Source organism: uncultured Granulicatella sp. (assembly GCF_963528195.1).
Lineage (GTDB): Bacteria > Bacillota > Bacilli > Lactobacillales > Aerococcaceae > Granulicatella.
The window spans coordinates 1-57,671 of record NZ_CAURVN010000008.1; the positions used below are offsets into that span (position 1 = coordinate 1).

The 57,671-nt window shown below is 33.5% G+C and carries 56 protein-coding genes, 1 other RNA gene and 1 pseudogene (1 of these 58 running past the window's edge); 6 read left to right on the plus strand and 52 right to left on the minus strand.

The window, feature by feature from the left end; all coding sequences use genetic code 11:
- Window positions 1-134 precede the first annotated feature (134 nt).
- The 4 genes from plsX to RWR88_RS03785 all read right to left on the minus strand — a co-directional run bounded on the left by plsX (window position 135) and on the right by RWR88_RS03785 (window position 5,608).
- Window positions 135-1,136, minus strand: a complete 1,002-nt coding sequence (gene plsX / locus RWR88_RS03770) for a phosphate acyltransferase PlsX (protein WP_314450731.1) — start codon at window positions 1,134-1,136, stop codon at window positions 135-137.
- The gene (gene recG / locus RWR88_RS03775) at window positions 1,129-3,180 is read right to left on the minus strand and encodes an ATP-dependent DNA helicase RecG (protein ID WP_314450732.1); all 2,052 of its coding nucleotides are present in this window, start codon (window positions 3,178-3,180) and stop codon (window positions 1,129-1,131) included. The genes plsX and recG overlap by 8 nt, the downstream gene beginning before the upstream one ends.
- A gap of 351 nt (window positions 3,181-3,531) precedes the next feature.
- Window positions 3,532-5,211 (minus strand): DAK2 domain-containing protein, encoded by a 1,680-nt coding sequence (locus RWR88_RS03780; protein WP_314349266.1) that lies wholly within the window; start codon window positions 5,209-5,211, stop codon window positions 3,532-3,534.
- A 34-nt stretch (window positions 5,212-5,245) separates the two neighbouring features.
- Window positions 5,246-5,608 (minus strand): Asp23/Gls24 family envelope stress response protein, encoded by a 363-nt coding sequence (locus RWR88_RS03785; protein WP_227930892.1) that lies wholly within the window; start codon window positions 5,606-5,608, stop codon window positions 5,246-5,248.
- A 264-nt stretch (window positions 5,609-5,872) separates the two neighbouring features.
- Here RWR88_RS03785 and rpmB point away from each other — a divergent pair, with 264 nt between their 5' ends.
- Window positions 5,873-6,061, plus strand: coding sequence for a 50S ribosomal protein L28 (rpmB, locus tag RWR88_RS03790; protein ID WP_298729524.1), 189 nt, complete (start codon window positions 5,873-5,875; stop codon window positions 6,059-6,061).
- A gap of 44 nt (window positions 6,062-6,105) precedes the next feature.
- Here rpmB and RWR88_RS03795 read toward each other — a convergent pair whose 3' ends face one another.
- The 24 genes and pseudogenes from RWR88_RS03795 to RWR88_RS03910 all read right to left on the minus strand — a co-directional run bounded on the left by RWR88_RS03795 (window position 6,106) and on the right by RWR88_RS03910 (window position 27,808).
- Window positions 6,106-8,163 carry a heavy metal translocating P-type ATPase gene (locus RWR88_RS03795; RefSeq protein WP_314450733.1) on the minus strand — a complete coding sequence of 686 codons (2,058 nt, stop codon included), beginning with the start codon at window positions 8,161-8,163 and terminating at the stop codon, window positions 6,106-6,108.
- Window positions 8,163-8,444 carry a DUF6110 family protein gene (locus RWR88_RS03800; protein WP_314450734.1) on the minus strand — a complete coding sequence of 94 codons (282 nt, stop codon included), beginning with the start codon at window positions 8,442-8,444 and terminating at the stop codon, window positions 8,163-8,165. The genes RWR88_RS03795 and RWR88_RS03800 overlap by 1 nt, the downstream gene beginning before the upstream one ends.
- A gap of 170 nt (window positions 8,445-8,614) precedes the next feature.
- Window positions 8,615-9,289 (minus strand): thiamine diphosphokinase, encoded by a 675-nt coding sequence (locus tag RWR88_RS03805; RefSeq protein ID WP_314450735.1) that lies wholly within the window; start codon window positions 9,287-9,289, stop codon window positions 8,615-8,617.
- 14 nt (window positions 9,290-9,303) lie between these two features.
- Entirely contained in the window at window positions 9,304-9,948 is a 645-nt protein-coding gene (gene rpe, locus RWR88_RS03810; RefSeq protein WP_314450736.1) for a ribulose-phosphate 3-epimerase, read from the minus strand.
- Between the two features lie 22 nt (window positions 9,949-9,970).
- Window positions 9,971-10,861: a ribosome small subunit-dependent GTPase A gene (gene rsgA / locus RWR88_RS03815; RefSeq protein ID WP_314450737.1), complete on the minus strand. Its 891-nt coding sequence runs from the start codon at window positions 10,859-10,861 to the stop codon at window positions 9,971-9,973.
- A 232-nt stretch (window positions 10,862-11,093) separates the two neighbouring features.
- A complete protein-coding gene (gene nrdG, locus RWR88_RS03820; RefSeq protein WP_314450738.1) occupies window positions 11,094-11,654 on the minus strand; it encodes an anaerobic ribonucleoside-triphosphate reductase activating protein in 561 nt (186 codons plus the stop codon).
- An 11-nt stretch (window positions 11,655-11,665) separates the two neighbouring features.
- The gene (nrdD, locus tag RWR88_RS03825) at window positions 11,666-13,828 is read right to left on the minus strand and encodes an anaerobic ribonucleoside-triphosphate reductase (RefSeq protein WP_314450739.1); all 2,163 of its coding nucleotides are present in this window, start codon (window positions 13,826-13,828) and stop codon (window positions 11,666-11,668) included.
- Window positions 13,829-14,052: 224 nt separating this feature from the next.
- Window positions 14,053-15,024, minus strand: a pseudogene (locus RWR88_RS03830) (metal ABC transporter substrate-binding protein); the annotation flags it as partial.
- A 13-nt stretch (window positions 15,025-15,037) separates the two neighbouring features.
- Window positions 15,038-15,148 (minus strand): putative metal homeostasis protein, encoded by a 111-nt coding sequence (locus RWR88_RS03835; RefSeq protein WP_227930882.1) that lies wholly within the window; start codon window positions 15,146-15,148, stop codon window positions 15,038-15,040.
- A gap of 27 nt (window positions 15,149-15,175) precedes the next feature.
- Complete coding sequence (gene rpsN / locus RWR88_RS03840; protein WP_227930881.1) at window positions 15,176-15,445, minus strand: 30S ribosomal protein S14; 270 nt, start codon at window positions 15,443-15,445, stop codon at window positions 15,176-15,178.
- Window positions 15,446-15,598: 153 nt separating this feature from the next.
- On the minus strand, window positions 15,599-16,033 hold the full coding sequence (locus RWR88_RS03845; protein ID WP_314349257.1) for a F0F1 ATP synthase subunit epsilon: 435 nt from the start codon (window positions 16,031-16,033) through the stop codon (window positions 15,599-15,601).
- Window positions 16,034-16,035: 2 nt separating this feature from the next.
- Window positions 16,036-17,460, minus strand: a complete 1,425-nt coding sequence (gene atpD / locus RWR88_RS03850) for a F0F1 ATP synthase subunit beta (protein WP_314450740.1) — start codon at window positions 17,458-17,460, stop codon at window positions 16,036-16,038.
- 20 nt (window positions 17,461-17,480) lie between these two features.
- The gene (locus RWR88_RS03855; RefSeq protein WP_314450741.1) at window positions 17,481-18,413 is read right to left on the minus strand and encodes a F0F1 ATP synthase subunit gamma; all 933 of its coding nucleotides are present in this window, start codon (window positions 18,411-18,413) and stop codon (window positions 17,481-17,483) included.
- A 34-nt stretch (window positions 18,414-18,447) separates the two neighbouring features.
- Window positions 18,448-19,956: a F0F1 ATP synthase subunit alpha gene (gene atpA, locus RWR88_RS03860; RefSeq protein ID WP_314450742.1), complete on the minus strand. Its 1,509-nt coding sequence runs from the start codon at window positions 19,954-19,956 to the stop codon at window positions 18,448-18,450.
- A 4-nt stretch (window positions 19,957-19,960) separates the two neighbouring features.
- Window positions 19,961-20,503, minus strand: a complete 543-nt coding sequence (gene atpH / locus RWR88_RS03865) for an ATP synthase F1 subunit delta (protein WP_314349255.1) — start codon at window positions 20,501-20,503, stop codon at window positions 19,961-19,963.
- A complete protein-coding gene (gene atpF, locus RWR88_RS03870; protein ID WP_314349254.1) occupies window positions 20,503-21,003 on the minus strand; it encodes a F0F1 ATP synthase subunit B in 501 nt (166 codons plus the stop codon). The genes atpH and atpF overlap by 1 nt, the downstream gene beginning before the upstream one ends.
- Window positions 21,004-21,043: 40 nt before the next feature.
- On the minus strand, window positions 21,044-21,259 hold the full coding sequence (gene atpE, locus RWR88_RS03875) for a F0F1 ATP synthase subunit C (protein WP_006703461.1): 216 nt from the start codon (window positions 21,257-21,259) through the stop codon (window positions 21,044-21,046).
- A 24-nt stretch (window positions 21,260-21,283) separates the two neighbouring features.
- Window positions 21,284-21,997 carry a F0F1 ATP synthase subunit A gene (gene atpB / locus RWR88_RS03880; RefSeq protein WP_314349253.1) on the minus strand — a complete coding sequence of 238 codons (714 nt, stop codon included), beginning with the start codon at window positions 21,995-21,997 and terminating at the stop codon, window positions 21,284-21,286.
- Between the two features lie 130 nt (window positions 21,998-22,127).
- Window positions 22,128-22,763 carry a uracil phosphoribosyltransferase gene (upp, locus tag RWR88_RS03885; protein WP_314349252.1) on the minus strand — a complete coding sequence of 212 codons (636 nt, stop codon included), beginning with the start codon at window positions 22,761-22,763 and terminating at the stop codon, window positions 22,128-22,130.
- Between the two features lie 156 nt (window positions 22,764-22,919).
- A complete protein-coding gene (gene glyA / locus RWR88_RS03890) occupies window positions 22,920-24,152 on the minus strand; it encodes a serine hydroxymethyltransferase (protein ID WP_314450743.1) in 1,233 nt (410 codons plus the stop codon).
- A 98-nt stretch (window positions 24,153-24,250) separates the two neighbouring features.
- On the minus strand, window positions 24,251-25,276 hold the full coding sequence (locus tag RWR88_RS03895; protein WP_314450744.1) for an L-threonylcarbamoyladenylate synthase: 1,026 nt from the start codon (window positions 25,274-25,276) through the stop codon (window positions 24,251-24,253).
- A 1-nt stretch (window position 25,277) separates the two neighbouring features.
- Complete coding sequence (gene prmC / locus RWR88_RS03900) at window positions 25,278-26,153, minus strand: peptide chain release factor N(5)-glutamine methyltransferase (RefSeq protein ID WP_314450745.1); 876 nt, start codon at window positions 26,151-26,153, stop codon at window positions 25,278-25,280.
- The gene (prfA, locus tag RWR88_RS03905) at window positions 26,140-27,219 is read right to left on the minus strand and encodes a peptide chain release factor 1 (RefSeq protein ID WP_006703455.1); all 1,080 of its coding nucleotides are present in this window, start codon (window positions 27,217-27,219) and stop codon (window positions 26,140-26,142) included. Before prfA ends, prmC begins: the two co-directional genes overlap by 14 nt.
- Window positions 27,220-27,229: 10 nt before the next feature.
- Window positions 27,230-27,808, minus strand: a complete 579-nt coding sequence (locus RWR88_RS03910) for a thymidine kinase (protein WP_314349248.1) — start codon at window positions 27,806-27,808, stop codon at window positions 27,230-27,232.
- Window positions 27,809-28,026: 218 nt separating this feature from the next.
- Between RWR88_RS03910 and RWR88_RS03915 the strand changes: the two genes are divergently transcribed.
- Together RWR88_RS03915 and RWR88_RS03920 are read left to right on the plus strand one after the other, a co-directional pair.
- Window positions 28,027-29,370, plus strand: coding sequence for a Mur ligase family protein (locus RWR88_RS03915; protein WP_314450746.1), 1,344 nt, complete (start codon window positions 28,027-28,029; stop codon window positions 29,368-29,370).
- On the plus strand, window positions 29,367-30,026 hold the full coding sequence (locus RWR88_RS03920; RefSeq protein WP_314450747.1) for an adenosylcobyric acid synthase: 660 nt from the start codon (window positions 29,367-29,369) through the stop codon (window positions 30,024-30,026). The genes RWR88_RS03915 and RWR88_RS03920 overlap by 4 nt, the downstream gene beginning before the upstream one ends.
- 359 nt (window positions 30,027-30,385) lie before the next feature.
- Here the strand turns inward: RWR88_RS03920 and ssrA are convergent.
- The 22 genes from ssrA to RWR88_RS04030 all read right to left on the minus strand — a co-directional run bounded on the left by ssrA (window position 30,386) and on the right by RWR88_RS04030 (window position 53,375).
- Window positions 30,386-30,753, minus strand: a transfer-messenger RNA (tmRNA) gene (ssrA, locus tag RWR88_RS03925).
- Between the two features lie 139 nt (window positions 30,754-30,892).
- A complete protein-coding gene (locus RWR88_RS03930; RefSeq protein ID WP_314450748.1) occupies window positions 30,893-31,618 on the minus strand; it encodes a histidine phosphatase family protein in 726 nt (241 codons plus the stop codon).
- Between the two features lie 65 nt (window positions 31,619-31,683).
- On the minus strand, window positions 31,684-33,231 hold the full coding sequence (gene abc-f / locus RWR88_RS03935) for a ribosomal protection-like ABC-F family protein (protein WP_314256348.1): 1,548 nt from the start codon (window positions 33,229-33,231) through the stop codon (window positions 31,684-31,686).
- Between the two features lie 161 nt (window positions 33,232-33,392).
- Window positions 33,393-35,384 carry a transketolase gene (gene tkt / locus RWR88_RS03940; protein WP_314450749.1) on the minus strand — a complete coding sequence of 664 codons (1,992 nt, stop codon included), beginning with the start codon at window positions 35,382-35,384 and terminating at the stop codon, window positions 33,393-33,395.
- Between the two features lie 98 nt (window positions 35,385-35,482).
- A complete protein-coding gene (locus RWR88_RS03945; RefSeq protein WP_314077587.1) occupies window positions 35,483-36,757 on the minus strand; it encodes a class II D-tagatose-bisphosphate aldolase non-catalytic subunit in 1,275 nt (424 codons plus the stop codon).
- Window positions 36,758-36,776: 19 nt separating this feature from the next.
- Window positions 36,777-37,826 (minus strand): PTS fructose transporter subunit IIC, encoded by a 1,050-nt coding sequence (locus tag RWR88_RS03950; protein ID WP_314450750.1) that lies wholly within the window; start codon window positions 37,824-37,826, stop codon window positions 36,777-36,779.
- A gap of 14 nt (window positions 37,827-37,840) precedes the next feature.
- Window positions 37,841-38,155 carry a PTS fructose transporter subunit IIB gene (locus RWR88_RS03955; protein WP_314450751.1) on the minus strand — a complete coding sequence of 105 codons (315 nt, stop codon included), beginning with the start codon at window positions 38,153-38,155 and terminating at the stop codon, window positions 37,841-37,843.
- Window positions 38,156-38,175: 20 nt separating this feature from the next.
- The gene (locus tag RWR88_RS03960; protein ID WP_314450752.1) at window positions 38,176-38,634 is read right to left on the minus strand and encodes a PTS sugar transporter subunit IIA; all 459 of its coding nucleotides are present in this window, start codon (window positions 38,632-38,634) and stop codon (window positions 38,176-38,178) included.
- Window positions 38,621-40,504 carry a PTS sugar transporter subunit IIA gene (locus RWR88_RS03965; RefSeq protein ID WP_314450753.1) on the minus strand — a complete coding sequence of 628 codons (1,884 nt, stop codon included), beginning with the start codon at window positions 40,502-40,504 and terminating at the stop codon, window positions 38,621-38,623. Before RWR88_RS03965 ends, RWR88_RS03960 begins: the two co-directional genes overlap by 14 nt.
- 316 nt (window positions 40,505-40,820) lie before the next feature.
- Window positions 40,821-41,591, minus strand: a complete 771-nt coding sequence (locus RWR88_RS03970; RefSeq protein ID WP_314349425.1) for a zeta toxin family protein — start codon at window positions 41,589-41,591, stop codon at window positions 40,821-40,823.
- Window positions 41,591-42,067: a helix-turn-helix transcriptional regulator gene (locus RWR88_RS03975; protein ID WP_314349424.1), complete on the minus strand. Its 477-nt coding sequence runs from the start codon at window positions 42,065-42,067 to the stop codon at window positions 41,591-41,593. The genes RWR88_RS03970 and RWR88_RS03975 overlap by 1 nt, the downstream gene beginning before the upstream one ends.
- 93 nt (window positions 42,068-42,160) lie before the next feature.
- Complete coding sequence (locus RWR88_RS03980; protein ID WP_314450754.1) at window positions 42,161-43,873, minus strand: ABC transporter ATP-binding protein; 1,713 nt, start codon at window positions 43,871-43,873, stop codon at window positions 42,161-42,163.
- A gap of 3 nt (window positions 43,874-43,876) precedes the next feature.
- A complete protein-coding gene (locus RWR88_RS03985; RefSeq protein WP_314450755.1) occupies window positions 43,877-45,271 on the minus strand; it encodes an MATE family efflux transporter in 1,395 nt (464 codons plus the stop codon).
- A gap of 643 nt (window positions 45,272-45,914) precedes the next feature.
- A complete protein-coding gene (rpmG, locus tag RWR88_RS03990) occupies window positions 45,915-46,067 on the minus strand; it encodes a 50S ribosomal protein L33 (RefSeq protein ID WP_005607156.1) in 153 nt (50 codons plus the stop codon).
- Between the two features lie 182 nt (window positions 46,068-46,249).
- Complete coding sequence (gene trxB, locus RWR88_RS03995) at window positions 46,250-47,197, minus strand: thioredoxin-disulfide reductase (protein ID WP_314450757.1); 948 nt, start codon at window positions 47,195-47,197, stop codon at window positions 46,250-46,252.
- A gap of 97 nt (window positions 47,198-47,294) precedes the next feature.
- Complete coding sequence (gene galU / locus RWR88_RS04000) at window positions 47,295-48,215, minus strand: UTP--glucose-1-phosphate uridylyltransferase GalU (RefSeq protein WP_314450758.1); 921 nt, start codon at window positions 48,213-48,215, stop codon at window positions 47,295-47,297.
- On the minus strand, window positions 48,212-49,255 hold the full coding sequence (locus tag RWR88_RS04005; protein WP_314450759.1) for an NAD(P)H-dependent glycerol-3-phosphate dehydrogenase: 1,044 nt from the start codon (window positions 49,253-49,255) through the stop codon (window positions 48,212-48,214). The genes galU and RWR88_RS04005 overlap by 4 nt, the downstream gene beginning before the upstream one ends.
- Window positions 49,256-49,267: 12 nt before the next feature.
- Window positions 49,268-50,116, minus strand: a complete 849-nt coding sequence (lgt, locus tag RWR88_RS04010) for a prolipoprotein diacylglyceryl transferase (RefSeq protein WP_314450760.1) — start codon at window positions 50,114-50,116, stop codon at window positions 49,268-49,270.
- An 11-nt stretch (window positions 50,117-50,127) separates the two neighbouring features.
- Window positions 50,128-51,060 (minus strand): HPr(Ser) kinase/phosphatase, encoded by a 933-nt coding sequence (hprK, locus tag RWR88_RS04015; RefSeq protein ID WP_314349416.1) that lies wholly within the window; start codon window positions 51,058-51,060, stop codon window positions 50,128-50,130.
- A 178-nt stretch (window positions 51,061-51,238) separates the two neighbouring features.
- Window positions 51,239-51,586: a phage holin family protein gene (locus tag RWR88_RS04020; protein ID WP_314450761.1), complete on the minus strand. Its 348-nt coding sequence runs from the start codon at window positions 51,584-51,586 to the stop codon at window positions 51,239-51,241.
- Between the two features lie 4 nt (window positions 51,587-51,590).
- Window positions 51,591-51,872, minus strand: coding sequence for a PspC domain-containing protein (locus RWR88_RS04025; protein WP_314450762.1), 282 nt, complete (start codon window positions 51,870-51,872; stop codon window positions 51,591-51,593).
- 27 nt (window positions 51,873-51,899) lie between these two features.
- Window positions 51,900-53,375: a DUF4097 family beta strand repeat-containing protein gene (locus tag RWR88_RS04030; protein WP_314450763.1), complete on the minus strand. Its 1,476-nt coding sequence runs from the start codon at window positions 53,373-53,375 to the stop codon at window positions 51,900-51,902.
- Window positions 53,376-53,544: 169 nt separating this feature from the next.
- On the opposite strand from RWR88_RS04030, the gene RWR88_RS04035 reads away from it, so the two are divergent.
- From RWR88_RS04035 to rsmI, 3 genes are read left to right on the plus strand one after another with little or no spacing between them, the layout of a single operon-like run.
- Window positions 53,545-54,291 (plus strand): tRNA1(Val) (adenine(37)-N6)-methyltransferase, encoded by a 747-nt coding sequence (locus tag RWR88_RS04035; RefSeq protein ID WP_314450764.1) that lies wholly within the window; start codon window positions 53,545-53,547, stop codon window positions 54,289-54,291.
- Window positions 54,292-54,295: 4 nt separating this feature from the next.
- Window positions 54,296-54,607 (plus strand): GIY-YIG nuclease family protein, encoded by a 312-nt coding sequence (locus RWR88_RS04040; RefSeq protein ID WP_314349411.1) that lies wholly within the window; start codon window positions 54,296-54,298, stop codon window positions 54,605-54,607.
- Window positions 54,604-55,491, plus strand: coding sequence for a 16S rRNA (cytidine(1402)-2'-O)-methyltransferase (rsmI, locus tag RWR88_RS04045; protein WP_314450765.1), 888 nt, complete (start codon window positions 54,604-54,606; stop codon window positions 55,489-55,491). Before RWR88_RS04040 ends, rsmI begins: the two co-directional genes overlap by 4 nt.
- A gap of 693 nt (window positions 55,492-56,184) precedes the next feature.
- Here rsmI and RWR88_RS04050 read toward each other — a convergent pair.
- Together RWR88_RS04050 and RWR88_RS04055 are read right to left on the minus strand one after the other, a co-directional pair.
- Complete coding sequence (locus RWR88_RS04050) at window positions 56,185-56,964, minus strand: sulfite exporter TauE/SafE family protein (protein WP_314450766.1); 780 nt, start codon at window positions 56,962-56,964, stop codon at window positions 56,185-56,187.
- Window positions 56,945-57,671 carry the 3' portion of a formylglycine-generating enzyme family protein gene (locus RWR88_RS04055; protein WP_314450767.1) on the minus strand. Its footprint extends 146 nt past the window's final position, so the window shows 727 of its 873 coding nt (coding positions 147-873); its start codon lies beyond the right edge, outside the window — the gene reads right to left on this strand; its stop codon occupies window positions 56,945-56,947. The genes RWR88_RS04050 and RWR88_RS04055 overlap by 20 nt, the downstream gene beginning before the upstream one ends.

Sequence of the window (57,671 nt, forward strand, 5' to 3'; positions counted from 1 at the left end):
AGGTAGTATCTTTTTGTCTTTTTTTCGTACTTTGTTTCAAATAAACTTCGAGACCCTAGGCTCGAAGTTTAGCAATGAGACTCGCTTTTGCGAGGCTGCTTGCGTCCTCAGTTACTATACAGCAAAGTCTATTTCTAGTTCTCCTCAAAATAGTCAACCAAGTCTTTCACTACGCCACTTCGAACAATCGTATCAATTTGCTTCAACGCAAAATAAACACTACTTGCACTTGAAGAACCATGAGCCTTCACTACAGGAGCCTTCAATCCAAATAAAACAGCTCCACCAAATTGAGAATAATCCAAAGTATTTTTCAATGAACGGAAAGTGTCCTTTAATAATAAAGCACCGAGTTTCCCCTTAATACCTTGACTTAAAATATTTTCCTTTAACAAACTCATCATTGTTAAAGCAGTACCTTCAATCGTTTTTAATACTGCATTTCCCGTAAAACCATCTGTTACAACAACATCTGCAATTCCATTTAAAATTTCCCTTGCTTCAACATTTCCGACAAAATTAATTGATGAATTTTCTTGAAGAAGTGGATAAACACTTTTTACTAAATCATTCCCTTTACCTTCTTCAGTACCATTATTTAATAAACCAACTGTTGGATTTTCAATATTTAATACATATTTTGCATAATAAGAACCTAAGACTGCAAATTGTTCTAAATTTTGCACTTTACATTGAGCATTTGCACCCACGTCCATTAAAATAAATTGACGATTCTCTTTTCCAACAACTGGTAATACTGGCATTAATCCTGGACGATCAATCCCTTTAATACGACCAACAATTAATAAACCACTTGCAAGTAATCCTCCCGTATTTCCTGCTGAAAATAGAGCATCTGCTTCCCCATCTTTCACAGCTTGAGCTGCAACTACCATAGAAGCATCTTTTTTTCGACGAACTGCCTTAACAGGTTCATCTTCACTCGTTACTTTTTCACTACAATGAATGATTCTAATATTCGGCAGTGTTTCTTTCATCACTGCTTGGATACTTTCTTCATCTCCATATAATTGAAATTCATTTTCTGGATATTCTTTTGCTGCCTGAATAGCACCTGCTACAATTTCTTTTGGAGCGTGGTCTCCACCCATCGCATCAATGGCAATTTTAACCATTTAAAACTTCCTCCGTTTCACGACTTGTTTGTTCGATAAATTCTTGTATTTCTTTATAAGCTACACTGTCCTCTTCTTCGATAACAAATGTAATAGCATCTTCTCTTGCTTGTTCTAGTATATCATAATCTTGTACAATGTCAGCCACTTTAAACTCTGGGATTCCTGATTGTCGTAATCCAAAAACGTCACCTGAGCCACGTAATTCTAAGTCTTTCTGACTCAGGTAAAATCCATCTGTTGACTCACACATAATTTGCATTCTTTGTTTTCCTTGCTCTGTTTTAGGCGATGCAATCAAAATACACATAGAAGCATATTCACCACGTCCTACTCGTCCTCTTAACTGATGTAATTGAGCTAATCCAAATCGATCCGCATCTAATATGACCATAACAGTAGCATTTGGTACGTCTACACCTACTTCAATTACGGTTGTAGAAACTAGTACTTGTACATCGTTCTTCTGGAAAGCAGTCATAACACTTTCTTTTTCATCACTTTTTAAACGTCCATGTAATAATCCTACTGACAAACGATTTTCAAATCGTTTAGAAATCATTTCATAAATTTCAGTCGCATTTTGAACATCTAAATTTTCACTTTCTTCAATTAAAGGAGAGATGACATAAGCTTGTCTGCCAGCTTGAACTTGTTTTTCAATATAATCATATACTTTTTCTAACTCTTGTTCTTTAACCCAAAAGGTTTGAATTGGTTGTCGTCCTTTAGGAGCTTCTTTTAAGATGGATGTATCCATTTCTCCAAAAGTCGTAATGGCGAGTGTTCTTGGAATTGGAGTTGCTGTCATTTGCAACACATTTACTCCTGTTCCTTTTTGAGCTAATTGTGCTCTTTGCTTCACTCCAAATCGATGTTGTTCATCAATGACAATAAACGCTAAATCGTGATAAATGACATCTTCCTGGAATAAAGCATGAGTCCCCACTAAGAGTTGGAGTTCTCCCATTTCTAATTGCTCTAATAACTGCCGTCTTTCTTTTAAAGTTGTGGTTCCGGTAAGTTTTCCAACTTTTATTTCTGTTTCTTTTGTTAAAGCACAAATAGTTTCGTAATGTTGGTCTGCTAATAATTCTGTTGGAACCATTAAACATGCTTGTTTTCCTGTTAAAGCAGTCGCTACCATCGCAATTGTAGCAACAACTGTTTTCCCACTTCCAACATCTCCTTGTAATAATCGACTCATTTCATACGGAGCTCTTAAGTCATAGCAAATTTCATTAACTACTTTCTTTTGTCCTTCAGTTAGTGTAAAAGGTAAAGTTTGAATAAATGCCTTTAATGCATTATTTTCATATAAAATACTTTGTCCTTGTTTTGAATGGTGTCTCTTCTTTTTTAAGCTTTGTAGTTTTAACTGATAACAAAATAATTCTTGATACACTAATTGCTGTCTAGATTGTTTTGAATGATATTCATCTTTTGGAAAATGCATTCCTTCCACAGCTTCTGGATGAGATAGTAATTGTCTTTTTTTCTGAATGGAAGCGGGTAGCGGATTCGGAATATTTTCTTTATACAGTGGTAAAGCTGTTTGAATCAATTTCAACAATGTACTTTGTCGAATGGATTTATTTGTTCGGTATACTGCTTCAAAATTGGACGTTTCCTCTATATCTTCTTTAGTTGAAATAATTTTCATTCCCATTAAAGTGGAGCGTTTGGCATCCCATTTTCCAAAAATAATACATTCTTGATGTTGGATTAATTTATTTTTCAAATAGGGTTGGTTAAAAAAGGACACTTGGATAACTTGTTCTCCAATCGCCATTCGGCAGGAAATTCGGTTTTTCTTAAATCCATAATAGTGAACGACTGGTTCTGTTACAATAATTCCTGCTAATGTCACTTTTTCTTGATCCATGATGGTCGAAACATCTCTTACTTGAAGGTCTTCATAGCGAAATGGAAAATGTGTTAATAAGTCATAGATGGTATCAATTCCTAAGTCATGTAATGGTTCCATTCGTTTAGGTCCGACACCCGATAAAAATCTTACAGATTGAAATACTGTTTTATCCATTTCTTCACCTCCAAACATTCTATTCTTTTATAGTTTAGAGAGGAAAAGACATACTGTCAACTATTGTTAAAAGGAAAATAGACAAGAAAATTTTATAGTAGCAAGGGACGGTAGCAGACCTTACGGTCTCATACCTAAAATTCGAGCCTAAGGTCTCGAATTTCCCCTGTAATATGAGCAAATCCATTTGGCTCATATTACTTTTGCTACTATGGAATTTTCTTGTCTATTTTGACGGATTCTTTCATTTGGACGTTTTCGATGATTTGCGGTTTCATCTATTGATACTTCTGTTTATACTATTCCTATCAAAAAAAGACTGGACGTTTTCCATCCAGTCTTTCTAATATTCTATTCTACTGCTAATAAATAGGCATATACAGGTTGTAAACCTTCGTGTAATTCAACTTCAATATCTGGGAAATGTTCTTCAACATAAGAAACAATTTCTTCTGCTTCAGATACTTCTACATCTTCCCCAACTAAAATTGTTAAGATTTCAGATTCATCATTTACCATTTTAGCAATTGTATCAATTGTTGCTTGTTTACGATCTGGTACACTAATTAAAATTTTACCATTTACAATACCCATGAAGTCATTTTCTTTAATATCTACCCCATCGATTGAAGTATCACGAACGGCATTTGTAATTTGACCACTTGTCACTAATGACAATTGTTCTGTCATAGCTTCTTGATTCTCTTCAAGACTAGCTTGTGGATTAAACGCTAATAATGAAGATAAGCCTTCAGAAATTGTTCTACTTGCTACAACTGCTACTTCTGCATCTTCACTAACTTCAGCAGCTTGGTTTGCAGCCATTAAAATATTTTTATTATTTGGTAAAATAATAACTTTTTCAGCATGAGCTTCTTTTACTGCTGCTAAAATATCTTCTGTACTTGGGTTCATTGTTTGACCACCATTAATAATCGTTGTCACACCCATGCTCTTGAATAATTCATGAATTCCTTCACCCGCAGCTACAGCAACAATGCCATACTCAGCTTTTGGAGCAACTGCTTTTACTTTCTCAGTATAGTCAGTTTTTAAAACTTCCTCATGTTGCAAGCGCATATTATCAACTTTCACTTTCATTAATGAACCAAAGCGTTGTCCATAATTCATGACTTCACCAGGACGCTCTGTATGAACGTGAACTTTAATAATTTCATCATCCGCTACAACTAATAAAGAATCTCCTAATTCATTTAAGTAATTACGGAATGTATCGTAATCAAAAGTATCTACTACTGTTTCTCCTTCACCGATACGTACCATAATTTCAGTACAGTAACCAAATTGAATATCTGCTGTAGAAGCATGTTCATAATCAATTCCACTTTCATGATGAGCTACTGAACTTAAATCAATTTTATTCGTTGATAATGCTTGTACTGGAGTAGCTTCCCCGGTTAAAGCTTCATAAAATCCATTATAAATAAATACTAAACCTTGACCCCCTGAGTCAACCACGCCAACTTCTTTTAATACAGGTAATAAATCTGGAGTTTTATCTAATGATTTTTGAGCTCCACGTAATACAGAACCCATTACTTCGATAATATCATTTGAACGTTCTAATTTACGAACGCCTCTTTTAGCAGATTCACGGGCAACTGTTAAAATTGTCCCTTCAACAGGCTTCATCACTGCTTTATAAGCTGTTTCAACCCCTTTTGTAAATGCTTCTGCTAAATCTTCGCCTGTTAATTCATCTTTTCCTTCAACTGCTTTTGAAAAACCACGGAATAATTGAGATAAAATAACTCCTGAATTTCCACGAGCACCCATTAATAAACCTTTTGCTAAATCTTGTGCCAACTCTCCTACTGTTTGAGCAGAAGAATTTGCAACACGCTCTGCACCAGACTTAAATGAAAGACTCATATTTGTACCAGTATCTCCATCTGGAACTGGAAATACATTCAACGAATTGACAAATTCAGCATTTTCACTTAAACGTGCTTCACCAATTTCTACCATTGCTCGAAAATCTTGAGCCGTAATAATATTTTTTGTTACCATTGATTCTTATATCCTCCTGACACACCATCAAAGCTTACGCTTCAATGATTTTTACTCCTTGAACATAAACATTAACAGTGTTCGCGGAAAATCCTAACATCGTTTCTAAATTGTATTTTACTTGTTCTTGAACATTGCGACAAATTGCAGAAATTTTAGTTCCGTAACCTACGATAATGTATACATCAACAGCTACGCCTTCTTCCTCTTGACGAATGACTACGCCACGAGAATAGTTTTCTTTTTTCAAAATTTCATTTAAATTATCACGAATATGATTACGGCTGGCCATTCCAACAACTCCATAGTTATCTGTTGCTGCACCACCAACTACAGTAGCAATAACTTCATTGCTTAATTCAATTAACCCTTGTTCTGTTTGAATTTTGACTGTCATTTTAGTAACCTCCTTAAAATTCGTACAATCTATTTTTTACAGACTGTTCGATGATTCTTTATTATTTTATCATAAATGATGAATTTTACCTAACCTTTTATGCATGAAAATGCGCTACCAAAATAGATTTTAGAAAAAATTATACTTTATCTTGGACTCTAGCTTGCATTATACCTTCAACTATGATAAATTATTTAAGTATATGATTTAGTTTAAGAATTATATCAGCTGATCAATGATTTAAATTAAAGGAGGAGAATGACCATGGCTAAAGTATGTTATTTCACTGGACGTCGTTCTGAAACAGGTAACACTCGTTCTCACGCTTTGAACGCTAACCGTCGCACTTGGAAACCAAACTTACAAAAAGTTCGCGTTTTAATCGATGGAAAGCCTAAAAAAGTATGGGTTTCAACTCGTGCATTAAAATCAGGTAAAGTAGAACGCGTTTAATTTACACAAATAAAAAGACTGGACAATGTCCAGTCTTTTTTCTTTTATTTAATATAAGTAAAACTTTTTCCGATAATAACAGTTGTTGTCAAATTATGGAATACAGCTAATGTACTAGGCGTTAATAAATTAAACAAACCTAATCCCATTAGAGAAGTATTTACCCAGACAGTCGTATTCAAGTTTCTTCCTAATTGTTTTTGCAATCGTGCAGAAATATCATCTAAAACAAGAATTCCAGATAACGTTTCTTCTAAAAATACAATGTCACTAGCTTGTCTAGCAATATCTGATGAACTTGCCATCACTACTCCAACATTTGCTTTTGAGAGAGCTGCTGAATCATTTAGACCATCACCAATCATAAAGACACGATGTCCTTTATCTTGTAAATCTTGAATCACTTGGTGTTTTTGTTCTGGTTTCACTTCTGTATACACTTCGTCAAATTGAATCAGCGAACAAATGGATTCTGTTCGTTTCTTCGTATCCCCAGTTAATAAAATAATATTCTTTCCACGTTCTTTTAACGATTGTAAAACTTCAATCGTTTCCGGACGCAATGGAGTATCAATTAAGAAAATCGCAATTAATTCTCCTTTATAGCCTAAATATAATAGGTGATACCATTGAGTATACTCTTCAATAATTCTAGCTTGTTCTTCAGAAATTTCCACGTGATGTTCATTCAACAATTCTAAACTACCAATAACAACTTTTTCACCATCGATTGAAGATAAAATTCCTTTAGAAGCAACATGCGTTAATTTACCATGCATTTCTTCATGTTCAACTCCATCATCTTCTGCTTTTTGCACTACTGCACTCGCAATTGGATGATAAATATGCTCTTCTAAACACGCTGCAATTCGTAATACTTCTTCCTCTGAATAACCACGATAAGGTAAAATCTTTTGAATTTTTGGAACCCCTGTTGTTAAAGTTCCAGTCTTATCAAACACATAGGTATCAATCATTGGATATTCATCTAGTGAACTTGAACCTTTTACAACAATTCCTCTTGTAGAAGCTGCTTTAATAGCTGTTAAATACGTAACTGGTGAAGATAATTTCAAGGCACATGAATAATCGACTAATAAGAAGGTTAATGCTTTTTGAACCGATCTTGTTAATAAATAGGTCACTGCCATTCCTATGAAATTATATTTCACCAAGCCATCTGCTTTTTCTAACAATTGCTTTTGTTGTTTTGACTGATGTAATTCACTTGTTTTCATTAATTGAACAATTTGTTGTAAACGTGAATTTTGTTCAGCATTCGTAACTTTTACTAATAATTCACCTTGTTCTACAACCGTATTGGCAAAAACAGTATCTCCAATTTTTTTAGACACTGGGAAGGCTTCTCCAGTTAGTGAACTTTCATTTAAAAATCCACGGCCAGATACAACTGTTCCATCAAAATAAATCTCTTGTCCTTCAGTAGCAACGAATACATCGCCCACTTCTACTTGATGACTTAACTTTTTGAATCGTTCTCCGTCTTTTTCAATCCATAATTCATAAATATTATTTTTTAGATTTTTCTCTAAATCTTCAACGGATTTCTTTTGAGACCATTCATCTAAATCATCTCCAAGATTTAATAAGAACATAATCGTATCGGCTGTTTTACGATCACCCATTGCAATAGATGTTACAATCGCTACAAAATCCAAAATACTCATGGATAATTTCTTTTCTAAAACAGATTCAAATGCAGCTTTTCCAAATTTCTTCATTTTCCATAATAACCAGAAAATTTTTAATGGTTGTGGAATCAATACATTTGCGACTATTTTACGGTAAATATGGGAAGCTACAATATCCACAGGTGACACTTGAGCATCCACTGTAAAATCTCTTTGTTTTTCATTTAAAGTAGTCACCTCTAAATGATCTAAGAAACGATAAACACTTGATTCATGTCCTGTTTCAAAAGTAAATGCCACATGCTTTCCATCTTTATAACAAATGATTTGCGTAATTTCTGGAAATAGTCTTTTTTCTTCTTCTAAATACAACTGAACAGCAGCTGTACATCTAAAAGGCACTTCCAAACGCACTCTATTTTTTGATTGAGCTTTAATTGTAATTTTCATTATTGTTCACTTGTTTCTACTGTTGCTAAGTTAGCTGCTTTTTCTTCAACATATAAGTCATTTGCTTCAGCTAATACATCATCTGCATGTTGTTTCAATTGAGAAACTGTTGCATCTAATCCATCTTTTAATTTATAAGATACTGCTACAGCTTTTGCAGCAATATGTTTTGTGTCTTTGTTCGCTAAAACTTTAAGTCCTAATGAACCTACTACAACTCCACTAACAAAAACGCTTGTTTTTTTAACGAATTTTCCTAATTCTAATACTTCTCTTAACATAAAAAGACCTCCGATATATATACTTTTTTTGAACCTTCAAGAGACTCATATATAGTATATCTCATTTTACAAAAAATTCAACTCAAAAAAAGAATCACACTTCTATATTTATAAAGAAAATAAAAGTGTGATGTAAGTTTTATTCTTTTTAATACAGAATTAATTCCGAATCATCTCCAAGAATCTCTTGTTTGCCCCACAATGATTCCACCCGACTGAAATGAAATTTCCATTTTTTCGTCGATAAATTCATTACTAATCAATGCGATTGGAAAATCATAATCTTGATGATTCAAAGGATATTTCACCTGTTTTAACGTTAATTGTTGAACAGGACCCGTTGAAATAAACGATAAATAGTTTGTATTCGCTATTTTATGAATGACATAATCTCCTGGGGTTAAGAAAGAAATATGATTCCATTCATCTTCTAACGAAAGAAACGGAATTAATGCTTGTAATTCTGGACGAAACATAGTCCATAAACAACTAATGGCATGATCCACTCTTCCCCCAAAAGCTCCTAATACATGAACCTTTTTTTGAGGATATGACTTTGCAATCCACATTAATGCTTCTTCAAAATCTGTAAAATCTTTTTCAGAAGGAAATTCAATCATTTTTGAAGTATAATTTTTTAAAGCTTCTTTATCCTCTAGTGAAATCGAATCGAAATCTCCAATTGCTAAATCAATCGGTAACTCTTCCTCCATTAATTTCAAACAGCCACCATCTACTCCAATAAATTGAAATTCTTGGCTATCTTTTTGCTGAAGCTTCTGATTTAACCATCGTCTTATAGCTCCTTTATCTAATGGCCCTCCAATGACTACGATTATTTCCATACCCAATTCCTCTTTTAAGCTTCTTTAATAGAATCAATCGCCTTTTTAATATCTTCTGCATAGTAAACATATGAACCTGCTACTGCAACGTCTACTCCTGCCTCACGACATAATTTAGCTGTCTGACTATTCACTCCACCATCTACTTCAATTAAGTATTGATAGCCGTGTTCTTTACGTAATTCTACTAATTCTCGTACTTTATCTAATGTTTCAGGAATAAATGCTTGTCCACCAAATCCTGGGTTCACAGTCATCACTAGTACTAAGTCAACCATTCCTAATACAGCACTAATGGCACTCACTGAAGTTCCTGGATTAATCACAATCCCTGCTTTTACTCCTTCAGATTTAATCAATTGCAAGGTACGATGAATATGATTAGTTGATTCAATATGAACTGAAATATAGTCCGCACCCGCTTTTGCAAATTCCTTTACAAAACGTTCAGGTTCTTGAACCATTAAATGACAATCTAATGTTAATGTTGTAATGGGACGAAGTCCTTCAACAATATTTGGTCCAAGTGTTAAGTTAGGAACGAATTGACCATCCATTGCATCGATATGAATCCAGTCTGCCCCTAATTGTTCTACTTTTTTAACGTCTTCTCCTAATGTTGCAAAATTTGCACTTAAAATAGAAGGTGCTACTTTCATGTTTTTGACTCCTTTATAACGATTATTTTTTTCTTTGATAAATTGGTTTTCTTTGGCTAATTTCTTCATAGAAATCTTGATAATGGTCATATCTTTCTTGCCAAATTTTCCCCTCTTTTACAGCTTCTTGTACGCCGCACTGAGGTTCATGTTGATGAGAACATTCTCTAAATTTACAATGAGTAGAGTATTCTTCAAATTCAGGAAATAAATGTGGAAGGTCTTCTTTTTCCACACCAATAAAGTCTACCGTACTAAATCCAGGGGTATCTGCTATCCAAACTTCTTCTACTTCATGTAAAGAAACTTGTCTAGTCGTATGTTTTCCTCGCCCTAGTGCGCTAGAAATTTCTCCAGTTTCTTGATTTAATTGAGGAATTAATTGATTCAACATGGTTGACTTTCCAACCCCAGATTGCCCTAAAAAGACAACTAGTTTCCCTTTATAGGAAGCTAAAAATTCACTTTGGTGATCTTTTACTTCTGAAGAATACCATACTTCATATCCAACTTCTTGGTATTTCTTCTTCACTGCTTCTAAACGTTGTAATTGTTCTTCAGTTAATAAATCTACCTTCGTAATTAATAAAACGGGTTGAATTTCCATTCCTTCTAAATACACTAAAAATCGATCCACTAAATGCGTTGAAAAATCTGGTTCCACAGCAGACATCACCACTACGCCAATATCTACATTTGAAACAGGTGGACGAACTAAAGCATTTTTCCTAGGATGAATTTTCTCTAATACTCCTTCTTCCAGAGTATCACTTGTAAAATCCACAATATCTCCCACCAATGGAGACTGCCCTCTTTTTCTAAAAACTCCACGTGCCCGAGTTTGGTACACTTGATGTGAGGACTCGATATAATAAAAGCCACTTAAGGCTCGAATAATTTTTCCTTGAGGCATAATCGCTCCTTTGTTTTTTGTTATCAGTTACATTATAAAGATTTTCCAAAGAAATTGCTATGCTTTATCCTTAAATTCATAAAAAAGAAAAGAAAGCAGAATATCAGTGATAGTTCACCTTCGACATCTACTTTCTTTACAAAATTCAGTAAGCAATTGAATTATTATTAGGATTTCTGAATAGAATCACGAAATACCTAATTCCTTATAAATCATTCTCATAAAAATTCTACTACTCTCTTAATCCATCCCACAAAACAACTCGCCCATCCTGCAAGGACTTTTGTACATCAATAATTCTTTGATTCGAACTTCCTCTAAATTGCAATGTTAAATCTCTTTTTTTAATATCAAATCGTCCATCTACTAAAATATCAAGTTCTTGTAGCAACGCTTTTTTATCAGGTGTTTCTAACTGTAACTCTTCCCAAGTATAGCCTGTCCATGACCAAATATCTTTAGAATGTCCATAAACACTTCGTAATTTACGAACTAAGGATAGGCATACTTGAGTATTTAAAAAAGGTTCTCCACCTAATAGCGTCAATCCCTGGCAATAACTAGCTCCAATATCTTGAATAATTTGTTCTTCTAATTCTTCTGTATAAAGAATTCCCGTATTAAAATTTTGTGCTTTGACATTATAACAACCTTCGCAAGCAAATAAACAACCACTCACATATAAGGAACAACGCACGCCTTCTCCATCTACGAAATTATAAGGCTTATAACTAGCAATTTTCCCTTTAGAATATTGCTCGCTTGTCCATTCCCCCGGTTTTGGAAACTTCATACCCAATCCTCCTAATTTCTTAGATTTCGTTCATTAGAGAGATGTTTAACGCGTGATTTAATTTCTTGGTGTCTTCCGTGAACCATTGGACGAGCTTGAGGATTTCCTAAATAACCGCAAGTTCGTTTAACGACATCACAAGTTTTTGGATTTCTATTTTTACATACTGGACATTCAAATCCTTTGGCAGTTGGTTCAAACTCCCCTTCATAGCCACATTCATAACAACGATCAATCGGTGTATTCGTTCCAAGATAACCCACTCTTTCATAGGCATAATCCCAAACTGCTTCAAGCCCTTTAGGATTTTGTTTCATAACAGGATATTCGCAATAATGAATAAATCCTCCTGAAGAATAATCAGGATAATCTTTTTCAAACTCAATTTTTTCAAATGGAGTTGGTGATTTTCTCACATCATAGTGGAAACTATTCGTATAATATTCTTTATCTGTAATATCGGCTACATCCCCAAATTTTTCTTGATCTAATCTACAAAAACGATCCGTTAAACTTTCACTTGGAGTTGCATAAACACTAAAATGATAGTCATATTCTTCCGACCATTCCTTTGTTTTTTCGCTCAATCGTTTCAAAATATTTAAGGTAAATTCTTTCGCTTCTGGATTTGTTTCCCAACAATTCCCAAAAAAGACAGTAGCCGTTTCATATAAGCCAATATATCCAAGAGATACTGTTGCACGACGATGTTTAAATACTTCATCTACCGCTTCATCATTCATCAATCGTTTTCCAAACGAACCATAGCGATATAAAATAGGCGCATTCGCTGATTTTGCCTCTTTACAGCGTTCTACCCGATACACTAATGCATCTTTACAAATTTGTAATTTTTCTTCTAAAATACTCCAAAATTGCTCTTTATCGCCATCTGATTCTAACGCAATTCTAGGAATGTTTAATGTTACAACTCCTAAATTCATTCTTCCATCCGAAACATCTTCGCCTTTTTCATTTTTCCAACCTTGTAAAAATGAACGGCAACCCATCGGCACTTTAAAGCTACCCGTAATTCTAACAATTTGTTCATAATTTAAAATATCTGGATACATTCTTTTAGTTGAACATTCTAAGGCTAATGTTTTGATATCATAATTCGGATCCATATTTTCTAAATTCACACCACGTTTTAACGTAAAAATTAATTTAGGGAAAATAGCCGTTCTTTGTTCTTTCCCAATTCCTTTGATTCTAACTTTTAAAATCGCTTTTTGAATTTCTCGTTCAAATAATGACATTCCTAATCCAAACCCTAATGTTGTAAATGGAGTTTGACCTTGAGAAGTATAGAGCGTATTAATTTCATACTCTAACGATTGCATGGCATCATAAATATCTTTTTTCGTTTTTTCTAATGCATACGCTTCTTGTTTTTTCTCTCCATCCACCCATTTTTTAGCATCTTGTAAATGTTTTTCATAATTCAACTTTGCATAGGGAGCCAAAACTTCATCAATACGATTAGCAGAACATCCTCCATATTGGCTTGAAGCGACATTCGCAATAATTTGCGCCATTTGAGCAGTAGCCGTTTGTATTGATTTAGGACTTTCGACATCTGCATTTCCAATTTTAAAGCCATGTTCAAACATTTCCTTAAAATCAATTAAACTACAATTCGTCATTGGTAAATAAGGATGATAATCTAAGTCATGATAATGAATATCGCCTTTTAAATGAGCATTGGCAACATGAGGTGGAAGCATTTTTAATCCAAAAGCTTTCCCTACTGTTCCTGCCATCAAATCTCTTTGCGTATTAAAGACTTCACTATCTTTATTTGCATTTTCATGAATAATACTCGCATCTCTTTGACTTAATTTCGTTAACCTTTGGGTAACATCCATTTCTTTCTCTCGTTTTTTATCCCATTCAATTCGAGTGGCCAGAAATTGATTCGCTAATACCGTTTCTCCTTCTTGTTTCAAACAATTCAAAACAATAGCTTCTATTTCTTCTGTTTTAATGATTTGTATCGCTAAACTTTCAATTTCTAATAAAATTTTTTTCGTAACTTCATCTAATATTTCTTTACGATTGCTTGAAAGTCCACCATATATACTTTTCTCTGCTTTTTCTATTCCATGAAAGATTTTTTGACGATGGAACGTCTCTACTCTTTCATCTCTTTTCTTTACAAGCACTACACTCAACTCTCACTCCTCCTTTACATTTTTATCATCTCTATTATCATACACCTATATATTGTGTTTTTCAACAAAAAATAAAACTATATATAGTATTTATTTCTATAAAAAAACTTCTATAGAAACTCTCGTCTCTATAGAAGTTTAATCTTAAACTCTCTACACTAATGAAGAATCTTACTATAATCATACTCCCTATGAATTTCTTCATTTTAACTTAGATAATTTTAATGCTCTGGCTTAATTTCTTTACCTGCTACGGTCGTTGTTTTCAATAAAGCCTGAAGATTTTCTTTCATGACTGAAATATAATTATCACCCTTATCCATTTCTTCTTTTGTTAAAGATTCTAATGGATTTAACACCTCTAACACTACTCCCGTTTCTGTTGCTAGAGTCTTCGCAATTTTTTCTGATGCATTTTCTTCAAAATAAATATAACGAATTTCATTTTCTTTAATATACTTCGTTAATTCAGCTAAACGAGCTGGTGAAGGTTCTGCTTCTGGAGAAATTCCTGCAATTCCAACTTGATTCAAACCATAATCTGTTGCTAAATATCTAAACGCTGTATGTTGTGTCACAAAATTCTTTTGTTTCGCATCTTTTAAAGCTGATGAATATTCTTTATCTAATTCTGTTAATTTTTCTAAATATGCTTGTGCATTTGTTTTAAATGCAGATGCTTTTTCAGGAAATGCTTCGCTTAATTGAGCTGTAATTTTTTCAACTAATAATTTTGCTTTTTTAGGAGATAACCATACATGTGGATCAAACTCATGTTCATGTTCGTCATGATGTTCTTCACCTTCGTGTTCATCATCATCTTCAATTGGCAATAACTCCATATCTTTTGTTGCTTTAATCTCTTTTACTTTAGAATCTGTTAAACTTTTCATCACAGTTGGAACCCAAGTTTCCATATTTTCATTATCATAAACTAAAGCATCTGATTGAGAGATTTTTGCAATATCTTTCGCCGTTGGATCATATTCATGAGGTTCAGTTCCGGCACTTATTAATAATGTAACATTCCCTTCTTCTCCAACGATATTTCTAGTAAAATCATACATTGGGAAAAATGTTGTCATAATATTTAATTTAGATTCTTTTTGAGGTTTTGTAGAAGTAGTTGGTTGAGAACAAGCTCCTAATAAAAATGCCGCTCCTAAAACTGCTACAATTTTTTTACTTACTTTCATGACCTTACTCCTCTTATTTTTTCTTTCCACGTTTCGCTTCATGAATTAATTTTAACGCACGTTTACGAGTTTTAATATTTGGACTTTTCATTTGTCTATATGCTGTTGCTAAATCTTGTTTCATTTCTTTTCCTCCATTACTGATTTTGAATTACCAGCTTGCTTTTACAACACCTGGGATTAAGCCTTTATGAGCTAAATCACGGAATTTAATTCTTGAGATTCCAAATTTTCTCATATAAGCTCTTGGTCGACCATCAACCATATCTCTATTTTTCACACGATTTGGATTTGAATTAATCGGTAATTTACGAAGTGCTTCATAATCTCCCGCTTGTTTTAATTCATATCTAAGTTGTGCATATTTTTCTACTAATGCTAATTGTTTTTGATGTTTAGCAATTTTTGACTTTTTAGCCATTTGTTCTCCTCTTTTCGTTTTAAACTTTACTTAAATCGTAACATTTACGTTTTATGATTATAGCAGTTCTTTTTTTGTTTTGCAATAGGTATTTTCTGTTTTTTTCAAAGAAAATGAAAAAAACTGTTGGCGTACCAACAGTTTTCATTTTCATTATTGTTTTAATCGACGATGTTTCGAAACACCAATACGGTTAATTGCTTTGTTCAATGCAATTTTCGCACGTTCTACTTCACTCTTAGAACAATTTTTATCTTGGATAATCGCTTCTGCTTTATCACGTGCTTGTTCTGCACGACCCACGTCAATATCACGTGCACGTTCGGCAACGTTCGCAATAACCGTTACGACATTATCACGTACTTCCATAATTCCGCCACCAATCGCAATATAATCAGTAGGAGAATCTTCTAAGAAACGTTTTACTCGTAATTCACCAATTTTTAACGGCAACATAATTGGCGCATGATTTGGAAGAATCGTAATTCCTCCATCAATGGCTTCTGCACTAACCGAATAAGAACGGTGATTATAAACTTTTCCTTCTGGAGTCGTTACGACGACTAAAAGTTCTCGATTTTCAAGCATGATTAATTACCTCCTCGGTAACCTGCCGCTTGTGCTTTTTTAAGAACATCTTCAATCGGTCCAACATTACGGAATAAGTCTTCAGGAATATCATCATATTCTCCATCAATAATTCCTTTAAAGCCACGTACTGTATCTTTAATAGGAACATATGAACCTGGTTGACCTGTAAATGCTTCTGCAACGTGGAAGTTTTGAGATAAGAAGAATTGAATTCTTCTTGCACGGTTTACAATAATTTTTTCACTATCAGATAATTCATCAATCCCTAAAATAGCGATAATATCTTGTAATTCACGATAACGTTGTAACATTTGTTGAACTTTCATTGCTACTTCATAGTGTTCTTCTCCTACAATGTCAGGAGTTAAAGCACTTGAAGTTGAAGCTAATGGATCCACCGCTGGGTAAATCCCTTGCTCCGTTAAACGACGCTCTAAGTTCGTTGTAGCATCTAAATGGGCAAATGTTGTAGCTGGCGCTGGGTCAGTGTAGTCATCGGCAGGAACGTAAATCGCTTGAATGGATGTAATAGATCCATCTTTTGTTGAACTAATACGTTCTTGTAATTGTCCCATTTCAGTTGCTAATGTTGGTTGATACCCTACAGCTGAAGGCATACGACCTAAAAGGGCAGATACTTCTGAACCTGCTTGAGTAAAACGGTAAATATTATCAATGAATAATAATACATCTTGTTTTTGCTCATCACGGAAATGTTCAGCAATCGTTAAACCTGTTAAAGCAACACGCATACGAGCTCCTGGTGGTTCATTCATTTGTCCAAATACCATGGCAGTTTTAGCAGATACACCTGACTCTTGCATTTCATGGTAAAGGTCATTCCCTTCACGAGTACGTTCTCCAACACCCGTAAATACAGAAATACCACCTAATTCTTCAGCGATATTATGAATTAATTCTTGGATTAATACTGTCTTACCTACTCCGGCACCTCCGAATAATCCAATTTTACCACCTTTTAAGTAAGGTGCTAATAAGTCAATAACTTTAATACCTGTTTGTAGAATTTCGTATTGGCTACTTAATTGTTCAAATTTAGGGGCTGGTTTATGAATTTCATCACGTCTAAAATCTTCAGGAAATTTCTCCCCTAAATCAATTGTATCCCCTAATACATTAAATACACGTCCTAAAGTTTCTGTTCCAACTGGAACACTAATCGTACGTCCTAAATCAATAACTTTCATACCTCGTTGAAGACCATCAGTTGATTCCATGGCAATTGTACGTACAGCACCATCCCCTAATTCAACAGCTGTTTCAAGCGTAATTGTTTTTTTATGCCCTTCACCATCTTCTTTGATAACATGTAGGGCATTGTGAATATCAGGCACGCCTTCTTCTAAAGGAAATACAACGTCCACAACTGGTCCAACAACTTGTAAAATTTCTCCAGTTCTCAAAAAATTTCCTCCTTTCACTCTTACTGTTCTTCTAGAGCTGCTGCTCCGCCAACGATTTCAGTTATTTCTTGTGTAATTTGTGCTTGACGACGTTGGTTTAAATCTTGTGTCAAATCACTAATTAAATCTCTTGCATTATCCGTTGCACTTCTCATAGCTGTCATACGTGAAGCATGTTCAGCTGCTTTTGCATCGATAATTGCCCCATAAATAAGAGATTCTGCATATTGAGGCAATAATGTTTCCATAATAATTTCTTTATTTGGCTCAAAAATATAATCTAACTCATATTCTTTCGCTTCATCTTCATCTAAGTCAATAATCGGTAACATTTTTTCAACACGATAATTGGATAATAATGCATTCACATGGTGATTATAACAAACATAAAATTCATCAAACTCACCTTGTCTAAACATTTGTACTGCGCTACTTACAATTTTACGTACTTCTTCAAATGATGGAATATCACTGACATCATTGATTTCTAAGCGAACATCAATTCCCATCTTTTTAAAGAAGCGACTTGCAGCTCCACCAATTGTTAAAATCACATACTCATCTTTTGAATCATGATCCGTTTGTAACATTTCGCGTGTTGCTTGGAAAATCGAAGAATTATAACTTCCGGCTAAACCTTGGTCTGATGAAATGACTAGATAACCTGTTTTTTTCACAGGTCTTTCAATTAATAAATCATGATAATCAATAAATGATTCTTCTTCATTTGAATCAATTTCTTCATCATTTTCTTCAATATCCTGTTTTTGTTCAGCATATAATAAATGCGTTACAACTTCACGAATTTTTTCGGCATAATCCTGATAACGACGAACGGCTTGTTCAGACTTAGCTAGTTTTGAAGCAGAAACCATTTGCATAGCACTTGTAATTTGACTTGTTTTTTTCGTTGAAATAATTCGCTTCTTCAAGTCGTTTAATGAAGACGCCATACAATTCACCTCTTCTTTCTAGTTCGCATTACTTTTAACCTTCGTATAGATGAATTTGTTTAAACTTGTCAATCACTTGGTAGAAAGCTTCTTCATCTGGAATTTTTTCTTCATCACGAATACTTGCTAAAATATCAGCATGTTCATTTTCTAAATGATGATACAATGCTTTTTCGAAATCTTTCAATCTTTCAATTGGAATAGAATCTAAGATTCCATGTGTTAATGCAAATAAAATCGATACTTGATGTTCAATTGGTAATGGTCTATGAACATCTTGTTTTAAAACTTCAACGGTTCTCTTACCACGATTTAATTTTTGTTGAGTTGCCGCATCTAAATCAGAACCAAATTGTGTGAAGGCTTCTAATTCACGGTAACTTGCTAAGTCGATACGTAATGTACCTGAAACTTTTTTCATCGCTTTAATTTGTGCAGATCCCCCTACACGTGATACAGATAATCCGGCAGATAGACCTGGACGAACACCTGAATAGAATAAATCACTTTCTAAGAAGATTTGACCATCTGTAATAGAAATTACGTTAGTAGGAATATAAGCAGAAATATCTCCCGCTTGAGTTTCAATAATTGGTAAGGCTGTTAAAGAACCTCCACCTAATTCATCATTTAACTTCGCTGAGCGTTCTAATAAACGAGAGTGTAAATAGAATACATCCCCTGGATACGCTTCACGACCTGGAGGACGACGAAGTAATAATGAAATTTCACGGTAAGCTGCTGCTTGTTTTGATAAATCATCATAAACAATTAATACATCTTTTCCGTTATACATAAATTCTTCTCCCATTGCAGTTCCTGCATAAGGAGCAATATATAGCATTGGAGCTGGTTGTGAAGCACTAGCAGATACAACTGTTGTATAATCCATTGCTCCATAACGTTTTAACGTTTCTACTAAAGCTTTTACAGTAGATTCTTTTTGTCCAATTGCGACATAAATACATAAAGTATCTTTACCTTTTTGGTTTAAAATTGCATCAATAGCAATACTTGTTTTACCTGTTTTTCTGTCTCCGATAATTAATTCCCGTTGACCTTTACCAATCGGAACTAATGCATCGATTACTTTTAATCCAGTTGCTAATGATTGGTGCACACTTTTACGTTGCATTACACCAGGTGCTTCATTTTCTACTGGACGACGTTTTGTTGTTTCAAGAGCTCCTAAGCCATCAATTGGACGACCTAAAGCATCCACAACACGACCAATCAAAGCATCTCCTACAGGAACGTCTAAAATACGACCTGTACGACGCACTGATTCTCCTTCATGGATATTTTCATAAGTACCAAAGATAATAACACCAACATCATTTTTCTCTAGATTTTGTGCCATACCATAAGTACCATTTGCAAATTCTACTAATTCACCAGCCATGACATTGGTAAGACCGATGACACGAGCAATTCCGTCCCCAATAAATGAAACTTCACCAATTTCTTCAATGTGTTGTTCCGCTTCAAAGGAATTAATTTGGTTGCGGATTCCTGCTGTGATATTACCGAACTCCGTATCCATTGTCTCACCCCTTCAATCCTGTTTGACTAATTTTCTTCTTAAACTGTTCAAGTTTATATAATAATGTTCCATCTAATAAATATTCTTTTGTCTTTAATTTCACTCCACCTATTACACTTGGATCAACTGTATTAACGAATGAATCATACTCTTTTCTCGTTTTCTTTTGAAAAGCTTCTGCAATACGATTGATTTGTTCTTCTGTTAGGGGAACTGCTGAAATCATTTCAAGTCGATTCGCTGAATAAATATCAAGAAAAGCTTCAATTGCTTCAATTAGATAAGCAGATTTATCAGGATGTAAATAAGATTTCAAATAATCTTGTGTACTTTGAGATAAATTTGAAACAGCTTCTTTTAATAATGACATTTTTTCTTCAACGGATACTTGTTCTAAATGCATTAATTGACGAAAGCGTGCAGTATTTTGAATTCCGTCTAATACTTCTTGTAATTCTTCTGTAACTGTTTTTAAAGTCCCGTCATACTTGACTTGACCATAAAAATGACTGGCTGCTTTGACTACTTCTTTATGAAATTTCACCATCAGCTTTCCAACCCTTCAATAAAAGATTCAATCACATCTTGATGTGTCTGCTCAGTCAATTCTTTATTTAAAATTTGGCTTGCAAGTTGAACAGATAAATCTACAATTTGATCTTGCATTTGCGCCAAAGCACGTTGTTTCATGGAATCTACTTCACGTTGTCCGTCTAATTTCATTCTAGATACGACATCTCGTCCTTCTTTAATCATTTCATCTTGCATTTTTGAAGCTGCTTCCCTAGTCGTATTTAAAATATCTTGACCTTTCACTTCTGCATTATGAATAATTTCTTTTGCATTTGCTTGAATTTCTTCAGCTGCTTTACGTTTCTTTTCAGCTTCATCTAAATCTTTACTAATTTTTTCACGACGAGCCTCTAATGTAGCTTCAATTTTATCCCAAGCGAAATACTTTACTAAAAATAGTAACAAAATAATTGAAATTAAGACAACAAGTGTATCTCCCAGAATAGTGCTAGCTGTTAACATATACTGAAACATCCATCATCCCTCCTTTTCAACAAATTTATCGAATAACTGATTATTTGATGAAAACTAGGATTAAAGCGATTAATACCGCGAAGATAGGCATCGCTTCGATTAAGGCTACCCCAACGAACATTGTTGAACGTAATTCATTGCTCATTTCTGGTTGACGTGTCATTGATTCAATTGTTTTTACGATAACTGCTTGGTTACCAAAAGCGGCTGCTAAAGCTGCCCCTGCTACTGCGATTGCTGCTGCTAATTCTGTCATAAGTAAATTCCTCATTTCTAAAAATTATTCATGTTCTACTTTGTGTGCAATGTACACCATTGTTAATGTACAAAATACATAGGCTTGAATAGCTCCGATAACTACGGAAAATCCTTGCCAAACAATTCCTAATGGAATTGCAAAAATATAGGTTAAGATACCAAAACTGGATGAGAACATCACAATTAATCCTAACAACACTTCACCTGCATAAATATTTCCGTATAGACGGAATGCAAGTGTAATTGTATTTGTAAACTCTTCAATTAATTTAATCGGTAACATTAAAGACATCGGACTCAAATAAGAGTTTTTAATATAGCCTTTAAATCCCATTTTTTGAACTCCAGAATAGTGTGCAATTAATGTCGTCATCAATGATAACGCCAAACACACAACTGGACTTGCTGTTGGAGAAGCAAAGTAACTATGTTCTCCATAATGGAAATAAATCACTAAACCGACTATATTGGCGATTAAAATAAATGAGAAGAGTGAAAATACATATAAGTAATATGACTTGCCCGTTTCTTCATCTACTGCACTGTTTACAATCCCTTTTGTGAAGTCCATCAGAGATTCAAAAACATTTTGCATCTTTCCTGGTTTCATAGAAACATTTCTTGCAGATACAATTGAAAAAATTGTTACTGCTAATAATGTTACAAGACAAGAAAGTAAGATTGGAACTGAAAAAGACAAACCAAAAAATTCTATCGTTTTTGGTAAAGCTTCCATAACTCATACTCCCTTATTTATTCCAAATAAAAAACTGACAATTTCCACCTATCGCATGCATTGCTTAAACGGTGATTATTGTCAGATTTCATGGCAATAGTCAGACGCAAAAGCGTGACTACGATTTTATTTATTTGGTTCCAAATAGGCGATCACCAGCATCGCCCAATCCCGGAAGGATATAGCCGTTTTCGTTCAATCGCTCATCTAATGCCGCAGCATAAATATCGATTTCTGGATGCGCTTCTTGAAGAACTTTTACTCCTTCTGGCGCTGCTACAAGACAACAAAACTTAATCGATTGCGGATGCGCTCCACGTTTTAATAACGCATCAATCGCAGCCACTGCCGATCCTCCTGTAGCTAACATTGGGTCAACTACAAATAATTGTCTTTCAGAAATATCTGAAGGCAATTTAACGAAATACTCAACAGGTTGTAATGTATCATGATCACGGTACATTCCGACATGTCCAATTTTGGCAGCTGGAATTAATTCTAAAATTCCGTCAACCATTCCTAAACCAGCACGTAAAATAGGAATAATGGCAACTTTTTTCCCAGCTAAAGTTTTTAGTGTTGTTTTCACTAAAGGTGTTTCAATCTCCACATCCTCTAATGGTAAATCTCTTGAAACTTCATATGCCATTAACATTGAAATTTCATTTACAACCTCACGAAAGACTTTTGTTCCACAATCTTTTTGTCGAATCATCGTTAATTTATGTTGGATTAACGGATGATCTAACACATGAAAATTACCCATCTTGCTTGCCCCTTCCATAATATATTTTCACTATTTGTTATTCTACAAAAAAAACAATCAAAATACTAGTATATAAATAGGAAAAAAAGAGTTTTTTCCTTAAAATTTCATTAAGAAAATAGTGTTTTCATTATTAATGTGACTGATTACATTGTGTTATTCATATAATGGAAATTGTTTTGTCAATTCTTGTACAGATTGACGAATTTCGTCTAATTTCCCTTCATCAGTTGAATGAGCTAGTGTTTCTACAATTAATTTTGCCACTTTTTTTGCTGCTTCTTTATCAAAACCACGAGTAGTAATAGCTGCTGTCCCTACACGAATACCACTTGTTTTCATTGGTGGCAATGGATCGAATGGAATAGCATTTTTATTCACTGTAATCCCTACACTATCTAATAATTCTTGAGCTTCTTTTCCATTCAAACCAGTAGAAGTAATATCTAATAATAATAAATGATTATCTGTTCCACCAGAAATTGGGCGAATACCACTTTCATTAAAGACTTCTGCCATTGCTTTTGCATTTTCAACGACATGTTCGATATACTCTCCAAACGCTGGTTGAAGTGCTTCATGGAACGCAACTGCTTTAGCTGCAATCGCATGTTCTAATGGTCCCCCTTGAATACCTGGGAAAATGGCACTATTAATTTTTTTCGCAAATTCTTGTTTCGCTAAAATTAAGCCACCTCTTGGTCCTCGTAATGTTTTATGCGTTGTTGAAGTCACAACATCTGCATATGGTACTGGATTTTGGTGTGCTCCTTTTGCAACTAAACCTGCAATATGCGCCATATCTACCATGAAATAAGCATCGATACTTTTTGCGATTTCACTAATACGTTTGAAATCAATTTCTCTTGGGTAAGCAGAAGCTCCTGCAACAATTAGTTTTGGGCGTTCTTTTTTAGCAATTTCTTCTAAAGCATCATAATCAATCATTTCTGTTTCTGGATTCAATCCATACGCAATAAAATCATAATCTTGACCGGAGAAGTTTACGCCCATTCCATGGGTTAAATGTCCGCCATGACTTAAATCCATTCCTAAAATTTTATCTCCTTTTGAAACAAGCGCTCGATAAGCCGCCATATTCGCTTGAGAACCAGAATGGGGTTGAACATTGGCATATTCCGCTCCAAATAATTCTTTTACACGATTGATTGCTAATTGTTCAATTACATCGACATATTCACATCCACCATAATAACGGCGATTTGGGTAACCTTCAGCATATTTATTTGTTAAAATGCTACCTTGCGCTCTTAATACAGCAGGTGAAACGAAGTTTTCTGAAGCAATTAATTCAATCCCCTGCTTTTGTCGCTGGGCTTCTTTTTCAATCGCTTCAAACACAAGTGTGTCTTCTTTAAACTGTGTCATTAGCTTCACTCCTTTTCTTCTATAGAATTATTCTAACATAGTTTAACAGTATCATCAAAATTAGTAACTTTTGTGTTCCACTATGCTAGAACATTCTTCTATCTTTCTTTTTTAGTAAAACTAGATGCTTTTTCTAAGCGATTCATATACGCCAATCCAGCGCCTTCTTTAACACTTGCCTGCGCTAAAATAATAGTCACATCGGTATGATCTAACGAACGCAAAGCATTAAATAAATGATGATTCATATCAGCAAGAGAATCTTTTTCGCCTAATGAATAAGACTCGCTCACATTTGATTTCACTTCATCTAAAATATTATCTGTTGCCATAACTGCAACTTTTTCACCTTGTTCTTGATATTCTTCAATGAGTGAATGCCAAAACTCTACAGAACCTTCCACCACAACAACAGGAGTAGTTGGAGCATAGTGACGATATTTCATCCCCGGTGACTTAGGAGTTACTTTTTCCCCCGTTGTTGTTTTCATATATTCCACTAACGGTCCAATAATTGGTTCTATTTCTTCTTTTGTAATCACTCCTGGTCGTAAAATAACGGGACCCTCTTCATTTGTTAAATCAATTACTGTAGATTCAACACCGACACTTGTATCTCCACCATCCACAATACCAGCAATTCTTCCGTCCATATCTTCCACCACATGTTGGACTCTTGTTGGACTTGGTTTTGTCGATTGATTTGCACTTGGTCCAACTAATGGAATTCCAACTTGTTCAATTAATGATAATGTCAAATCATGATTTGGCATTCTAAATGATACAGTCGGCAATCCAGCTGATAATGCCGGTGCATAAATACCAGGTTTCGCTTTTAAAATCATCGTTAATGGTCCTGGCCAAAAATGTTTTGCTAATAATTTCGCATTTTCTGGAAATTCTTCAACAGTATTGATGACTTGGTCTACAGAATGAACATGAACAATCAATGGATTATCACTCGGTCTTCCCTTTGCTTCAAACACTTTTAAGACAGCTTCTTGACTCATTGCAATTGCTCCTAATCCATACACGGTTTCTGTTGGGAAAGCGACAACTTCTCCTTCTTTCAATAAAGAAGCTGCTTGTTCTAATGTTTCTTGATGAAAAATTTGTGTTTTCATATTACTTCCTCCTTCCTACAATAATCATTCGGTCATTACCTGATAAATCTTTATGAATACTCACTTCTCGATTCGGACAACACTGTTCAAATAATTGTTGAACAACTTTTCCTTGCTGGAACCCAATTTCAAAAAAGGCTTGCCCTTCTTCTAATAAATAATTTTCTAAATTTTGGGCAATATTACGATAAATCGCTAACCCTTTATCTTCTGCAAAAAGAGCTACTTCTGGTTCAAAGCGTAAAACTGATTCATCCATCACATTTTTTTCTGAAACATCAATATAAGGTGGATTACTAATCATACATACAAATTTTTGAGGCGAAACTTCTTGAAATACATCGCTTAAATATAAAGAAACATTTTCTAACTCGTATTTCTCTTGATTTTTCTTAGCAACTTCAAGCGCTCCTTCAGAAATATCCACACCCTGATAAAAAAAGTCCGGACATTCTAAAGCTAATGTATGAATGATACAACCTGTTCCTACTCCAATTTCTAATACTTTTCCACTCGACTGTTCAGATAAAAAGGCAATGATTTTTTCAACTAATTCTTCTGTTTCAGGTCTTGGAATTAAAGTATCGGGACTCACAATAAATTCACGTCCATAAAATTCTGCTTGCTTTGTAATATATTGCAATGGTTCAAAATTTGATAAACGGATTAGTAGTGGTTCTATTTGTTCCCATATCCCTATCTTTGAAGGCTGATTCAAATGAATGAGTAAATCTGTCATCGTCCACTGATTCAAATATAAACTTAATTGACGAACATACCAGTCACAATCTTCTTTCGAAAACGAAGGTTGTCTTTCTTGTAAAAAACAAGAAGCCCTAACTAGGACTTCCTGATTCGTTGGATTAGTTATTTCCATTATTTAATTGCTCCAATTTTTCAGTGTGATCGTATAAAATTAATGCATCGACAATTTCATCAATTTTTCCTGCAAGAACTTGGTCTAATTTTTGTAACGTTAATCCAATACGATGATCTGTCACACGGTTTTGAGGGAAATTGTATGTACGAATACGTTCTGAACGATCCCCTGTACCAACGGCAGATTTTCTATTTGCATCATATTCTGATTGAGCTTCTTGAGAGATTTTATCGTATACACGAGCACGTAATACTTTCATTGCTTTCTCTCTGTTTTTTAATTGAGAACGTTCATCTTGCATGGCTACGACAATACCTGTTGGTAAGTGAGTTAAACGAACGGCAGAAGCTGTTTTATTAACGTGTTGTCCACCCGCACCAGAAGCATGATAAATATCTACACGGATATCTTTATCTTCTAATTCAATCTCTACTTCTTCTGCTTCAGGCATGACTACAACAGTTGCAGTCGATGTATGAACACGACCTTGTGATTCAGTTGAAGGAACACGTTGTACACGGTGAGCTCCTGATTCATATTTTAATTTTGAGAATACATTATCCCCTGTAATCATTAAAATAACTTCTTTATAGCCACCAATACCTGTAACGTTAGCGTCCATTACTTCTACACGCCAACCTTGTGATTCAGCATATTTTTGGTACATAGATAATAAATCTCCCGCAAATAATGCTGCTTCATCTCCACCAGCAGCACCACGAATTTCCATAATAATGTTTTTACCATCATTTGGATCTTCTGGTAATAATAAGAATTTAATTTTTTCTTCTAATTCTACTTTTTCTTTTTTAAGAGAAGCTAATTCTTCCTTAGCCATTTCAGCCATTTCGCTATCTAAGCCTTCTCCTAACATTTCTTCTGTATCGCCAATTTCTTCCACTACTTGTTGATAACGTTTAAAAGTTTCAACTTTCGGACGCAAATTAGACTCTTCTTTTGTTAATTCCATGAAACGTTTTGTATCGCTAATGACATCTGGGTCACTTAATAACTCAGATAATTCATCATATCGAATAATAAAACTATCTAATTGATCAAACATAATTTCCTCCTTAAGCTCTTTGTTCACCTGGGTGTGAATAGTGATAACGACAAACAGGATAATACGATTCATTCCCGCCGATTTGAATTTGTTCGCCCGTATAAACAGGTTTTCCATCTACGACACGCATATTCATACTTGCCTTTTTATGACAGTACCAGCAAATCGTTTTAATTTCCTCAATTTTATCAGCATATAGTAATAAATACTTAGAACCTGTAAACAATTCATTTTGGAAATCATTTTTCAATCCAAAAGCCATTACTGGAATATCCAAAATATCTACAATATGCGCTAAATCTAAAATATGTTCTCTACTTAAAAATTGAGATTCATCAATTAAAATACAAGCAGGTTTTACCTCTTGTTCTTTTACAATGGCAATAATATCTGTTTCATCATAAATCGGAATTGCTTGTCTTCGAATCCCAATACGACTAGAAACATATCCTACTGCATCCCGATCATCGATTGCACTTGTAAATAATAATACAGATTTATTTTGTTCTTCATAATTATGAGCAACTTTTAAAATTTCAATCGACTTTCCACTATTCATTGCACCATATTTAAAAAATAATTGTGCCACAATTTTAACCTCCTGACACTTTTCATATACCCTTAACATCTTACGATAATATCGAAAGTTGTGCAACGAAAAACTATAAAAAATCATTATGAACTTTTTCATATTATTCCAAACAAATTCTTATTCATTTCTTAATAAGAAAACAAGCGATTTGTATTCCTTTTCAGTGAATTTATGCTACAATAAAAAAGAATATTTTTTGAAAGGATGCACATTTCGTGAATATACGTACCAAATTTGCCATTGAAGCGGGAAAATTCACTCGCTGGGCACTTCAAACTTTTACTAAAGGTGGAAGTAGCTTCCCAGGAAAAGTAGCTCACGCTATTGATCCACATATTTTAAAACATTTATCAGACCATTATGAAGTTATTATTGTTAGTGGAACAAATGGAAAGACTTTAACGACTTCTTTAATCGTTCAATTATTAAAACAAAAATACCCCAATATTTTAACGAATCCAACTGGAGCCAATTTAACACAAGGGATTGTTTCTACTTTCTTAAATCATACTCCTGTTAAAGGTGAAAAAAATATTGCTGTATTAGAAGTAGACGAAGCAACGATTAAACATATTACACCATTTATTCAACCAAAATTATTCGTATTTACAAATATTTTTAGAGACCAAATGGATCGTTTCGGTGAAATTTATACAACTTATCAATTTATGTTAGATGGTGCCAGTTTCGCTCCTGAAGCAACAATTTTATCAAATGGAGACGCACCAATTTTTAATAGCGATACTCTTCCAAATCCAAGACTTTATTTTGGATTCAATCATGCAGAAGATGGTCACTATCAAGCACATTACAATACAGATGGTATTTTATGTCCACATTGCCATTCCATTTTACAATATAATTTTATTACGTATAGTAATTTAGGGAAATACTACTGTCCGAACGGAGATTTCAAACGTCCTGATTTAGACTATGCTGTCACAGAACTAACAGAATTATCTCTAACAAAATCTTCTTTCAAAATTGATGGATTTGATTTTTCACTTCCAATTGGAGGACTTTATAATATATACAATGCACTAAGCGCCTACGCTACTGCTAGATTTTTCGGCTTAACTCCTGAAGAAATTCAAGCAGGATTTGGACAAGCACAAAGAGTCTTTGGACGTCAAGAAACCTTTACATTGGAAGACAAAGAAGTCATGATTAACTTAATTAAAAATCCAGTAGGATTTAACCAAATCGTCCAACTACTTGGCTATGAAAAAGAAGAATTTTCACTTGCTGTCTTATTAAATGATAATTATGCAGATGGACAAGATATTAGTTGGATTTGGGATGGTGAGTTTGAAGAACTTGCAAAACTTACTCCAAAACAAACCTATATTGGAGGTATTCGAGTAGATGACTTAGAAACTCGTATGGAAGTTGCAGGATTTACGACTCTTACAAAAACAGAAAATAATGATGATTTAATTGAAAAATTAAAATCAGTACCAACGAAAAAAATTAATATTTTAGCAACGTATACGGCATTATTACAACTCCGTAAAGACTTAGCTAAACATGGTTACTTGAAAGAGGGAATGACTTCATGAAAATCAGAATTTGTCATTTATACGGAAATTTAATGAATACTTATGGAGATAATGGGAATCTACTGATGCTCCAACACCGAGCAAAAAAATTAGGCTATGAAGTTGAAACTACATTGATTAGTTTAGGTGATCGATTTAACCCTGAAGACTTTGACATCGTCATGTTCGGTGGTGGTCAAGACTATGAACAAACGATCGTGGCTAAAGACTTGCAATCTAAAAAAGACGCCTTAATCCACTTCATCGAAGACGATGGAGTTGTATTAGGGATTTGCGGTGGCTTCCAATTATTAGGACGTTACTACATCAATGCAGCTGGTGAAAAATTAGATGGAATCGGCGCAATTGACTGCTATACAAATGGACAATTTGACCACCGATTTATCGGAGATATTACAATTTACGATGAAGAAACAGGAGAAACATATGTTGGTTATGAAAACCACATCGGAAGAACTTATCTCTGCAAAGGTCTTAAACCATTAGGTACTGTCACTAGTGGAAATGGAAATAATGATGAGGACAAAACAGAAGGTGTCCATTACAGAAATGTCTTCTGCTCTTACTTCCATGGACCACTGCTCGTTCGAAATCAACATCTCGCTGATCGTATGATTGAATTAGCCGCACAACGACAATTAAGTAAACAACAATAAGTTTAAAAGCATAGAAATGTTCGAGATACATTTCTATGCTTCTTTTTGTTGTGATATAATAACTATAATAATATTAAGAATTGGAGTAGAGAAAATGAAACCGAAAAATAGATTTAGAGATATCGTGATACCTGCATTACTATTCTGTTTACTAATCTGCACTTTTCTATTTGATGGACATTATACGGAGATTGCTCTTTTTTTAAATATCATCTACACTTACTTAATGTACTTTAAAAAGGATCGCAAGAAGTAAACACATATACAATTTACCTTTATAAGAATTTTCTAAAAACATTAAACAACAAAGGCTTAGAAATATTGAAATATCAACATCTCTAAGCCTTATTCATCATAAAAAATGGAGCCGAGGGGAGTCGAACCCCTGTCCAAATATATCGACACAATCAAATCTACATTCATAGTTTATCGATTTAAAGTTTCGCTACTGATTAGCTGATAAACAAGCATCATCTTAAGCTAGCCTGATCATCTCTGTTTCACTTAGACAGACGGAAAAGTGAACCGTATCCCACTAATAATGAGACCTGGACCCGAGCACATGGGCGATGCCGGACAGATCTTAGCTTGCAGGTATTAAGCTGCGAAAGCTAAAGTGTTTGTTTGTTGTTTGTCAGTTATATTTAACTGTAACGTTTTTACGTAGCCGTAACCTACGAAATGCATTGAAAGCTCAACCTATACCTGTCGAATCCGTAACGACCCCGTATATTCTTTTATACTAACAAAAATTTAACCTTCACGCAAATGATAACTGCTATTATCTATATATGCTAAAGATTATGAAGTAACCCCAAAAAATCGAACTTTTTGGGGTCACTTCAATTTTATAAATCTATCTGTATTTATTTTTCAAATAATGTCATTGGTAATAATGAGAATTCACGCTCTACCGCTTCTTTTCTCAATGCAAAATGACTTGTTTGATTTAATGCTTTCAAATGATATTGTCCATTTGAATATTCCACAATATTTAAAGAAGAATTGTCAATCATATCTGATAATTTAAAATCAGGAATTAATTCATGTAAAATATTACGAATCGTCATTCCATGACTAACAATTAGAATATGTTGATTCGTATCACGATGTTTATCGATTACTTTAATCAACCCTTGTTCTACACGAGTCCAAAATTCCATAAAGTTTTCTCCAATATGATCTGGATCCATTGCTTTAATTTGATTCATCTCTTCTATGACATTTCTACCATCATTTTGATCAAAGGTACGTTGTAATGTTTTATACAAATTCGTCCACACTTCTGTTGCATTTTGTCCTTCTAAACTTCCAAAACAAACTTCACGGAATTCTGGCATCATTTGTAAGCTTAATTGATCTCTTAAAGGATGATCTCTTAATACTAATTGAGCTGTTTCAATCGTTCTTCTTAAATCACTTGTATAAACTGCATGAAATGGAATATCTTTCATTCCTAATCCTGAACGGATGGCATCTAATCTACCTTCTTTTGTTAATGGTGTATCTGCCCAACCTTGAATTTTATTGTATCGATTAAAAACTGTCTCGCCATGTCTCATGAAATATAATGTAACGCCTTTATCTGCCATGATGTTTCCTCCTCAAATCATTTGCTACTACCATTGTACTCAATTTTTCTCAAAAAATCATATATTTAGGATGAAAGTTTTGAAAAATCCCAAATATCTGTTGCTAGACCTTCATAAAATTCCGGTTCGTGGCAAACCATTAAAATACTACCCTTATATTCTTTTAAGGCACGCTTTAATTCATCCTTAGCATCCACATCTAAGTGGTTCGTTGGTTCGTCTAACACTAATACATTTGATTCATCATTCATTAATTTACAGAAACGAACTTTTGCTTGTTCTCCCCCGCTTAGTACTTGAATTTGACTTTCAATATGCTTACTTGTTAATCCACAACGAGCTAATGCCGCACGAACTTCTGGTTGAGTCATCGATGGGAATGTATCCCAAATTTCTTCCAAGGCTGTTTTACGATTTCCTTGAGGAGTTTCTTGTTCAAAATATCCTAAATCAATATAGTCTCCACGAACAACTTTTCCTTCTAATGGCTTAATAATTCCTAATAAGCTCTTTAATAAAGTCGTTTTCCCGATACCATTTGCTCCGACAATCGCAATCTTTTGTCCACGTTCCATTTCTAAATTCAACGAACCCGTTAAAGCACGGTCATATCCAATGACTAATCCTTCTGTTTGGAAAATATAACGACCTGGTGCACGAGAAGTTTTGAACTCAAATTTAGGTTTTGGTTTTTCACCCGCTAGCTCAATCACTTCCATTTTATCTAATTTCTTCTGACGTGACATTGCCATATTACGAGTAGCTACACGAGCTTTATTTCGATTTACAAAGTCTTTCAAATCTGCAATCTCTTTTTGTTGACGATTATAAGCCGCTTCTAATTGAGATTTCTTCATCGCATACACTTCTTGGAATTGATCATAATCTCCCACATAACGACTTAATTCTTGATTATCCATATGGTAAATTAAGTTGACTACACTATTTAAAAATGGAATATCATGCGAAATTAAAATAAACGCATTTTCGTACTCTTGTAAATAACGTTTTAACCATTCAATATGTTCCACATCCAAGTAGTTCGTTGGTTCGTCTAATAATAAAATATCTGGTTTTTCTAATAATAATTTTGCAAGTAAAATTTTCGTACGTTGTCCACCACTTAATTCACTCACATCACTATCCATACCAAATGCTACAACACCCAACGCACGAGCCACTTCATCGATTTTTGCATCTAAAATATAAAAATCATGACTATCTAAACGCTCTTGAATTTCCCCAACTTCTTCTAACATCGCATTCATAGAAGTTTCATCTGCATCGCCCATTGCCATATATAATTCATTCATACGAGCTTCTGCAACAAATAAATCATCAAATGCTTTACGTAATACTTCTCGAACGGTCATTCCTTTTTCTAAAACCGTATGTTGATCTAAATAACCAACTTTCACATTTTTAGACCATTCGATTTTTCCTTCATCTGGTTGAAGTTTCCCCGTTACAATATTCATAAAAGTGGACTTACCTTCACCATTCGCTCCGACTAATCCAATATGTTCCCCTTTTAATAAACGGAAACTGACATCATTAAAAATTGCACGTTCCCCAAATCCATGGGTTAATTTTTCTACATTTAAAATACTCATTGATTTTCTCCTTCAAATTTCTCTGGGTCATTGTATCATATTTACAAGAGGAATATCAAAGTATAGATGGTAAATAAAAGAGCAAAAAAATAATAAGAGAGTAACACTCTCCTATTATTTTTTGAATATTACACTTTAAATTCCACTTCTATTCATAATTACTACATATGAATTGATTTATAAATTTTAATAGCATTATCTACCGAAAAACCATATTTTTCAAACAGCAACTCTCCAGGTCCTGATAATCCCCAAGTATCAATTGTCAATGTTTTACCATTCATCCCAATATATTTTCCCCAACCAAAACTTGAAGCTGCCTCAATTACCATTCTCTTTTTTATAGCAGTAGGAAGTATTTTTTCTTTATAATCTAATGATTGTTCATCAAAAATGTTTTGAGATGGCATAGAAACTACTCGTACATATATTTCTTCTTTTTCAAGTTCTTTTTGTGCTTCCAGAGCTAATGCCACTTCTGAACCTGTAGCGATCATAATACCATCAATTTCTCCTTTAGCTTCTGAAATTATATATGCTCCTTTATTTATTCCATCTTCTGCAAACTCATTTGTCCCAAATAATACAGGTAAATTTTGTCTCGTCAATACTAACATTGTGGGACGCTTTGTTTCATATAAAGCTCTTTTCCATGCCGCATTTGTTTCGTTACCATCTGCAGGTCGTATCACATTTATATTCGGCATAGAACGAACAGAAGCTAATTGCTCAATCGGTTCATGAGTTGGTCCATCTTCTCCCACCGCAATAGAATCATGTGTCATAACATACACTACTGGTAATCCCTGCATTGCTGCCATTCTTATTGCAGGAAGTAAGTAATTTGAAAATACAAAGAATGTTCCACCATAAATTCGAGTTCCTCCATGGAGTGCAATTCCATTCATAATTGCTCCCATTGCAAACTCTCGTACACCAAACCAGATATTCCTTCCAATATAGTTATTAAATTCAAAGTCTGATTCAGTATCTATCATTGTTTTATTTGATGATGATAAATCAGCAGATCCTCCCCAAAATTCAGAAACTTGATTAGAAATTTGTTGGATAGCTTTTTGACTAGAAACTCTACTAGCCATTGATGTACCTAATTTATGAGGTTCCAATTCAATTTTAATTTCTCTATTTTCAAAAGAAAGTATATATTCTTTTGCTAATTCTGGATATTTTTCCTGATATTCTTCAAACATTTTATTCCATAATAATTCTGCTTTTTCTCCACGTTTTTTTATACCTAACTCAAAACATTCTAACACTTCATCAGGTACCTCAAATTCAGAAAAATTATAGTCATATACTTTCTTTATATGTTCAACCCCTTCTTTCCCTAAAGGAGCACCATGCACTGCAGAAGTCCCCTCTTTAACTGCGCCATAACCTATAATCGTTTTCACTTCAATAAGCGAAGGCTTATTATCTTCTTTTTTAGCAAGGTTGATAGCTTTATCTATTTCTTGCAAATCATTTCCATCTTCTACTAAAATGTATTGCCAACCACTCGCTTCAAATTTTGATTTGATATCATCTGTAAAAGTTTTTGAAGTAGGACCATCTAAAGATATATTATTCGAATCGTATAGAAGAATCAGTTTCCCTAATTTAAGATGTCCAGCTAAACTAATAGCCTCTTGAGCTACACCTTCCATTAAACATCCATCTCCATGAAGCGCAAATGTATAATGATTTACAATTTCAAAATTATCTTTATTATATTTAGCCGCTAGATGTTTTTCTGCCATAGCCATTCCAACTGCATTTGCAATCCCTTGACCTAAAGGTCCTGTTGTTGCTTCAACACCATCTGTATGATTGACCTCTGGGTGCCCAGGAGTTTTTGAACCTAATTTACGAAAATTTTTTAAATCATCTATACTAACATCATATCCTGATAAATGTAACAGACTATAAAGAAGTGCAGAACCATGCCCTGCTGATAGAATAAATCTATCTCTATTAGTCCAATTACGACTTGTCTTAGGATTTACGTTTAGTATTTTATTCCATAGCACATATGCCATAGGTGCTGCACCAAGTGGAAGCCCAGGATGTCCTGAATTAGCTTTTTCTATTGATTCTGCTGAAAGAACTCTGAGTGTATTAACTGCTAAACTATCTTTTAAATCAAACCCCATTTAATATACCTTCTTTGCATTAAATTTAACTATTCTTCAAACAATAAAATATGTCGTCATTTTCTTTGTAAAAAAATATCCCTTAAAGGGACATTCTTTTACTTAATAATATTCTTGATTCTTGTTGTAACACCTTTTAAATTGTAACATTCAGCATAATCACGAATTGGACGTTTAATATGATCAATCACATAACGTTTTCCATCAATATTGTGCTTATTTAGATTTGAATATAATTTTTCAATTTCCGATTTAACTTCAGAATCATTAAATGTATAATGTCCAGCAATATCTAAAATTTCTTGTTGTAACGATTTATCTCCATTAAGAATTTCTTGGACGGTAAGATTTACTTGTTCTCCAACCATCCATTTTCTCCAACGTTCACTTTCAATTGCTTTGACTAATAGAACTTCTGCAATTTTAGAAGGTTCCTTTACTAATCCATACTCTACTAGTTTTTGTTCCACTTTAGCTAAGTTCAAGTACGCACGAGTTTCTTCTGTTCCATATTGTGGTGCAACATTAGTTGCTGTAATAGATGAAGGAATATGCTCTAATAAGGTTACATCATCTAAATAATCCCCATTATGTTCTTTTAAGCCAACTCCATATTTTTTAGCCATTTGGGCTAAATCATATGCATTTTTAAAATTAAAATGTCCTACTTGTTCTGTTTTACGAGTTAATGTTCCTGTTTGACCAACAATAAAAGTAGGCATTGGTAATCCTTTGTCTTCTAATTCCACTTTTAATCTATTAATAAATGTTTCATATGTTTCAGTTGAAGTTAATCCTCCATTAGTTTCTTCTGTACCAACTTCATATCCAATAACCGGAAGATTACGAGACTTACGTTCTTTTTCGCAAAACTCAATTAACTCAACTGTTCTTTCTATAACAGTATCTAAAGGAATAACTTTACCAATTTCAAAAGGATCTTTCGTAGGATCAATCATTAATAAATCAAAACCTGCTTCAATATCTCCAATATATGATTGTTTACCCAAATTCATGGCTTCTTCCGTTGGTAAATGGTCATTTCTTTCTTTATCTCTTTGCCAAGGTCCTCCATGATCTCGACATAAATAATACATATTATCATAACCAATTTCATCCGCTACTTCTTTCACAGCTTGAGCAAAAGTAAATTGATTCCAACCATTTACATATCCTCCGCCTAATTCATCTAAATCTACCTGATTTCTACTAGCAATAAACATTACTGGATAATCATCTTCTTTAGATAATTCTAGCGTTGCTTGAACACAATTTTTAGACATTGGTCCAATTCCTAATAACGTTGCTGATTCCCCTGTTTTTTGTAACTCTAACAATCCATTTACAACATTTTTAATTGAAAGTTTACTCATAATTATTACCTCTTCTCTTTTATTTCATTAATTCTTCTTCAGATAAATTTGGTTTTGTAAAATGTAGAATAGCTACTGAAACCAAAGTACCAATTAACATTGCAACAACATACCATAATTTCCCATTTACTACCGGAAGAATAATTAAACCACCGTGTGGAACTAAAGCTTCAACATTATTTATCATCCCTAGCGCTCCACCGATAGCGCTACCAATAATAATTGCCGGTAATACACGCTTCATATCTTTAACGGCAAACGGAATTGCTCCTTCAGTAATTCCTATTAAACCCATAAACAAAGCTGACATCCCTAAATCTTTATCTTCCTTAGTATATTTCTTTCTATCGATAATAGTTGAAATTGCCATAGCAAGCGGTGGAATAGCAACTGCAATACGATGAGCTCCATTTGGTGAATAAATTCCTTCAGCCATTAAGGCTAAAGTAAAAGCTGTTGCAGTCTTATTAATAGGACCACCCATATCAATTGCAGTCATAGCCCCAATAATTAACCCTAAAAGAATTGTTGAACCACCTTGCATTGTACTTAATGTATTAACTAGCCAATTCATTGCAGCACCAATCGGAACTGAAATAACATAAATATAAAACATCCCTAACGTAAATACTGATAAAATCGGAATAATGATAATAGGCATTAAAGTTCTAATAGTATTATTAACTTTCCAAGTTTTACACCATTTTACAAAATAACCTGCTAAAACTCCTAAAAGCATTGCACCTAGGAACCCTGTCTTTACTTTTGCCTCACCTATTGGATTATTAGCTATATAACCTAAAACCATACCAGGAGCTAACCCTGGTTTTCCTGCAATAGAATATGCAATATATCCTGCCAAAATAGGAATCATAACTGAAAATGCTCCAACACCAATATCAAGCATATTTTTCATAAATTGATTAGTAGTTTCCATCCCTCCTTCTCCTGGCTTACCTGTTGCAAGAGATAAAGCAATAAACACCCCGCCTGCAACAACTGCAGGTAACATATAAGAAACACCTGTATTAAAAGCTTTTTGTAATTCCTTCATAACTTTATAATCCATGATAAATCCCTCCATTAAATAGATTCAATCTGATCAATCATTGCTCCTGGATTTCTAATCGCCTCTCCTGGTTCAATATATAATACTTTCCCAGTACTTTCCTTTTCTTCAAATCGATCTTGACCTTCAATTTCTACAGCAATTGCTAAGATAACAACATCAGCATCATCAATAACATCTTGCTCTAGCTCATTTTCAATGCCCATTCCACCTTGTGTTTCTACATGTACTTCATAACCACGTTTCAAACACTCTTTTTCAATAGCTTCTTGAGCCATATAAGTATGTGCAATACCAGTAGGGCAAGCAGTTACTGCTACAATTTTCATAATTATTCCTCCTTTTGTTCTTATATCTCTATTGAATTTAACAGCTCATATATTTGTTCTACATCAGAAAAAGTCTTTAACTTCTCTCTAAAATGCTCATCTAATAATTTTTTACTAACCTCAGAAATAAATTTTAAATGTAATTTTTCATTTCCAGTTGCAGGTACCCCTATTTGAAAAATTAATTGTACATCGTCCTCATAACCTTCAGTCCATTTAAATTTATTTTGCGTTCTTAAAAAAGCAATAAAGGGTTGTAAGACAGTATTTGATTTTCCATGTGGAATTGCAATATCATATCCAATTGCAGTAGGAATTTCGTATTCTCTTTCCATAACTGCTTCATAAAATGTATTTTCGTCATCAATATAATGATTCTCTTTTAATTTGTTCGCAAAAAATTTAATGATTTGTTCTTTATCAACCTTTGGTTCATCTAAAAAGATTAAATTTCTATTTATAATTTTACTTTCTTCCATAAAGTATATCCTCAACCTCCTTACTCGTTTTTACTTGTCTCAATTGTGTTAATATTTGTTCATCACTAATAAGATTATATATATTAGAAATAATTTGTTTTGTTAAATGAATATCCTCTTGAGCAATCCCTATCATAAATACTAAATTTATCTTATAATCTTTCCAATGAATCTTCTTATCTAGCTTTACGATAGTAATAAAACTCTTTCTCACATCCTTCGTTTTTCCATGGGGAACAGCTACACCTATCGGTAAATCAGTCCCCCCTAAAATTTCACGTTCTGATAAACTAGTGAGAAAAAAATCATTTACATAACCTTTTTCAATCAGCTTTTTTCCTGTCATTTGAAATAGGTTCTCCCGATTATTCATCGTCTCGTTAACAAATATCAAATCTTGTTTAATATACTCTTTCAAACAAGAAAAATTAGTTTTCTTCTTATTTAATGATTTATTTTTATTAAACAAAAGTTTCAAATCTTCATCACTTATTAACGGTGAAACAAAGTATAAATTCTTAAGTTTTTTAGGTATCTTTACTGTACTTAATATTAAATCATAAGAATTTAAATCGAGTTCAAAAGCTTCAGATATTGAAGCTATGTCAATCCTATCAAAAGATGGTGATACTGTTTTAATTTTATTTATTAAAAGTTCAGAAGTTACAATACCTGTTGGACATATGACGAGAATTTTTCTTCCCTTCTTTAATTTTTCAATAGATAGTTGGAAATATAAAGTTAAAAATGCATTTTCATCTTCATTTATTTTACTTATATTCTGAGGTAATATTTCTTCTAAAATTAGCCATAGAATATTATATGTGATTGAATATTCTAATTTAATTTGTTGAGAAAAAGGATTTTTAACTACAGTTTGATATTTTAACCTTGAAAGCATAGCAGGTATATGTTGCTGTAACTGTTCTAACAATATATCATCTTTAAAAAAGTCAATATTCATAGCTTTAGAAACTTGTTTTACTAAATAATTAATAAAATGGTTATCTACTTTTTCTTGAGGTAATTCTTCAAATTTATAATTCAGCAAAAGTAGTGATAAATATTGAACATCTTCATTAGTATATTTAAAATTCAATCGTAATGATGCTTTATGTAAGATTTTTACAGCACTATCTATATAGAAAGAATGTTGGTAATAATCAACTAAATTTTCTAGCAAATCAATATGCTTATCATTCTTTAATTGGTAAACGAATACGATTAAATATCTAAGAAAATATTCTATATACGAATCAGAAATAGCGTTTACATTTTTCTTTACAAAACTATACAGTATACTATTGCAAACAAATACAACATCCCTTGAATAATATTCTGCTAGTAAAATCAACTTATTATTATCATCTAAACTTCTTTCGTCCATTTCAGAAATAATAAATGAATTAAAATTAACCATCACTTTAATCATTTCCTCCGTACTACATTTATCTAGTCGAGTCCCAAAGTGATCGCTTACCAAATTAACATTAGTATCTCTAAATAAAATATTTGAAATAACTCGTATATCATTTTGAATTGATGTTGTACTTGTAAAATACTCCTCTGCTAATCCAAAAAAAGTTATACTTTGTTGTTCAAAAATAATTTTTTTCATAATTTCAATTCGGCGATTTTTAATATTATCAATTTCAAAATCAGATATATCATAGTCTTTGTTTAGTTCTTTTAATCTTATCCCTAAACCTCTTTTTCTTTCTATTTTAAAACCTTCATTCTCTATAATTTTCAATTCCGTATGAAGCGTTCTCTCTGATACTCCTAAACAATTAGCAACTCGTGCCACAGTCTGATAAGTTTCTAAATTACTTAGTATTTCAACCAATTTCAACTGTCTCTTAGTTAACATCAGTACACCTCTTTTTCATAAACTCAATAGCTATATCATTTATATTTAAATTATATTCCAGGATTTTTTCCGTGTAAATGACAAAAAATTGCAGAAAGTTTCTGCAATTTAATGTATGCTTTATTTAGTAAATAATATATTACTTTAATAATGAAGAAATTTAAAAGAGTGTTTTCACAAAATGACAACAAACAGATTTCCATATGTAATTTATATTATTAGTTTGTATCCATTTAAATAAACCTTTTCCATTCCAACAAGAAAAAGCCTACAGATTTTCTCTGTTAAGGCTTTGTTATCTTGTATATAAATATTTTTAATCGTCTATTCTCTTTTGTAGTATTTTTAATTTTTCTTGTCCTACTTTTAACATTTCCTTTTCAACCTGATTCCACTTTCCAAATAACACCTCTTGTAGAACAGTTGCTGCTGAAATTATATCTTCTTTTGAATCAAAAATACAATTTCTATCTCTTTGATAAATTTGAATTCGTTCAAAAAGTCCAGTTTGTTCCAATAACTGAGTATTCTGAACTAGATTTTCTACTATCCTATCATGATGTTTTTTTGGTGTTGCTCTAGCTTGTTCTGGGTTAATAGCATATAGTTCCTCATATCGAATAACTGTACTTAAATAAGATAATTCTGGTTTTGTAGCTATCAGAGCCAATTGAACTTTATACCCCTTATTTTGTAATATTTCACTAGTTTTTCTAGGCACTTCAACAGTTCGTAATGTTCCTTCAATTAAAAGATGATATCCCAAATCACTTAGCTTCTCTACTAGACATTCTACCATCTTTCCTGCAAATTGTTTCGTATATTCAACACTATCTTTCCCATAGTTTTGCTGTAAAATTAAATAACGTGGATGCTGAAATCTAAAACTATCTCCATCTATAATAATGATATTTCCTTGAAACTCTTTTTGTTTAATACGATGAATTGTTGTCTTACCAGCTCCACTTTGACCACCAAGTAAAATTGCTATTGGATTTTTAGTGGATTGCTTACCTCTTATCAACGATCGTATATTGCGTTTCAGTGCGAGTTGAAATTCTTCTTCCGTATACTCTTCAATATCCATCAAGCTACCATCCGTTTCTCTGTGATGCTTATCATACGTTCAATACCATCCAAGTACCCAACATAACGCTCTAACTCTTCAAAACCATTCACTAAATAAATATTGGTATGAATTAAATCGGATAAATCATCACTAATGACAACCCACGGATTACTTTCATCATCAACCTCTATCCCTTGAATATTTTGATAATGATAAAGACGTGCTAATAAATTCGCTCCTCGCTCTTTTACAACTTCAATTTTTAAAGTCAATTCATACTCTTCCATGGGACTTAACATTTTTTCTTCTCCGACAACATCAACATAAGAGACATTTAACTTCTGGCAAATTTTATCAATTAGTTCAATAGAAATAGAACTTATTCCATTTTCGTAACGACTTAAACTATTGCGAGAAACTCCAATCAATTTTGCAAATTCAGGTTGCGTTAACTGATTTTTCTTTCGTAATGCTTTTATATTTTTTCCAATCATAGTTACATCCCCCTATTCGATAAAATCATTATAGCACACAAAAAAATAAAACGCACCAAAATTGGTGCGTTTTATTCTCAATTATATCTTCCCTTAGGCAAATTGTGCATGATACAAATCAGCGTAAATACCATTTTTCTTCAATAATTCCTCGTGTGTACCATCTTCTGCTAAACCATCTTCTGTTACTACAATAATGCGGTCTGCATGTTGAATGGTTGCTAGGCGGTGCGCAATAATAAAAGTCGTTCTTCCTTTTGCGAGTTCATCAAAGGATTGTTGGATAAATTTCTCCGTTTGTGTATCTAATGCACTTGTCGCTTCATCTAAAATTAAAATCGAAGGATTTTTTAAGAAAATACGAGCAATCGATAAGCGTTGTTTTTGTCCACCGGATAGTTTTACTCCACGTTCTCCAATTTGAGTATCTAATCCAAATTCTAAATCATCGACAACTTCTCTTAATTTCGAACGCTCAATGGCTTCTTCTACCTCTTCATCTGTTGCATCTAATCGTCCATAAAGTACATTTTCACGAATCGTTCCATTAAATAAAAATACATCTTGTTGAACAACTCCAATTTGTCGTCTTAACGATTGCATTGTAAAGTTTCGAATATCTTGCCCATCGATTAAAATTTCTCCCTCTTGTAATTCATAAAAACGAGGTAATAAATTCACTAATGTTGTTTTTCCTACACCAGAAGGGCCTACAAACGCAACGGTTTCTCCCTTCTTCACATCCATTGAAACATGTTCCAAGACTGCTTTATTTTCTTCATATCCAAAACTTACATTGCGATAAGAAATATCTCCCTCAAAATGAGGAGCTTCGATTGCATTAGGTCGATCTTGAATATCCGGTTCAATAGCCATTAATTCTTGATAACGACGGAATCCTGCAACTCCTTTTGGATATAATTCAATCATCGAATTCATTTTATCAATCGGGCGAACAAAGACATTTGCTAGTAAAATATACCCCACTAATTCTCCCGCAGTAAGTTGTCCTGTAACGGTAAAATACGAACCTAGCATTAACGTAAATAAATTAATACTACGCATTAATAAATAATTAAACGAACTACTTGAACCCATTGTTTTATAAAACTGAATTTTATTTGTACGATATTCTTGAATTAATCCTTCAAATAATTGCTGTTCATGTTCTTCATTGGCAAAAGCTTTTACCACTCGCATACCACTTAAAACATTTTCTAATCCAGCAGAATAGTGAGCAAGTCCTTTATAAATTTGACGATTAATTGCTGACATTTTTCGATTGAAAACTGCTAAAGCAACCGCTAAAAAGGGAACAAACACTATTGTCCATAAAGCTAATGTTGGTTGAACTTGATACATTAATACAAACGAACCAATTAACGTCATAATAGCGATAAATAATTCTTCCGGGCCATGATGCGCTAATTCACTAATATCAAATAAATCACTTGATAAACGACTCAATAATTCACCAATTTTCATATTATCAAAAAATGAAAATGATTGTTTTTGGATATGAGCAAATAAATTTCTTCTCATATCCGTTTCTATATTAATTCCTAACAAATGCCCGAAAGCTACGACAATATAATTTAACATCGTAGAAGTCGCATATAGAAGTACTAAACTAAATCCTACTACTAGGATAATTCCAACATTTTGTTGTGGTAACACTTCATCAATGACGCGATGAACCATTACGGGAAAGGCTAATTCTAAAATTGCCACTATCACTGCACAAGTAAAGTCTAATAAAAATAATTTTCGATACGGTTTATAATATTTAATAAATTCTTTTAACATCTACTAATTCTCTCCTTTTGCATAATGCATGCTACTCCAGTCTTTCCATTTATAAACTAAATGTCCATATAAAACCGTTAAAGCATTCGAAAGTAACATCGCAATCCAAATACCTGTAGCTCCTAACTCTGTTAAGCTTCCTAAAATCCAAATAATTGGTAAACGAGCAACCCATAATCGTCCAATCGACATATTCATTGAATATTTTGTTGCACTACAACCTTGGAAAAATCCACTATACGCAGAAAACATTCCCATAAAGAAGATAATGAATGCTGTGTAATATAAATATTCAACCGCACTATTCCAAAGAATCGTATCCGATACATCTTTAATAAAAATATGAAGTAAAGCATCTTGCCACATAAAAATAGCGACACTTCCAAGTCCAGAAATAAGTAACACCCAAATCAATGCTCGTTTGAAAATCGCATGAGCTCGCTCAAATAATCCAGCACCCATATTTTGCCCAATAATGGCAGTTAAAGCAGATCCAATTCCCATTTGCGGTTGCGTTAAAATATCTGAAATACGATTGACCATAGAATAAGCTGCAAGAACAGAAGTCCCGTATGACTGAATTAATCCATTTAATACAGTAAAACCAAATGCAGCTCCCCCATATCCAAATGCAGAAGGCCATGCTACTTGTAAAATTTTACGAATAACAGATGCATCATAATCTACTTCATACAATGGAACATGAATAATGGATTCTCTTCTAGTAGCCATAATCGCTAAAAGCCATAATATAATTTTTGCAATCACCGTTGCCCAAGCAGCTCCTTCAATCCCTGCATTTAATCCAGGAATTTGTGTAAAAGGAATCGTTGCAAAAATAAATATCGGATCTAATAGGACATTCGTGATAGATGAAATTGTACTTACCACTGTAATGACTCTTGTTCTACCTTGCGCATTCAGCAATGCTTGATATCCAAAATAAGCAAAATCAAAAAATAATCCAATAAAATTAATTTTTAAATATGCAGTCGACTTTTCATAAAAGACGCCACTAGCCCCCATCCATTTGACAAATTGCCCCGCAAAAATATAGCCAATCGTTGATAATAGAAAGCCAAAAATAAACGTTAACGCCATCGTATTCCAAGTATATTTCTTTGCTAGTTTTAAATCATTTGCTCCAAAATATTGCGCAATGAGAGCCGTTGCTCCAACACTAATTCCCAAGCCTATTGAGATAAATAAAAAATTTAACGGCCAAATAAACGCAGTCGCCGCAAAATCTTCAGCAGACAGCTGAGCTACATACAATCCATCCGTTAAATTATATAAAGTTCGAATTAAATTATTAATCATTAAAGGAATGGCAATCGTTAAAATGACTCGATTAATATTTCCACTCGTTATAAAATTTTTTGTATTCTGTTTCTCCATTTTAATCACCTTTAACAGTATACAAGATTTTGAACTATTAAGGTAGTGTTATGGTATTTCTATAAAATATAGATTGGATGAAAAATGATTTTTTATAGTAGTAAACACATTAGTAGCCACCAAATGGCTACTAATGTTAGGAAACTTCAAGACACTAGGCTCGAAGTTTAGCCATGAGACCGCAGGGCTGCCGTCGTCCTTTACTACCATCAAAAAATCCACATCTCATACGCTCTCCCATACGGTCACGAAAAAAAGAGAAATGATTTTTATGGTAGCAAGTACATTAGTAGCCACCAGGTGGCTACTAATGTTAGGAAAATTCGAGACCAAAGCTCGAAGTTTAGCCATGAGACCGTAGGGCTGCTGCCGTCCTTTGCTACTATATCAAAAAAATCCACATCTCATACGCACCCACATAAAGTCACAAAAAAAGAGAAATAGATTTTTTATAGTAGCAAGCACATTAGTAGCCACCAAGTGGCTACTAATGTTAGGAAAATTTGAGACCTAGGCTCAAATTTTAGCCATGAAACCGCAGGTTTGCTGGCGTCCTTTGCTACTATTAAAAAAATCAATTTCTCTTCCGCTCCAAGAAAAAAAGGCCAAGCACTGCTTGACCTTCCAATTACTTTTCTCGAAATTACTTTTTAGTTTCTTTGAAAACAACGTGTTTACGTAATTTTGGAGAATATTTTTTTAATTCTAAACGTTCTGGGTTGTTACGTTTGTTTTTGCTTGTTAAGTATAAACGTTCACCTGTTTCAGCACATTCTAATAAAATGTTGATACGCATGAATGACACCTCTCATTTCCAAATAGATTCAATAACTCATCGATTTTTTACGATTTGCCTGTTTATAATAACAAAATCCTACACATTTGTCAACGGCTGTTGCTACAAATTCGATATATTTTCTTTAAGAAAACTCCTATTTCTCAAATATGTGAATTTCTATTTCGAAACAAACAATTCTATTATTCCGCCAATTTTTCCTTAATACTTTCTACATAGTGATATGTTTCGTTTCCTGCAATTCCACCATCACCAACAGCTGTTGTAATTTGTCTTAAATGTTTTTGACGGACATCCCCTACTGCATAAATGCCAGGAATGCTTGTTTCCATTTTTTCATTTGTTACAATCCAGCCTTCTTCATTTGTAATACCTAATTCTTTGAATGGATCTGTCACTGGTAATAAACCAACATAAATAAATACTCCAGCAGCTTCTAATTGAGAAGTTTCATTAGTTTGAGTATCTCTTAATGTAACATGAGTAACTTTTTGTCCATCCCCTGAAATTTCTTCTACTACTTTATTCCATGAAAATTCCATTTTTTCATTTGCAAATGCACGATCTTGTAAAATCTTTTGCGCACGTAAAGCATCTCGACGGTGAACAATCGTAACTTTATTCGCAAATTGTGTTAAATAAGTTCCTTCTTCAACGGCAGAATCTCCTCCACCAATCACTAATAAATCACTACCTTTGAAGAAAGCTCCGTCACACACTGCACAATAAGAAACGCCTCTTCCAGCATATTCCTCTTCACCAGGAACTTCTAATTTACGGTGATAAGAACCAGTCGCAATGACTACTGCATAAGCTGCATAAGATTTTTTACCGGCATGGACAATACGTAAATCTCCATCTACTTCAATACCACTTACATTGCCATAAGCGTATTCTGCACCAAATTGCATTGCACCTTTATACATATTATCTGCTAAATCTGGACCACTAATATTTGAAAAACCTGGGTAATTTTCTACATCAGAAGTATTTAATAACTCTCCTCCTGGAACTCCTTTTTCTAAAATTAATGTTTTTAAGTTCGCACGTGAAGCATATAATGCTGCTGTCATTCCTCCAGGCCCTGAACCAATAATAATCACATCATAAATTGTTCTTTCTTCCATCATCGAATCTCCTTTGCCTTTTGTTATAAAAGAAGACTGAACAAAAACTACTGCTTTATTGCAATTTTTGTTGTTCAGTCTTATTAATTTCTATTCTATTTTATTCTTTTTCAGTTGATTCAACAACTTTATTGCTTGAAGTTTTTCCTTCTAATCGATGAGCTAAATCAATAATATAATCTTTTAGTTCATCCTTAATTTCTGGATGCTCTAATCCAAACTCGATACTTGTAGTCATATAACCTAGTTTATTCCCCACATCATATCTTGTTCCTTCAAACTTCTTCGCAAATACACGTTGAGTTTGGTTCAATGTATCAATCGCATCTGTTAATTGAATTTCTCCACCAGCTCCTGGTTCTTGTTTTTCTAAAATCTCAAAAATTTCAGGAGTTAATAAGTAACGACCAATAATCGCTAAATTACTTGGTGCATCTTCTGGTTTTGGTTTTTCTACAAAGTGACGAACATTATACAAATCTTCTCCTACTTTACTTTCTGGTTCAATAATTCCATATTTATTTGTATCTTCCATTGGAATTTCCATTACTGCAATATTTGAAGCATGAGTTTTTTCATAACCTTCAATTAATTGTCTTGTTAATGGAATTTCTGCTTTAACAATATCATCTCCAAGCATTACAACAAATGGTTCTCCACCAACAAATGCTTTTGCTTGTAGTACCGCATCACCAAGTCCTTTAGGATAAGATTGACGAACAAAGTATAATTTAATTCCTGTTGTTTCTTGAACTAATTCCAATAATTCAGTTTTTCCTTTTGATTCCAAATTAGATTCTAATTCAATATTAGAGTCAAAATGGTCTTCAATCGGACGTTTACTCTTACCAGTAACAATTAAAATCTCTTCAATTCCTGAAGCTAATGCTTCTTCAACAATATATTGGATAGTTGGTTTATCTACAATTGGTAACATTTCTTTTGCCATCGCTTTTGTTGCTGGCAATAAACGTGTTCCTAATCCTGCTGCTGGAATAACTGCTTTTTTTACTTTTTTCATTGTGATACCTCCATTTGTTCTTGATGTGATTTTAATGAAACTTCAGATTTTCTTTCTCTTTCCATCAATTGCAAAATTTCTGCTTTAATATTTTTACCATTGTATAAAATATTGTACACAGCATTTGTAATCGGCATTTCAATTCCTTTTTCCTGGGCTAATTTATAAGCCGCTTTACACGTTTCAACCCCTTCAACAACCATTCCCATATTGGCCAAAATATCATCTAAAGATTTTCCTTGACCTAATTGATCACCTGCACGCCAGTTTCTTGAATGAATACTTGTACAAGTTACAATTAAATCACCGACTCCACTTAATCCAATAAAAGTAAGAGGATCTGCTCCAAACGCTACTCCTAAACGACTAATTTCTGTTAATCCACGAGTCATTAACGCTGCTTTAGCATTATCTCCATATCCTAAACCATGTAAAGCACCTGCACCTACTGCAATTACATTTTTCAACGCTGCCCCTAATTCCACTCCAATTACATCCGTATTCGTATATACTCGGAAATAAGAATTACTAAATAATTGTTGAACAATTTGTGCAGAATGTAATTCCTCACATGCAGCTGTTATCGTTGTTAAATCCTTTTTAGCAACTTCTTCCGCATGACTTGGGCCTGAAAGAACTACAATATCTTGGTACTTATCTTTAGGTAATTCTTGTTTCAAAATTTCAGAAATTCTCAAATAACTTTCTTGTTCTAAACCTTTACTAGCATGAATAATCACAGGATTTCCTTCTAATAAAGAAGCCACTTGTTTAGCAACTAATCGAATAACCTTAGTTGGAAGCACGAATAAAACGGCATTTGCCCCTAATAGTGCTTTTTCTAAATCTGTTGTTGCATAAATTTCTTCATTTAGAATAACTTCTGGTAAATATTGATGATTTGTATGGTTTGTATTAATTTCTTCAATTTGAGAAGCATTATTTCCCCATAAACATACATCATGACCATTGTCTTTTAAAACCATAGCCAATGCTGTTCCCCAAGAACCTGCCCCTAAAATTGCAATTTTTTGTTTCATAAACTTACTCCTTTAAATCCATAAATCCGATGACTTTGGATCATCAACGGATACATAAGTAGGTCTCTGTGGATGATTTTTTCTTTGCATCCATACCCATATGATGGCTCCAATCACTAAAATTAAAGACAATGCTTGAGAAACACGAATGACTCCAAATAACCATAAACTATCTGTACGCATTCCTTCAATTACAAAACGACCACATCCATACCAAATCAGATAAGTCGCTGCAATTTCCCCAACTTTAATAGGAGCTTTCTTTCTTAAAATGACTAATAAAACAACTCCTAAAGCAGACCATAAAGATTCATATAAAAAAGTTGGATGATAATAAACACCATTAATATTCATTTGTTCTATTATAAAACTTGGTAAATGAAGATTTTCTAAAAATTGTCTCGTAACTTCTGCACCATGAGCTTCCTGATTCGTGAAATTTCCCCAACGTCCAATAGACTGTGCTAATAAAACAACAGGCGCTAAAATATCTAGTAACAAAGTAAAAGAAACTTCTTCCTTCTTACAAAACCAATACGTTGTTAAGGCTCCACCAATTAATCCACCATAAATGGCAATACCGCCTTCCCAAATTTTAATAATATCAATCGGGTTAGCAATATAATGTTTCCATTCAAACAAAACATAATAAAATCTTGCTCCTAAAAAAGCTAATGGAATTGCCCAAAATACTAAATCAACTACAAAATCTTTACGAAATCCTTTTTTAGTTGCTTCTCTATCTGCTAGAGTAGCTGCAATATAAATGGCAGAAGCAATAATAATGCCATACCAACGAACTTGTAAGCCACCAATTTCAATAGCTATAGGATTAATCGTTTGAAGTAAAAATTCATTCATACAATCGCCTCCTATTGTTCGCTGTTTTCAGCGATTAACTGCTCTAAACGTTCTGTGAATGTTTTTGTAGCATCAAATCCCATTTTTTTCGCACGGAAGTTCATCGCAGCAACTTCCAAAATAATTGAAACATTTCGACCAGTTTTCACAGGAATTCTCATTTTTGGAATACTTACTCCCATCACTTCAGTCGTTTCAACTGCTCTTCCTAAACGGTCATATTGTTTATCTGGTGTCCAATTTTCTAAATGAACTAATAAATCTACTTGTTTCGTATCTAAAATAGCTCCTGCACCAAATAATGTCATTACATCAACAATTCCAATTCCACGAATTTCAATTAAATTATTTAAAATTTCTGGAGCTTCACCAACAAGGGTTAATTCATCATGTTGATACAATTCAACACGATCATCTGCTACTAGACGGTGACCTTTTTGAACTAATTCTAAGGCTGTTTCAGATTTACCAACACCACTTTCTCCAGTAATTAGCATCCCAATCCCATACACGTCTACTAATACGCCATGCATAGACATCCGTTCTGCTAATCGACTTTCTAAATAATTCGTTACACTACTCGATACATGAGTTGTTCTTGAGCTCGCTTGTAAAATAGGAATTTTTGCTTCCTCGGCTGCTTGAACTAATTCTTCTGGTGGTAATAATTTTCTAGACACTACAAAACAAGGTGTTTCTGGCGTACATAATCGGCGCATTGTTTTTAATCTTGTACGTGAAGATAGTTGCTCTGCAAAAGATAATTCTGTTCTTCCTAGTAATTGAATTCTTTCTGCTGGGTAAAAATTAAAATATCCTGCTAACTCTAACCCTGGTCTTGAAATTTCACTCGTTGTAATTTCACGATCTAAATATTCTAAACCATATAATGGTTTTAAATGCAGTTTTTCAGCCAGTTTTTCTATCGTTACGATTGATTTCATATCATCCCTCATTTTCTACTTATTCTAGTCTATCATACCACATTTTTACACTTCCATGGGAAATTCTATACCAAATCTTTATACATTCTCTAATACTTTCCTTACACCTGATGACTAAAACAAAAAATGACTCTCCATAGTAGCTGTTTATTACTACTCATGAAAAGTCATTTTTATCCTAATAATATTCTTCTTCCTTGAAGAAATTTTCAACAAATTTTCTAAAAATATTTAATAACACACTGACAACGATTAACATCCAAAATGATGTCACGTGAATTCCTGGAACAATTCCCATCATTAACCAAAGCATTAGCGCATTAATAATTAACATAAACACACCAAAACTTGCAGCAATTAATGGAATAGAGGCAATCAGCAAAATTGGTCTCACGACAACATTTAATATTGATAAAACAATCGCCGCAAACAAAGCTGATCCCCAATTAGTAACAACGAATTGAGGAAGCAATGCTGCGATGACCATAAATCCAACTGTGTTAATAGCAATTTTTCTTAAAAACATTTACCTAAAAGTCACTCCAATCAGAATCGTCTTCTTCTACTTTTCGAGCTTCTTTTCTTGGGTGCTTGTAAGAATCATAATAATGTTTTTGATTTCTTGCTCTTTTTTCTGATGGTACAATAACAGCTAATATAATATATAGAAATACTGCCATCCCAGACCATGATAAGCACACAAAGATAATTCTTAAAATCGTTGCATCAACGTCTAAATATTCTGCAATTCCACCAATAACCCCTGCTAGTATACGATTATCTTTTGACCGCATTAATCTTTTTCTTTTCATAATTCTCTCCTCTTTACAAATTTATCTCTATTGTACCGAATTTAATGTCACACTTCCAGTCGTTGTTTTCCCTGTAATTCTAACAGGAACTACTTCTTTTTGTTTTCTTAAAACAACGGAGTGACTTGTCACCGTTTTTTCATGTTTAATCACTTCATATTGTGCATCATCATAATGTAATTTTCCTAGTGATGTACTTAAAGCTGCCTCTAATTCTAATGATTCTGGTACATCTAATTGTACATTTCCATTTACGGTTTTAGCCATAATCTGTTTTGCATTTGGTGATACTTTTTTCACTTTAATAGAACCATTCACTGTTTTTAGTGTCGCACTTTCTGCTTCTGCATCAAAAATAATATTACCATTTGTTCCATCTAAAATGGAATCTTTGAATTGTCCATCCAATTGTTTAATCGTTCCATTTTTACTTGTAAGTTCTAACATAGTTCCACTCACATTTTTAACAGAAACTTCTCCATTTTGTGATTCTGCATAAAAATCTTTCCCTGTGAAATCTTTCATTCGAATCCCACTATTCAATCCTTTGACACTAACATAATCATACTCTTTTTCTGGGAAAACAAAAGTGACATCTGCATAAACTTTTTTACTTGGAATAAAGAATTTAAATGTATCGTTCTCTAGACTAACATTCATTCGCTCATTAATATATTGTTCAATTTCTTCTTCCGTTTCAAATTCTTCATTTAATCGAAATTCTCCTTCAATTGTTACAGTTGATTGAGGAGCAGTTTTCATTTTGATATCCCCGTTTGCCACTTTAATTTCAATAATACCAATTTCTCCAAACTCTTCTTCAAAAGCATACGAATGACTGGTTTGATAGAAAAATGGAGACATCGTTGAAAAACTTGGATGATCTTTAATCGTAACACTTACATTACGTGCTGTTTCAGCAACTGCCTTAGAAAATTGTCCTGCAAAGCGTCCAATGATTCCTCCTAACTGTGATAAAGAATCACTTGTTGTTTGTTGCCAATCTGTTTCTTCAATTTTTTGTTTTGCTTTTTTGAGTTTTTCATCGAACTCTTCTTTTTTCAATCGTTTCATTTCATCTTGTGCTGCTTTTTTCTCTTCTTCTAAACTTCTTTGCTGAGAACGTAAAATTTCTAATTCTTCAGTAAGTCTTTGTAATTCCATTTCTTGTTCTACCGTTAGTTTATCAAGAGCTTTTGCTGTATGAAGTTCTTCGATTCGTTCTTCTTTTTGTTTCACTTGTTGATTCACTTGGTTTAATGTTTCAAATTCTTCATCTAATTCACTTGAAAAATTTGTGACAACAGATGCGATACTATCTAAAACTGTATCAAATCGTTTTTCATCTTCTTTTTGGTAAGTAGATGCATCTTTTTTCTCTTGTTCACTCACTTTTGAAGATTCCCCTTGATTTTTTCCAAGCTCTTCTAATAAGGAAATCGCTTCTTGCGAGCTAATCACTCCTTTTTTTACTAAATCTAAAATACGTTCTTTTTCATTCATATCGGATTCCTCCATTCATTTTCTAATATCATTTACAAGTCTATTATGCCTTTTTCCATTTTAGATGTCATAGGTCTTAAGTTTGATTCTTAAAAATATATTTTTATGCAGAGTCTTCCCTTCTATGCTAAAATAAACCTACTATATTGAATGGAATTAAGGAGACTTTATGACGATTGAGTTAAAACCACATGAAAGACTAGATAGATTAGAACGAGAAAATATTGATATTATCCAAAGTTCTGAAGTATTTTCTTTTTCAATTGATGCAGTATTATTAAGTGATTTTGCTACTATCCCTCATCAAAGAATAGCAACCATTGTTGATTTATGTACGGGAAATGGAGTTGTCAGTTTTTTACTCAGTGCTAAAACAAACAATAAAATTCTAGGCGTTGAATTACAAGAAGCATTGTGCGATATGGCAAATCGAACGATTCAACTCAATCAATTAGAAGAAAAAGTAGAAATAATCCAAGCAGATGTTCGAGAAATTACAACGATACTAAAGAAAGACTCAATCGATTACATTACATGTAATCCTCCTTATTTTAAATTACAAGAACAAGCTCTCGTCAATCAAAAAGAAGCTTTCACCATTGCTCGTCATGAAATTCATTTACCATTAGAAGAATTGTTACAAAATATATCCGGATTACTAAAAATGAAAGGCAAAGCCTTTATCGTTCATCGTCCAGATCGTCTCACGGATATTTTAACAACAGCCCGACACTATCGACTAGAACCGAAACGAATTCAATTCATTCATCCAAAAGAAGGAAAAGAAAGTAATATTGTCCTCATTGAACTGATAAAAGACGGACAACCGGGTGGCGTTCGTATTTTACCACCTATTACTATTTTTGATGAAAACAATGAATATACGGATAAATTAAAAGAAGTATTATGGGGTTAATGAAATGGGAACACATTTTATATATGTTGCCTTATGTAAAGATCACACTTTATATACAGGATATACGACAAACGTAGAAAAAAGAATCATGGCTCATAATAATGGAACAGGAGCTAAATATACAAAAACAAGACGACCCATTACCCTACTATATGCCAAAGAATATGCTACAAAATCCGAAGCGCTGAAAGCAGAATATGCTTTTAAACAACAAACGCGTATCCAAAAAATAAACTATCTAACAGGGCAAGGTGTGAAAATAAGAAAAACAGCCAAGCCTATCATTCAATTATTACAACAGGAGGAACTGTCATGAGACAAAAAAGTTTTGAAGAATCCCCTTATGGGAAACTATACTTAATTCCTACTCCCATTGGAAATTTAGACGATATGACTTTTCGTTCAATTAAAACATTACAAGAAGTCGATTTTATTCTTGCAGAAGACACAAGACATACTCAGAAATTATTAAATCATTTTGAAATCCAAACTCCTCAAAAAAGTTTCCACGAACATAACACACAGGAACGGATTCCCTCTGTTATCGAATGGTTAAAAGAAGGAAAAACTATTGCTCAAGTGAGTGATGCCGGAACTCCTTCAATTAGTGATCCAGGATTTGAACTTGTCCAAGCTTGTATTCAAGAAGGAATTACAGTTATTCCATTACCGGGTGCTAATGCTGCGATTACTGCACTCATTGCATCAGGATTAGTTCCTCAACCATTTTATTTTTATGGATTCCTTCCTAGAAAGAAAAAGGATCGAGTGGCTGAATTAACTGCTTTATCGAGTCATAGCGAAACAGTCATTTTATATGAGTCTCCTTATCGATTAGACGATTGTTTTAGTTTAATTGCTCAAGTCTATGGTGAAGAAAAAGAAGTCGTTTTATGTCGAGAATTAACAAAAAAGCATGAAGAATTTATTCGTGGGACTGCTGTAGAATTGAAAACACTCTGTGAGGAAGAAGAATTAAAAGGCGAATGTTGTATTTTAATTGGGACTACTCGTCCTGAAGAGGTAACAACTAGTGTTGCGAGTGAAGAGACTGCTTCTTGCGAACATTTAAGTTTAGAAGAACAAGTCCAATGGGCAATGGAACACCAACAACTTTCTCAAAAAGATGCCATTAAATGGGTAGCAAAACAAAACCAACTAAAAAAACAAGACGTTTATAAGTTGATACACCAAGAATAAATTGACGTAAATAAAAATAGACAAGACTTTTTTAGCCTGCAAGGTCGCCAGCAGCCTCGCTCTGCGAGTCTCATGGCTAAAATCCGAGTCTCATGGCTAAAATCCGAGCCTCAGTCTCGAATTTTACCTGTCATATAATCCAATATGTATATTGGATTATATGACTTTAGCGGCAAAAAAAGTCTTGTCTATTTTTCTTATTCATCTTTCACACAAAAATTAGATTTTTGTTAATTATCCAAATTCGTATCTATTATTATAGATTTTTTATTCTGTAACCTCTAGTACTTTTCAACTTTATGTAGTTAATTCAAAAAACTAAAACAGACTTCTTTTAGTAGCAAAAGTAATATTATCCGATATATATCGGATAATATTACAGGGGAATTTCGAGACCTAGGCTCGAAATTTAGCCATGAGACAGCGTTAGCTGGCTGCTGGCGACCTTGCAACTAAAGGAAGTCTGTTCTAGTTTTTATTATTCTTATTCATCTTTCACAAAACAAATGAAAAAATTCTTGATAGTGCAAAATAAAAAATACAGAAAAAGCTTTTTAGTAGCAAAAGTAATATAAGCCAAATGGCTTATATTACAGGGAGAATTCGAGACCTTGGCTCGAATTCTAGCCATGAGACTCGTATAGCGAGGCTGCTGGCGACCTTGCAACTAAAAAGCTATTTCTGTATTTTTATTCATAGTCGTCGATACACATTATACAAATTGATAAATAATAATAAAATCATCAGTAAATGATAACAGGTTAGTACTTGTTGGTGGGTTAATTTCTTTTGAATTTTTGTTCCAAAATATCCACCTAAAAATGCAAAAACAATAATCAACACCACTAATAACCCATTCCACTCAATCTGATACAAATGCGTCACAATGGAACCCATTTTCATAATTTGTGCGAAGAAAATCATTTGAATTGAATAAAAAGCTGCTTCTTTTGATCTCATTGAAAAGAAATATAATAACAGCACAATATTCAAAGGTCCTCCCCCAATTCCAAGGAAAACAGATACTAAACCTACACTCCAACCTAAAACCATAATCCCAAACAATTGGTTTAAGGAGTGAGTCGCAATTTTTTCTTGGAAAAAGGCATATATAATAATTCCCAGTAGAATGATTACTAATAAAATCGATTGAGATAAACTCACCAATCGATTCCCCCAATATTGTAAAGCCATCTGGAAAATTTGTTCCCCAGATAATCCTCCCAAAATTGATCCTATCGAAAGTCCAAATGCAATTTTCCTCTGACTATTTTTTACATCATCCCATCTTTTATAAAGCGAAACTATACACATGGAAAATACTGCAATTGTCGAATACACACTAATCATCGCTGCTTGATCTAACCCAACAAAATCAAAAGCCGGTTTAATAATAATTCCTCCACCTAATCCCGTTATTGCGCCAATAAAGGTCGCAATCCAGACGATGATGCTATATATTGCTACGTACATATGATTCCTCCTCAAAACGGACACAACGAAATCCCATATGACTTGTTGTAGACGTTACAAAGGCGCCATTTCTAGCAGCTACTCGATATCGATTACAATAAGAACAATGACATAAAAATGATCCCCCACGAATGGCAAATTCTCCACTAGGTTTTATTGAATCCAAGGAAATTCTCTCTTCTACTAAAGGTAAAACAATTCCTCTTGGATGACTACACCATTCCCAAACATTTCCAATCATTTGATATAATCCAAAATCATTCGGTTCAAAAGAATACACAGGAGCTGTTCCAACGAATCCGTCTAATGCATCATTGACATTTGGAAAATCTCCTTGCCACGTATTCGCACGATAGCCTGATTCAGGTACTAAATCCTCTCCCCAAGGATAGGTACTTGTACTCATTGCTCTAGCAGCATATTCCCATTGCACTTCAGTTGGCAATTGCACTTTAGCCCATCGACAATATGCAATAGCATCTTCTAATGCAATATGAACGACTGGATGTTCTTCAATTCCCTCTATACTAGATCCTTCTCCAAATGGCTGTGCCCAATAAGCATTTGGCACGACTTTCCACCAAGGAGAGCCTGTTACATGAGGATAATTCTCCCTTTTTTCCTCAGGCAACAATAAATGAAATACATAGGAATCTCCTAATCTCTCTGCTAAAGTTTGATAACCAGTGGCTTGTACAAATTCTAAA

Excerpts from the sequence above, each read along its gene's own strand:
- RWR88_RS03985 (WP_314450755.1), bottom strand. The coding sequence starts at position 45,271 with ATGGAGAAACAGAATACAAAAAATTTTATAACGAGTGGAAATATTAAT.
- rsgA (WP_314450737.1), bottom strand. The coding sequence starts at position 10,861 with ATGCCTCAAGGAAAAATTATTCGAGCCTTAAGTGGCTTTTATTATATC.
- atpF (WP_314349254.1), bottom strand. The coding sequence starts at position 21,003 with ATGTTTCAGTATATGTTAACAGCTAGCACTATTCTGGGAGATACACTT.
- RWR88_RS04005 (WP_314450759.1), bottom strand. The coding sequence starts at position 49,255 with ATGAAACAAAAAATTGCAATTTTAGGGGCAGGTTCTTGGGGAACAGCA.
- RWR88_RS04040 (WP_314349411.1), top strand. The coding sequence starts at position 54,296 with ATGGGAACACATTTTATATATGTTGCCTTATGTAAAGATCACACTTTA.
- plsX (WP_314450731.1), bottom strand. The coding sequence starts at position 1,136 with ATGGTTAAAATTGCCATTGATGCGATGGGTGGAGACCACGCTCCAAAA.
- upp (WP_314349252.1), bottom strand. The coding sequence starts at position 22,763 with ATGGGTAATTTTCATGTGTTAGATCATCCGTTAATCCAACATAAATTA.
- RWR88_RS03795 (WP_314450733.1), bottom strand. The coding sequence starts at position 8,163 with ATGAAAATTACAATTAAAGCTCAATCAAAAAATAGAGTGCGTTTGGAA.
- RWR88_RS03785 (WP_227930892.1), bottom strand. The coding sequence starts at position 5,608 with ATGACAGTCAAAATTCAAACAGAACAAGGGTTAATTGAATTAAGCAAT.
- RWR88_RS03845 (WP_314349257.1), bottom strand. The coding sequence starts at position 16,033 with ATGCTTGAAAATCGAGAACTTTTAGTCGTCGTAACGACTCCAGAAGGA.
- abc-f (WP_314256348.1), bottom strand. The coding sequence starts at position 33,231 with ATGAGTATTTTAAATGTAGAAAAATTAACCCATGGATTTGGGGAACGT.
- RWR88_RS03930 (WP_314450748.1), bottom strand. The coding sequence starts at position 31,618 with ATGGCAGATAAAGGCGTTACATTATATTTCATGAGACATGGCGAGACA.
- RWR88_RS04030 (WP_314450763.1), bottom strand. The coding sequence starts at position 53,375 with ATGAATGAAAAAGAACGTATTTTAGATTTAGTAAAAAAAGGAGTGATT.
- atpH (WP_314349255.1), bottom strand. The coding sequence starts at position 20,503 with ATGGTGAAATTTCATAAAGAAGTAGTCAAAGCAGCCAGTCATTTTTAT.
- RWR88_RS03950 (WP_314450750.1), bottom strand. The coding sequence starts at position 37,826 with ATGGATTATAAAGTTATGAAGGAATTACAAAAAGCTTTTAATACAGGT.
- glyA (WP_314450743.1), bottom strand. The coding sequence starts at position 24,152 with ATGACACAGTTTAAAGAAGACACACTTGTGTTTGAAGCGATTGAAAAA.
- RWR88_RS03955 (WP_314450751.1), bottom strand. The coding sequence starts at position 38,155 with ATGAAAATTGTAGCAGTAACTGCTTGCCCTACTGGTATTGCACATACT.
- atpB (WP_314349253.1), bottom strand. The coding sequence starts at position 21,997 with ATGGAAGCTTTACCAAAAACGATAGAATTTTTTGGTTTGTCTTTTTCA.
- hprK (WP_314349416.1), bottom strand. The coding sequence starts at position 51,060 with ATGAAATCAATCGTAACGATAGAAAAACTGGCTGAAAAACTGCATTTA.
- RWR88_RS03855 (WP_314450741.1), bottom strand. The coding sequence starts at position 18,413 with ATGGCGTCTTCATTAAACGACTTGAAGAAGCGAATTATTTCAACGAAA.
- rpmB (WP_298729524.1), top strand. The coding sequence starts at position 5,873 with ATGGCTAAAGTATGTTATTTCACTGGACGTCGTTCTGAAACAGGTAAC.
- atpA (WP_314450742.1), bottom strand. The coding sequence starts at position 19,956 with ATGGATACGGAGTTCGGTAATATCACAGCAGGAATCCGCAACCAAATT.
- RWR88_RS04025 (WP_314450762.1), bottom strand. The coding sequence starts at position 51,872 with ATGAAAAGAAAAAGATTAATGCGGTCAAAAGATAATCGTATACTAGCA.
- tkt (WP_314450749.1), bottom strand. The coding sequence starts at position 35,384 with ATGGGGTTTGATTTAAAAGATAGTTTAGCAGTTAATACACTCAGAGTT.
- atpE (WP_006703461.1), bottom strand. The coding sequence starts at position 21,259 with ATGACAGAATTAGCAGCAGCAATCGCAGTAGCAGGGGCAGCTTTAGCA.
- RWR88_RS03945 (WP_314077587.1), bottom strand. The coding sequence starts at position 36,757 with ATGAGTAAACTTTCAATTAAAAATGTTGTAAATGGATTGTTAGAGTTA.
- nrdG (WP_314450738.1), bottom strand. The coding sequence starts at position 11,654 with ATGAAGTTTCCAAAACCGGGGGAATGGACAAGCGAGCAATATTCTAAA.
- RWR88_RS04020 (WP_314450761.1), bottom strand. The coding sequence starts at position 51,586 with ATGTTTTTAAGAAAAATTGCTATTAACACAGTTGGATTTATGGTCATC.
- prmC (WP_314450745.1), bottom strand. The coding sequence starts at position 26,153 with ATGGAAATAACTAATCCAACGAATCAGGAAGTCCTAGTTAGGGCTTCT.
- galU (WP_314450758.1), bottom strand. The coding sequence starts at position 48,215 with ATGAAAAAAGTAAAAAAAGCAGTTATTCCAGCAGCAGGATTAGGAACA.
- RWR88_RS03805 (WP_314450735.1), bottom strand. The coding sequence starts at position 9,289 with ATGGAAATAATCGTAGTCATTGGAGGGCCATTAGATAAAGGAGCTATA.
- RWR88_RS03975 (WP_314349424.1), bottom strand. The coding sequence starts at position 42,067 with ATGATTGGAAAAAATATAAAAGCATTACGAAAGAAAAATCAGTTAACG.
- RWR88_RS03895 (WP_314450744.1), bottom strand. The coding sequence starts at position 25,276 with ATGAAAACACAAATTTTTCATCAAGAAACATTAGAACAAGCAGCTTCT.
- rpe (WP_314450736.1), bottom strand. The coding sequence starts at position 9,948 with ATGAAAGTAGCACCTTCTATTTTAAGTGCAAATTTTGCAACATTAGGA.
- recG (WP_314450732.1), bottom strand. The coding sequence starts at position 3,180 with ATGGATAAAACAGTATTTCAATCTGTAAGATTTTTATCGGGTGTCGGA.
- prfA (WP_006703455.1), bottom strand. The coding sequence starts at position 27,219 with ATGTTTGATCAATTAGATAGTTTTATTATTCGATATGATGAATTATCT.
- RWR88_RS03780 (WP_314349266.1), bottom strand. The coding sequence starts at position 5,211 with ATGGTAACAAAAAATATTATTACGGCTCAAGATTTTCGAGCAATGGTA.
- lgt (WP_314450760.1), bottom strand. The coding sequence starts at position 50,116 with ATGAATGAATTTTTACTTCAAACGATTAATCCTATAGCTATTGAAATT.
- RWR88_RS03835 (WP_227930882.1), bottom strand. The coding sequence starts at position 15,148 with ATGAAACAAGATTTAGCAACAGCATATAGACAAATGAAAAGTCCAAAT.
- RWR88_RS04035 (WP_314450764.1), top strand. The coding sequence starts at position 53,545 with ATGACGATTGAGTTAAAACCACATGAAAGACTAGATAGATTAGAACGA.
- RWR88_RS03920 (WP_314450747.1), top strand. The coding sequence starts at position 29,367 with ATGAAAATCAGAATTTGTCATTTATACGGAAATTTAATGAATACTTAT.
- rsmI (WP_314450765.1), top strand. The coding sequence starts at position 54,604 with ATGAGACAAAAAAGTTTTGAAGAATCCCCTTATGGGAAACTATACTTA.
- RWR88_RS03960 (WP_314450752.1), bottom strand. The coding sequence starts at position 38,634 with ATGGAAGAAAGTAAAATTATAAATAGAAATTTAATCTTTTTAGATGAA.
- RWR88_RS03980 (WP_314450754.1), bottom strand. The coding sequence starts at position 43,873 with ATGTTAAAAGAATTTATTAAATATTATAAACCGTATCGAAAATTATTT.
- rpmG (WP_005607156.1), bottom strand. The coding sequence starts at position 46,067 with ATGCGTATCAACATTTTATTAGAATGTGCTGAAACAGGTGAACGTTTA.
- RWR88_RS04050 (WP_314450766.1), bottom strand. The coding sequence starts at position 56,964 with ATGTACGTAGCAATATATAGCATCATCGTCTGGATTGCGACCTTTATT.
- RWR88_RS03800 (WP_314450734.1), bottom strand. The coding sequence starts at position 8,444 with ATGTTAAGAGAAGTATTAGAATTAGGAAAATTCGTTAAAAAAACAAGC.
- rpsN (WP_227930881.1), bottom strand. The coding sequence starts at position 15,445 with ATGGCTAAAAAGTCAAAAATTGCTAAACATCAAAAACAATTAGCATTA.
- trxB (WP_314450757.1), bottom strand. The coding sequence starts at position 47,197 with ATGATGGAAGAAAGAACAATTTATGATGTGATTATTATTGGTTCAGGG.
- RWR88_RS03970 (WP_314349425.1), bottom strand. The coding sequence starts at position 41,591 with ATGGATATTGAAGAGTATACGGAAGAAGAATTTCAACTCGCACTGAAA.
- RWR88_RS03965 (WP_314450753.1), bottom strand. The coding sequence starts at position 40,504 with ATGTTAACTAAGAGACAGTTGAAATTGGTTGAAATACTAAGTAATTTA.